The organism is Nocardia sp. NPDC003979 (assembly GCF_053605015.1).
The window spans coordinates 109,859-167,529 of sequence record NZ_JBSGIJ010000013.1 but is presented as its reverse complement, the minus strand read 5'-3'; the positions used below and the strand labels follow the sequence as shown (position 1 = coordinate 167,529).

Here is a 57,671-nt window from a genome sequence, read left to right as displayed (position 1 = left end):
CGAGAACGTCGCCGTGGGTGCGTGGTCCGCCGGTGCCGTCGACGATATCGATGTCGCGAAAGAGCAAGGAGGTCATGGTCGTCCGTCAGAAGTAGGTGCGGATGAGGTCGACCACGCGCGGGTGCGCCGTCTCGGCGGAGTCGATCACGGGAATCAGCCGCCATTTGTCGAAGGCGGTACAGGGGTGGGAAAGGCCCAACCGCACAACACTTCCCACGGGCAGATCCGCGAACGTGGCGCCGGGCAGACGCAGGAAGGTGTGCTGGTCGTTGAGCGCGCTCACATGCGCGCCCGACGGGAGTGCCGACCCGCCGACCACGAGTTGCGGTGTCGGCAGACCCTCGTCGAAGGGGAAGTCGCGTTTACCGCCGTCGAGCAGGGCGAGTTCCGGCTCCGGACGGGACACGACCCGGGCCCAGCCGTGCATCGCCGAACGCAGGCCGGGGTCGGCGGCGGGGGCGCTCAGCGGGGAGATGCCCGCGTAGAAGCCGTCGTCGTGGACGAGGTACGCGCCGCTGCGCAACACCACGGTGGTCGATCCCGGCGCGGTCGGTTCTCGCCGGTCCGATGCCAGGCCGGCCAATTCGTCGGCGACCAGTTCCGGATAGGCGCTGCCGCCCGCCGAGACGATCGCAGGCCCGGAGTACACGGCGCCGAGTTCGGCGTGCAGGGTGGCGAGTTCACGCAGGTATCCGCGCACCGCGGCCAGCGCCGCGGGAGTGCGATCGTGGGCGAGCGCGCCTTCGTACCCGCCCACGCCCGCCAGCACGAGGCGTTCGCTGCCGGCCAGGGCGTGCGCGACCGCGAGCGCCTCGGCACGGGTCCGCGCACCGGTGCGACCGTGCGCGCCACCCAGTTCGACGAGCACGCGGACCCGCGGTCCGGGGGCGGTGTCGCGCAGGATCTTGTCCATCAGCTCGACGGTGGCGACGCTGTCGGCCCAGCAGTAGAACTCGAAATTCTCGTCGCGCGCCGACTCCTCGGCCACCCAGGCCAGCCCGATCGGGTCGACCAGCGCATTGGCCAGCAGGATCCGGCCGACGCCGAAGGAGCGGGCGAGCTGTGCCTGCCAGGCGGTGGCCAGGGTGATCCCCCAGGCACCTGCCCGCAGCTGTTCGCGCCACAGCTGCGGCGCCATGGTGGTCTTGCCGTGCGGGGCGAGCGCGACACCACCGGCACTGCTCCAGTCGGCCATCAGCGCCCGGTTGGCGTCGAGGGCAGCGCGGTCGAGGGTGAGCAGCGGCGTCTGCCAGTGCGTGAGTTGTGGTGTGCCCGTCAGGTATTCGCGGACCGTGTGGCCCCACGCGGCGGGTGGGGCGCTCTTGATGTGCGGGCCGAGCAGCTCGGCGGCCAGCGCGTCGACGACATCGTTGTCGATGGTCACAGCATCCCTTTCCCGGCGGGTACACAGCAAGATCGGACATGTCCGAGAGCTATTGCACTATATGCAACGCAAGTTGCACTGAATGTTTCTGCTCGTTATTGTGCATGCAGACAGCAGTGACCGCAACCACGAAAGGTCCGACGAGGTGACCCAGGTAACAAAGGCGCAGCCCAGGGCGGTCACCGTCGGCGAGGGATTGGCGGTGCTCGTCGCCGAGCCCGGCCCGCTCGAACGCTCCGGGATGTTCGAACGTTGCGCCGGCGGCGCCGAGGCGAACGTGGCCTCGGTGCTGGCCCAGCTCGGGATATCGGCGGCGTGGCTGTCGCGGGTCGGTGACGACGGGTTCGGGCGCTACCTGACGGCCGAGCTGGCCAGTGCGGGGGTGGACGTGGCAGCGGTCGCGATCGACCCGATGCGGCCGACAGGCATCTACATCAAGGAACGCGGCGGCGGCTCGGACGCGGTACACGACCTACCCCGGGGCGAGAGCCGCATGCACTACTACCGATCCGGGTCGGCTGCCAGCGCGCTCTCTTCCGCCGACCTCGACGCACCGCCACTGGCACGAGCCGACCTCGTGCACTTCACCGGCATCACCCCCGCGCTGTCCGAGTCGGCGTGCGCGCTCACCCGTGGCCTGCTCGACCGCCCGCGCCACGGCTCGCTGGTCAGCTTCGACCTGAATTACCGTCCGGCCGTGTGGGGTTCGCGTATCGGTGCGGCCGCCGACGAACTCGCCGCGCACGTGCGCGGCGCCGATGTCGTGTTCCTCGGCGCCGACGAAGCCACCGAGATCTTCGGCACCGGTGATCCGGCGGCCCTGCGCGGCCTGTTCCCCGAGCCCGGGCAGCTGATCGTCAAGAACGACAAGCACACCGCGATCGGCTTCGACGGTGATCACGTGGTGGAAGTTCCCGCGCTGACCCTCACCGTCACCGAACGCATCGGCGCCGGTGACGCCTTCGCCGGCGGCTACCTCGCGGCACTGCTGCACGGCGCCGACCTGCGCACCCGCCTGCGCTACGGGCACCTGTGCGCCGCCGCGACTCTTACCGCCCCGGGCGATTCGGCGAAACTTTCACCGTCCCAAGAACTCCGGCGACTGGCCGCGCTCCCTGACGATGCCTGGACGGGGCTCACCTATCCACCACGAGCAGATGGGACGATCGGGCCATGAGTCAAAGCGTGTCGCGAGCCCTGTCCATTCTGATCGCGCTCGGCGAGGACTCCCAGTCCCTCGACGAACTGGCGGGCCGGCTCGGGGTGCACAAGTCGACGGTGCTGCGGTTGCTGCAGACCATGCAGGCCGAACGATTCGTGGTCCGCGACGCCGCGCACCGCTACTCACTGGGTAGCCGCATGTTCGAATTGGCAAGCCACGCACTGGAAAACCGTGATGTACGCACGGTCGCACGACCGCATCTGAGCGCCCTCGGCACGACCACGGGCCAGACGGTGCACCTGGCCGCCTACGAGTCCGGCGACGCGGTCTACATCGACAAGGTCGATGCCGAACAGTCGGTGCGGATGTACTCGCGCATCGGCAGGCCCGCTCCCCTGCATTGCACGGCCGTCGGCAAGGTTCTCGTCGCCGCGCTGCCGCGCTCCGAATGGGCCACGGTCGCAGCACGTTTGGACTACCACCCGTTCACCCCGCGCACCCTGCGTACGCCGGAGCGATATCTCGCCGAGCTGGAAAGGGTTGCGGCGCAGGGCTTCGCCGAGGACCACGAGGAACACGAGAGTTTCGTCAACTGCATCGGTGTGCCCGTGCGCGACGGCATCGGCAATGTGGTCGCCGCCGTGTCCGTCTCGGTGCCCGATGTGCTGCTCGATCACGACCAGGTGCTCGCACTGCTCCCGCAGGTGCGCGCGTGCGCCGATGCCATCTCCACCGAACTCGGCTGGGATCCCCGCCGAGCCGTCCCCGCGAGGAAAGGCTGAAACCAATGTCCGACAAGATCGCCGTCCGCACCTCCGATGCTCCAGCCCCCGCCCACACCTTTTCCCAAGGCGTGCGCAAGGGACCGTTTATCCAGGTCTCCGGGCAGGGTCCGGTCGATCCGGAAACCAACGAGTACCTGCACGAGGGTGACGTGGCCGCCCAGACCACCCGCACCCTGATGAACGTGAAGGCCATCATCGACGCGTCCGGTGCCACCTTCGACGACGTGGTGATGTTGCGCGTGTACCTCACCAAGCGCGAGGACTTCGCGATCATGAACGAGGCGTACGGCGAGTTCGTCACCGAGCACACCACCGACGGGGTGCTGCCGTCGCGCACCACCGTGTTCACCGGTCTCCCGCGCGCCGAGATGCTCGTGGAGATCGATGCCGTGGCGATCGTGACCGATTGAGCGACTGCGTTTCCCGCGATGCGAAGGACACCGGAGCGAGGCTCGTGTTGAGATGGGTCGGGTCCCGCCTGGGGCCTGTTCGACCCGTCCTACCCGAGGATCAGCCTATGTTCGTCAAGACCGCCCGTCCGCTCGCCGTCGCCGCACTCGCCCTGTTCGTCACCGCCACCGGTGCGGGCACCGCCTCGGCCGCCACCGCGACGCCCGTCGTCGGTTCGGTGTCGATCTGCACCGGCATCCCGGTCGGGCCGTTCACCATCAGCGTCTGCCTGTGACCTAGGCCAGTTGAAGAAGCAGGTGGGGTGGTGCCGCACAGCGGCGCCACCCCACTTCGCGTTCCGGCTCAGTGTTCCGCGTCGCGAACCAACAGTGCGATCTGTACCCGATTGGCGAGGCCGAGCTTGGTGAACAGGTTGGTGGTGTGTGCCTTGACGGTGGCGACGGTGACCTGTAACCGCGCGGCGATCTCCGGGTTGCCGAGCCCGTCCGCGATCGCTCGCGCGGTGTCGAGTTCGCGTTCCGACAGGGCGGCCAGCCGTTTCCGCGCGGCGTCGCGGGAGTCGCTGCGGGCTTCGGCGGAGCCCGGCCCGGTCGCCGCGGCGATCACCCGCGCCGTGACGGTGGGAGACAGCACGGGATCACCGGCCGCGACGGTGCGGACCGCCTCGGCGATTCGGGCGGGCGGGGTGTCCTTGAGCACGAAGCCGAGGGCCCCGGCGCGTAGGGCACGCAGTACCAGTTCGTCGGAGTCGAAGGTGGTCAGCATGAGCACCGCGGGCGCGGCCGGTTCGGCGCGCAGACACCGGGTGGTGTCGACGCCGTCACGGCCGGGCATCCGCACATCCATCAGCACGACGTCGGGCCGCTGTTCTCGCACCACCTCGATCGCGGTGTCCCCGTCGGCGGCCTCCGCGACAACGGTCAGATCCGGTTCGCCGTCGACGACGAGTCGTAGCGCCATCCGCACCAGCTGGTCGTCGTCGACGATGACGACGCGCACCGCTTCCTGATCACTGTGCACTCATGCTCTTTTCTCGTGATCGTGCTCCGGCCAGGGAAGTTGCGCGGTGAGAACGTACCCGTTGTCGGATGTGTGATGGTGGTCGAGTGTTCCGCCTGCGAGAGTGATGCGCTCGGCGAGGCCGAGGAGACCGAAGCCCGAGGCCGGTGGCCGGGCGACGGCGGTGGTGCCCGCCGAATTACGTACGCTGACGTGCAATTCGCCGCCGGGCGCCCCGTCCACGGTGACGCGGACCTCCGCCGCCGGCGCGTGCTTCGCGGCATTGGTCAGGCCTTCCTGGATCACCCGATAGCCCGTCCGTCCCACGGTCTCGGGTGGGGTGCCGGTCACCGTGCCGGCGAGGGTGACGTCCAGGCCCGACGACCGGGCGTCGGCCACCAGTTCCGGGATCCGGTCCTGGGTGGGTTGCGGTGGTTCGGGGCGGTCGGGGTCGGCACGGAGGACGCCGAGGACATCCCGGAGTTCTTCCAGCGCTTGGCGGGAACCGTCGGCGATACCGCGGATCAGCATGCGCTTCTCCTCGGCCGAGAGGTCGTCACGGTGATCGAGCACGCCGGCTTGCATGGCGACCAGTGAGATCCGGTGGGCGAGCACGTCGTGCATTTCGCGGGCGATCCGGTTGCGTTCGGTGGCCCGTGCCTGGGCCGCCCGGGCACCCTGTTCGCGTTCGGCGCTGTCGGCGCGTTCGCGCAGCGATCGCACTTCGGCACGGCGGGCGTCGATGGCCACGCCGGTGGCCACGGCGATCCCCGCGGTCGAGACCGTCAATGCGAGTTGCAGCCAGACCGGGGCGGGCGGGGCGTCGACCGGGTAGAGACCCTGAGCGAACTGCGCCGCCGTCACATACGCCGCGACGACCACGGCGATCTCGACCGGACGGCGACGGGTGGACAGCGAACACAGTGCCAGCAGCGCGGCACCGGTGGCGAGCGCCGATGCGGCCGAGGCGATCACGATCACCAAGGCGACGGTGAACGGGAACCGGCGCCGCCACGGCAACAGCGTCAGGCAGCCGAGTGCGATCAGCGGATCACCGGTCACCAGCCAGGAACATGTGTCGGCCGTACAGCCTGCGGGCAGTACGGCGGCGACGGAGTACCAGAGGGCGGCGCCGATTGCCGCGGCCGCCGTCAGCCGCCAGGTCTGCTGCCATACCCCGAGTCGTGCCGGGCCGTCGGTGTCCACCCGGCCATTATCGCGACGACGACCGGCTTGGAGCACCCACCCACCGGCTGAGATGTGCTCGACCCGCGGCGAATAGCCGACTCGACTTTCGTCGAACACGAGCGCCGCCGCCGGGGCGATGTGCCCGGGGCGCGGACTCGACAGAATCGGTCATGTACCAGCCGGACACGAGCGCCCGCTGACGGCTTGCTCGTGGTAGGCGCCATTTCGTCGGGGAGTAGCAGCGTATGAATCGACAACGGACCTCGAGCCTGTTCGCCGTGCTCGGTCTCACCGGAGCGCTGGTCGGGGCGCCGATCGTGGCCGCGCAGCCGACCGAACACCCCGCTACGCAGATGCGGTGGGGCGCATGTCCTGAGGGGCTCGAAGATCCCGCAGCCGGGCCTGCCCAGTTGCAGTGCGCCACCGTGGCGGTGCCCTTGAACTACAGCGAGCCCGAGGGCATGCGGATCGAGATCATGATCTCGCGACTGGCGAGCAAGAACCCGGACAAGCGTCGCGGCGTGTTGTTACTCAACCCCGGCGGTCCAGGTGGTTCGGGCTTGGACCAGCCCAAGTTCCTGGCCACTCACGGATTGCCCGCAGAGGTACTGGACAGCTATGACGTGATCGGTATGGACACCCGCGGGGTAGGGCATTCGGCACCGGTGAGCTGCGGATTCACCGATGACCAGGCGTACTTCGGCAATATCCCGCCGTTTGCGGTGAACGACGCGGCGGTCACCGAACGGGCAGGCGTCGCCGAGGGGGTTGCCGACCAGTGCGCGGCCAACGACCACGAAGGCCGGTTGCGCCACATCTCGACGGCGAACATGGCTCGCGATCTGGACCTGATCCGGGCGGCGCTGGGTGAGGACAAGGCAAGCTTCCTCGGCTACTCCTACGGCACCGCATTGGGCGCCGCGTACGCCTCGATGTTCCCGCGGCAGGCCGACCGCATCGTGCTCGACAGCAATATCGGCGACACCCACCTCGACCACGACGGGATGCGCCTGTACGGCCTCGGCATGGAACAGACGTTTCCCGACTTCGCGCGATGGGCCGCCGACCGCCACGACACCTACGGCCTGGGCCGCACACCGGAAGAGGTGCGGCACACGTACTTCACCCTCGCCGAGCGACTCGACGCGAACCCGGTGGACGGAATGGACGGCAGTCTCTTCCGTTTCGGTACCTTCTTCACGCTCTATCGCCCGGCGCTGTACGCGTCGGCCGGCGAGAGCTGGAAGTCGCTGCTCGAAACCGGACATCCCGGGCCCGCGGGCGGCCGCCCGCCGGGTACGGGTGCGCCTTCGCCGAACGACAACGGCTGGTCGGTCTTTCTGGCCGTGACGTGCAACGATGTCGAATGGCCCGAGGACATCGGGACCTACCGGCGTGCCGTCGCCGAGGACCGGGAACGGCATCCGCTCTACGGTGCGGCCGCCGCGAACGTGATGCCCTGCGCCTACTGGGCACTCGGGCCGTCCGAGCCGCCGGTGCGGATCGACAACACCGGCCCGGCCGATGTGCTGATCCTGCAGAACCAGCGCGACCCGGTCACCCCGCTACGCGGCGGCCAGCTGCTCGACGAGAAGTTCGGTCAGCGGTCCCGCTTGGTCACCGTCGACGGGAGTGGGCACGGGGTCTACGTTCTGGGCGAGAACCCCTGCGCGACCGACGTCGTCACCGGCTACCTGGTGGACGGCACCATGCCCGACCACGACATCACCTGTCACGCGGACCAGGACCTAGCCCGAGTTGCGCAGGGCGGTGGCGAGACCGTTCATGGTGAGCAGGATGCCCCGCTTCACCAGCTCGGAATCGTCACCCCCGCGCAGCCTGCGCAGCAGGTCGACCTGGAGCTGGTTGAGCGGTTCCAGATACGGGAAACGATTGTGGATCGACTCCGCCAGTGACGGGTTGTCGCTGAGGAGTTCGTCGTGGCCGGTGACCGCCTTGTACATGCGGATCGTCCGCGCGTGTTCCTCGCGGATCATCCCGAAGATCGTGTCGCGCAGGTGTTCGTCGTCGACGAGGTCGGCGTAGCGGGCGGCGATGTCGAGGTCGCTCTTGGCCATTACCTGCGCCAGATTCGACAGCACGGTGCGCAGGAAAGGCCAGCGCTGGTAGAGATCGGTAAGCCGGGCCAGGCGCGCCGGATCGTCGCCGACCCAGTCCTCGAGTGCGGTGCCGGTGCCGTACCAACCCGGCAGCATGACGCGGGCCTGGCTCCACGCCATCACCCACGGGATCGCCCGCAGGTCCGACACCGAATTGGTCGGTTTGCGCGAGGCCGGGCGGCTGCCGATATTGAGGTCGCCGACCTCGGCGACCGGGGTGGACTGCCGGAAGTACTCGACGAAGCCGGTGGTGTCGTGCACGAGGTGCGCGTAGGCGGCGCGGGCCCGGGTCGCCAGGTCGTCGAGCAATTCGTAGGCGGGTTCGGCGTCGTCGCCGAGGCCCTCCACGTCGAGCAGGGTGGATTCGAGGGTGCCCGCGATGAGTGATTCCAGGTTGCGGTGTGCCGCACCGGATTCGGAGTATTTCGCGGCGATCACCTCGCCCTGTTCGGTGAGCCGCAAGGACCCGCGCACGGCGCCCGCGGGCTGGGCGAGGATCGCGTCGTAGCTGCGACCACCACCACGTCCGACGGTTCCGCCGCGACCGTGGAAGAGCCGCAACCGGATTCCCGATTTGCGCGCCACCTCGACCAGGTCCAGTTCGGCGCGGTAGAGCGCCCAGTTCGCCGCCAGGTACCCGCCGTCCTTGTTGGAATCGGAGTAGCCGAGCATCACTTCCTGCCGCATCCCGGCGGCGGCGACGAGGTCGCGGTACGCCGGAACCTCCAGTGCGGCAGCGAGAGTCGCCGCGCCCGCACCGAGGTCTTCGATGGTCTCGAACAGCGGGACGATACCGACCGGGCTGTGCGGTGAGCCGTCGGGCGTGCCGGGATCGAGGATCCCCGCTTCCTCGAGCAGCAGGGCGGCCTCGAGCATGTCGCTCACCGAAGTGCACATGCTGATGATGTAGTTCGGGACGGCGGCGGCGCCGAAGGTGTCGATCACGTCCTTGGCGGCTCGCAGTACACCGAGTTCCTTGGCCGCCAGTTCGCTCAGCTGTGCGTTCGGGCCGAGAAGTGGCCTGCGCGTGCGCAATTCGGTGGCCAGCAGGTCGACCCGTTCGGCTTCGCTCAGGCTCGCGTAGTCCTGGTGCGCACCCGACCAGGCGAGCAGTTCGGCGACGACCTGTTCGTGCACCTCGGAGTTCTGGCGCATGTCGAGGCCCTGCAGGTGGAAACCGAAGGTCTCCACGGCGTGGCGCAGGGCGGCCAGGCGGTCGTCGGCGAGCAGGGCGTCGCCGCTGGCGCGCAGGGAGGCATCGATCGCGTCCAGGTCGTCGAGCACGGCCTGCGGGGTGGGGTACGGCTCGGCGTCTGTGGTGAGACCGTTGTCCGGGAGGCGGTCGAGCGCGCGTCGCGCGGTGGCACTGAGGCGGGCCCGGATCGCGTGCAGGGCACGGCGATACGGTTCGTCGGCGAACACGGCCGGGTCGTCGTAACCGGCCTCCGCGAGCGCGGCGACCGCCGGGCTCACCCGCACCAGCCGCGCCGACTGCGACAGCGACTTCTCCAGTTCCACCAGCTCGCCCAGGTAGCGGCCGAAGGCGTAGGCGGCGGCCTGCTCGGCGGCGGTGTGCACGACGTCGGCTGTCACATAGGGATTTCCGTCGCGGTCGCCACCGATCCAGGACCCGGGGCGCAGGATCGGGCGCTCGAGCAGGCCGACATCGGGCCAGCGGGAACGCAGGGCCGCACGGACCTCGGCATTGATCGCGGGGATCACGTCGTAGAGGGTCAGGTCGTAGTAGCGCAGGCCCACCGAGATCTCGTCCTGAATCCGCAAGCGCGCCAGGCGGATCAGCGCTGTGCGCCACAGGGTGAGCACTTCACGGCGAATGCGCAGTTCGGTGTCGTCGTAACCGGGATCGCCGGGCTCGAGCCTGCGCCGCAACCGCATCAGGGCGGTGATCTTGGCCTGCACGTCGAAGACCGTGCGCCTGCGCGTCTCGGTGGGGTGCGCGGTGATCACCGGCGACACCAGGGCGTCGGTGAGCTGTTCGGCCACGCTCGTGCCGTCGAGGTCGGCGGCGTCGAGTTTGGCGTAGGTCGCGGCCAGCGAGGAGTCCTGCGGTGGTTCGCCCGCCGCCACGTGCGCGGCGCGGCGGCGGTCGCGCTGGATGTCCTCGGCCAGATTGGCCAGCAGCACGAAGTAGCTGAACGCCCGGATCAGCGGCAGCGCCACCTCGGTGGGGGTGCCGTCGAGCATGTCGGCGACGGCGCTGCGCTCCACTTCCTCGCGGCGCACCCGGAACGCCTCGATGCGGACCCGCTCGATGAGGTCGAACACCTCGGGTCCTTCGTGGTCACGGATGGTGTCACCGAGGATGCCGCCGAGGAACCGGATGTCCTCGCGCAACGGCCGGGTGGCTTCCTGCTCCTGCACGACTCGCGATTGGCCCATGAACAGACAGTATTGCCGCCGACCCACCGAACGCGACCCGGCGACGCGCGGATCACACCTACAGCGCCCGGATCACCCTGGCCGGATTGCCCGCCGCGAACACGCGGTCGGGCAGGTCGCGGGTGACCACACTGCCCGCACCGACCACCACGTCGTCGCCGATGGTGACTCCGGGGCACACGATGACTCCGCCGCCGAACCACACGTTGTTCCCGATCCGGATCGGCGCCGCCGATTCCCAGCGCTGCCTGCGCTTTTCATGATCCTGCATGGGATGAAGGGCGGTGAGCAGCTGACAGCGCGGTCCGATCGAACAGTCGTCGCCGATGGTGATCGGCGCGCAGTCGAGCAGGATCGCGTCGTAGTTGAGGAAACTGTTGGCGCCGATCTCGATCAGATAGCCGTAATCGCACTGGAATCGCGGCATGATCCACGAGCCCTCGCCCAGTTTGCCGAGCAGATCGCCCAGCAGCTCGGTCCGCCGATCGGTTTCGTCGGGCCCGGTGCGATTGAACTCGTCGCACAGCCGTTGCGCCCGTTGCCGTTCGGCCACGAGTTCCGGATCGTTGTCCTTGTACAGGTCCCCCGCCAGCATGCGCTGCTTCTGTTCGCCCACCCCGCCGAGTGTAGGGGTGGGCGAACAGGAAGTACCCCGGCTACTTCGCCGGGTCGACCCCGAAGGTCGCGGCGATGTCGTCGAGCACCGCGTGCGCTCCGGTGAGACCGACCGAGGTCAGCCAGACCAGGTCGTCGACCGGGGTGATCTTGCCGCGCAGCTGGTTCCACAGCGGATTGGCCTCGGCGGCCGCCTTGCGCTGGGTGGCGGCGTCCTCGCCGCTGCTGGTGAGGAAGACGTAGTCGGCGTCGGCGTCGAGCAGACGCTCCGGGCTCAGCGTGATCGCGAAGTCGTTCTTCGGGTCGGCGGACTTGTCGGGCTGGTTCAGGCCGGTGTCGGCGAAGATGTCGCCGATGAAGCTGACCCGCTGCATGAGCCGGTCCTCCTTGCCCATGAAACGCAGCAGCGAGACGGTGGGCGCGATGCCCCCATTTTTGGCCTTGATCGCCGCTCCGATCGCGGCGGCCCGGTCCTGGTAAGCCGTGAGTTTGGCCTTGGCGAGGTTTTCCTTGTCGACCGCCTTCGCGAGCAACAGCAGGTTCTCCTTCCAGGTGGCGCCGGTGGTCTGGCTGAACACCACCGGCACCGTGCCCGAACCGAGCTTGATGCCACGGAACTGCTCGTACTGCTTCTCGTGACGCACCTTCGCCGACACGATCAGATCCGGGCGGGCGCCGGCCAGTTTCTCGATGTCGGGCGTCTGGACGTTGCCGATGTTGACCGCGCGGCCGCCGCAGGTCTGTGCCGACGCACCGAGGAACGCCGGCAGCTTGTCCCCCATGGACTGGTAGGTCGTGTACGCGACGAGCTCGGTGTTCAGCACCAGGGCGGCGTCGACGAATGTCTGATCGAGCGCGGCGACGCGGACCGGGCGGGTGGCGATGGTCGCCGGGTCGACGACGGTGCCGACATCCGCACCCGCCGCGTCCTTGACCGCGCCCTTTTCGATGGTGCGCGGATAAGCGCCGCCGTCGAGGTTGCTCGCGGTGTCGCAGTCACTGCTCGCGGCGCCGGGGTTCGCGCGTTCCTGGCCGCACGCGGAAAGACTCAGTACGGCGGCGGCGACCGCCGCGGCGGCGGCGAGCCGACGGCTCAGTGGGGTATTCATCGACGTCTCCCGGGTGGTTCGGTTGTCTTCAGGGTTGCTAACGTAGCGAAGCCTTACCTAATTACCAACTACGAAGAGGGAAAGTGACCGCATCGCCGCCCGGAGCCGTGTTCGCCGACACGCGGTCTCGCCGGTTGCTACTCATCGCGGGTCTGCTGGTCGCGGTGGTCGCGGCCGTGCTGCTCAGCATGGCCGTCGGCTCGAAATTCATCGCGCCCCTGGATGTTCTGCAAGCGCTCGGCGGCACCACCGACACCGAGACCGGTGCCATCGTCAACGGCCTTCGGCTGCCGCGCACCCTGCTGGGGATCCTCGCCGGGCTCGCGCTCGGCATCGCGGGAGCGGTGATCCAGGGCCACACCAGGAACCCGCTCGCGGATCCGGCGCTGCTCGGCATCACCCAGGGTGCGGCGCTCGGCATCGTCGCGGCGGTGATGGTCGGTGGCATCTCGAGCCTGTTCGGCTATGTGTGGTTCGGTTTCGCGGGTGCGTTGATCGCCACCGTCACGGTGTTCGTCATCGGGACGACGGGGCGGGGCGGGCCGACCCCGGTGACTCTCGCGCTGGCCGGCGCCGCCGTCAGCTACCTGCTGCAGGGACTGATCTCGGCAGTGGTGCTGTTCGACACCGACGTCACCGATATCTACCGCTTCTGGAAGGCCGGGTCGCTGGCCGGAACCAGTCTCGACTTGCTGGGTAAGGCAACACCTTTCGTCGTCGCCGGGATCGTGCTCGCCCTGGCCAACACCTCCGCGCTCAACGCGCTCGGCCTGGGTGAGGACACCGCCCGCGCGCTCGGTCATCGCGTCACCCTGGCCCGCACCGTCGGCATCGGTTCGATCGTGCTGCTCACCGGCGCGGTGGTGGCGATCGCCGGGCCGCTCGGGTTCGTCGGACTCGTCGTTCCGCACCTCGCGCGTGGTATCACCGGACCCGACTACCGCTGGCTGGTTCCGGTCGCCGGGCTGCTCGGTGTGATCCTGGTGCTGGTCGCCGACATCGCGGGACGGGTGGTACTCGACAAGGGCGAACTACCCGCGGGCATCATGCTCGCCTTCGTCGGCGTGCCGTTCTTCATCGTGCTGGTCCGTCGCCGGAAGCTGGTGACCGTATGAGTACCGTGCGGGCGGTGCGGCTGGGACCGGTGTCCTGGCAGTTGCGATTGCGTACCACGGCGGTCCTGTTGCTCGGCGTGGCGGTGCTCGGTGTCACCAGTTGTGTCGCGCTCGCACTCGGCACCTACACGATGCCCGACGGCGGCCCGGTCACGCCGCTGGATGTGCTCGCGGTGCTCACCGGTGGTGGCGACGACGGGCTGGCATACGTGGTGTGGGATCTGCGGCTGCCGCGGATTCTCACCGGTGCGCTGGTCGGCGCGGCGCTCGCGTTGTCCGGCGCGATCACCCAGGGCATCGCGCGAAACCCGTTGTCCAGTCCCGATATTCTCGGTGTCACCGCGGGCGCGAGCGTCGCCGCGGTCGCGGTGATCGCGCTGTCGGGCAGCCGGGGGCAGGTCAGCGGCGCGGTGGCCGAGATCGGGGTGCCGGTGGCATCCATGCTCGGCGGATTACTCGCCGCGCTGGGAGTTTTCGTGCTGGCCTGGCGCGGCGGGATCGAAGGCTATCGACTCGTACTGGTCGGCCTCGGCGCCGGTTCGCTGCTGTCCAGCGTGACGTTCTGGCTGCTCAGTGTCGGGGAAGTCGATGTCGCGACGCGGGCGGTGACCTGGCTGACCGGCAGCCTCAACGGCAGCGGCTGGATCCAGGTGACACCGGTCGCCGTCGCGCTGGCCGTCCTGGTGCCGGTGGTCCTCGCGGGCACCCACCTGCTCGGCGCCCTGCACTTCGGCGACGACACCGCCCGCTCGCTGGGCATCCGGCTCAACACCGCCCGCCTGACCCTGCTGGTGCTGGCGGTACTGCTCGCCGGGGTCGCGACCGCCTCGGCGGGGGCCGTCATCTTCATTGCCCTCGCGGTGCCGCAGGTGGCGCTGCGGCTCACCGGTTCGGCCCAGCCACCGCTGCTCACCTCGGCGATCCTCGGCGCGGCCTTCACCGTCGCCGCCGACCTCGTCGCCCGCACGCTGCTGCCCTCGGGCGAGCTGCCCGTCGGGGTGGTCACCGCCGTGCTCGGCGCCCCCTATCTGATCTATCTGTTGATGCGGCGCAATCGCGCCGGGAAAGCGGGCGTGTGATGACCGTTCGGCTCCAGGCCGACGCCTTGACCCTCGGTTACGGGACGACCACCGTCGTCGACGGGCTGGATCTCGAGGTCACCGGCGGCACGATCACCGCGGTGATCGGACCCAATGGTTGCGGAAAATCCACGCTCCTGCGCGCGATGGCCCGGCTCCTGCGGCCCACCGGTGGTCATGTGCACCTCGACGGCAAACGCATCGACCGGATGTCGACCAGGGACGTGGCGCGCGTGCTCGGCATCCTGCCCCAATCCCCGCTCGCCCCGGACGGTCTCACCGTCGCCGACCTCGTCGCGCGGGGCAGGCACCCGCACCAGCGGTGGTACCGCCAGTGGTCCCAGGACGACGAGTCCGCCGTCACCGAGGCGCTGACCTGGACCGATATGGTCGAGTTCGCCGACCGCTCGCTCGACGAGCTGTCCGGCGGGCAACGCCAACGCGCGTGGATCTCGATGGCTCTGGCCCAGAACACCGACCTGCTGCTGCTCGACGAACCGACCACCTTCCTCGACCTCGCCCACCAGATCGAGGTGCTCGACCTGGTCCGGCGGCTGCACGCCGAGGCGAACCGCACCGTGGTGATGGTGCTGCACGACCTCAATCTCGCCGCACGCTATGCCCATCGGCTGGTCGCGATGCGGGCCGGACGCGTGGTCGCGGCGGGCACGCCCGCCGAAGTGCTCACCGAGGACGTGGTGGCGCAGGTGTTCGGGTTGCGCGCGAAGGTGATCGAGGATCCGGTCACCGGCACCCCGCTGGTGGTCCCGATCGGCCCCGTCGAGGCGGCCACCTCGTAGGGTCGTGGGGTGACATCTGGGCGGACTCGGCACAATTACACCGGCACTTCGGTCGCCGAGCGGCAGGTCGAGCGTCGTGCGCTGTTCATCGAGGCCGGGCTGACCGTCTTCGCGGAGAAGTCGTACGCCAACAGTTCGCTCACCGATGTGTGCGCGGCGGCCGGGCTGTCGCGGCGGCAGTTCTACGAGCAGTTCGCCGGTCGGGAGGAACTGCTGGTCGCGGTGTACGACACGGTGCAGGGTAGGGCGCGGGACGCCGTGCTCGCCGCGCTGGCGGCGGTCGGCACCGACGACCTGCGTACCCTCATCGAAGCCGCGCTGCGGGCTTACACGACGGCCATCACCGACGACATCCGGGCGGCCAAGGTGGCGTTCGTCGAGATCGTCGGGGTGAGCGCCTCGGTCGAGGAACACCGGGCTCGGGTCCGGGATCAGTGGGGCGAGGTGGTCGCCACCGTCGCCACCGTCGCGGCCGCGCGCGACGGCGTGCGCACGCCGCCGGGCGGTTGGCGGATGGCGATGGCGGCCTTCATCGGCGCCGTCAACGGCGCCGTGCACCAGTGGAGTCTCGACGACCCCCGGCCGCCCGTCGACGATCTCGTCGATGTCTTCACCACCCTGCTCAATGCCCTGACCTCGCCCGCGTAACCCGCATCTGATTGCGATCCACACCACACCCGTGCCATAGTAGCCGCCATTGAGACGAAGGCGTCTCAATTCCTGTGAGGACTGTGCACGATGAGATCTCCCCTGATTCCGCGCTGGCTCGCCCTGGCCACCAGCGTGCTCGCGGCGGCAACGGTGGTGGCGGCCGGTCCGGTCGCGGCCGAGCCGACGGCGATCCCGCCCGCCCCGGTGATTCCGCTGCCGCCCGAGCTCGACCCGGGTTTCTACCTTCCGCCCGCCGATGTGGTTGCGGCGACCGAACCCGGCGCGATCATCGCGGCCAGGCAGGTCACCGTCGCCGACTTCGGCGTGCTTCCGGTCGAGGTCGACGCATGGCAGGTGTCCTACCGCTCCAACAACAGCCGCGACGAGGCGATCCCGGCCGTGGCCACGCTGATCAAGCCACGCGGACAGGCGATCTCACCCCGCAAGCTGCTCTCGGTCCAGCTGGCCGAGGACTCGACCGCAGGCTATTGCGCGCCGTCCTATGCGCTGCAACATCTTTCGGTCGCGCCGGTCGCCGGACAGATCGTGGTGCCCGCCGAATTCCTGTTCGCGCAGGCGGCGCTGGCGCAGGGCTGGGCGGTCGTCGTGCCCGACCATCAGGGTCCGTACTCGGCCTATGCCGCCGGGCCGCTGGCGGGTCGGATCACTCTCGACGGCATTCGTGCCGCGACCGGATTCGCGCCGCTCGAGGTGGGGCCCGACGCACCGGTCGGCCTCTACGGGTACTCCGGCGGGTCGATCGCGACCGGGCACGCCGCCGAGCTGCACGCGAGTTACGCACCCGAACTGAACATCGTCGGCGCGGCCGAGGGTGGGGTCGGCGCGGATCTGGGTGCCGCCCTCACCATGGCGAACAACCAGCTCACCTCCGGCCTGGTCTTCGCCGCCGTGCTGGGTCTCACTCGCGAATACCCTGATTTCGCAACCTATCTCGATCAACGACTGAACCCGCTCGGCAGGGGGCTGATGGCGGTCAAGTCGCCGCTGTGCGTGCAGTACCAGTCGGCACTGCTGCCGTTCCTCGACCTCACCGGCATGATCGGTTCCGACGGCAACCCGCTCGACGATCCGCCGGTGGCGGCCATGCTCGACGACACACGCATGGGCAAGTCCGTCCCCGATATGCCGCTGTTCCTATGGCATTCCGCGTGGGACGAGATCCTCCCTCTCGCCGCGACAGACACCCTGGTCGACACCTACTGCCGGGACCCGAACACCTCCCTGACCTACACCCGCGACCACGCCAGCGAACACATCGTCGCCGAGGTCGTCGGCGGACCCGCCGCACTGCTCTGGCTGCGCGACCGGCTCGACGGCATTCCTGCCGCACCGGGCTGCACCACCTCCGACGCAGGCACCATGGCCGCCACTCCCGGCGCCCTGCCCTTCCTCGGGGATACCCTGTCCGCCAAGTTCGCCACCTTCTTCGGAGCCCCGCTGGGCAGCCGCTGAGGCATCGAGTGTCGTGGCGGCGCGTGCCATACGCGCCGCGCAATGCCCGTGCCCACCGCTCCGCCGACCCTGCTCAGCTGACTTCCAGGTGGCGGGGCAGGGCGCGGTGCAGCAGGACCTGCTCGAGGAGTGCCACGAGGATGTCGCGCACCGAGTCTCGGTCGCGGGCGTCGCAATCCAGAACAGGGATCCAGTCGTCGAGGCCGAGGGCTTCGCGGACTTCGGACAGGTCGAAGTGTGGTGTGTCCGGGAAGCGGTTGACCACGACGACGAACGGGGTGTTGTGGTCTTCGAAGTAGTCGAGGACGGGATAGCAGTCTTCGACGCGGGCGGTGTCGACCACGATCACCGCGCCGAGTGCGCCGTCGACGAGGTCGTCCCACAGGAAGACGAAGCGGTCCTGGCCCGGGGTGCCGAACAGGTACAGGATCAGCGAGCGGTCGAGGGTGATACGGCCGAAGTCCAGCGCGACCGTGGTCGCGGTCTTCTCGGCGTGGCGGCCGGGGTTGTCGACGCCGATCGACACTTCGGTCATCGCGGCCTCGGTGACCAGCGGCTCGATCTCGGAGATGGCGCCGATGAAGGTCGTCTTGCCGACGCCGAAACCGCCGCTGACCACGATCTTCACCGATGCCGGCATCGACGCCGCGATGCGTGTTTCAGAGTGCGCGGACAAGGTCGGTGATCCTTTCGATGGCGGCGGTCGTCAGCTCGGGCGCGTCGCGCACGGTCACCTGACCGGCTGCGGCCAGGTCGCTGACGATCACCTTGGCGATACCGGCCGGAATCCGCAGGGCGGCACCGATTTCGGCGATGGAGTGGGGATGCTGGCACAACCGCACGACGGTGTGCTCCTCGAAACGCAACGGTGCCGACAGGGCCGAAGGTGCTGCCACGACCAGGGTTTCGAGGCGCAGGCCGTCGAGGACCGGGACCGTGCGGCCCGAGGTGACGACAAAGGGGCGAACGAGCCGATCGTCGTCGGTGTCGTCGGCCGGCCGGGCAACTGGTTGCCCGGCGCTCCAGCTCGTCGGCTGGTTCAGCGGGACCATGCGTGGGTCGGGCAGGCGTGGCCGATCGGAATCCCTCATCGGCGCAACGTCTCTCGCAGCTCACCGATCAGCATCGGGTCGAGCAGGGCGCCCGCTCGTTCGGCGAGCACGGCCATCTCGTAGCCGACCAGACCCACATCGCAGCCACCGTCGGCGATCACGCCGAGGCAGCTGCCGTCGCCCAGCGCCGAGACGAGCAGGAAGCCGCGCTTCATCTCGATCAGGATCAACTTCAGGCCGTCGAAGTCGTAACTGCGTGAGGCACTTCGGGCCAGGCTGGACAGTCCGGACACCATGGCGGCGAGCCGATCGGCGCCCGTACGGTCGAGACCTTCCGACATGGCGATGAGCAGGCCGTCCGACGAGACGGCGACCGTGTCGCGCACCCCGTCGGTGTTGCGCACGAAGTTGCCCAGCAGCCAGTTGAAGGTGTGCGGGTCGGCGGTCGGGAGGTGGGTGGTCACCGTGGCTCCTTGCTGTCAGCGGATCGGGTCGTCTTCGCGTGTACCGCTACCGCTTTCGTGACCGGTGCGGAACGCGGCGAGCATGCTGCGGGTCTGGTCTGGAGTACGTTCGGCGACCTGCGGGCGGTCGTGCAGCGGGGCTTCGCGGCGGGGACGGTCCGAAGGTGTGGCGCGTTTGGCGCGCTTCACGAGGCCGTTGCGGGTACGTTCGACCGGCGCTCGACCAGTAACGTCGAGGTCACCGCCCACCCCGTCGCCCCGAGTGTCGCGCGGTTCCGGCGACAGGTTGAAACCGCTCCGGGCGGTCGCGTCATCGTTTCCTCGCGTTGGGGCGACACGGGCCGAGCCGTTGCGGGTGCGGTCCATGTCGATCGACGCTCGACCGAGCGCGTCGAATGTGCCCTCGGCTGCGAAACCGGCCTGTCGGGCAAGGGAACCGGCCGATGCCGCCGCGGTGCCGACATTGCCGGTCCGAGCAGTAGGCCCACCAGCGGCACGAGAGGGCGTCCCGCGGTTCGAGCCGTTGGAACCGGGCGTTTCATCGACGTAAGACGCTGTACCGGTGAGGAATTGAATGTAGGGCGAGGAGACGACAGGGGAAGCCTGGTCGGCGCCGGGCGGATCGGCGGGAAGAACGACGGGGTGCTGGGCCGGGTGGTGGCCGTTCAGCGGATCCACTCGTAGTTGTCGGCCATCATGCTGATCGAAGTTCGGCAGCGGCGTGCCGTTCGGCGTCGGCGCCGAAATACGGGCACCCTGCTCATCGAGATCCGGCACACGGACACCGTTCCGGCCCGGCTCCGAGCGCCGGGCACCCTGCTCGCCGAGATCCGGCACACGGACACCGTTCCGGCCCGGCTCCGAGCGCCGGGCACCCTGCTCGCCGAGATCCGGCACACGGACACCGTTCCGGCCTGGGTCCGAGAGCCGGGCACCCTGCTCGCCGGGGACCGGCACACGGGCACCGTTCCGGCCCGGCTCCGAGTGCCGGTCGTCGGGGTGACGGGCCCCCTCCCGATCGGACGCGTTGTGGCCGGCATCGCGCCGAAGGGGTTCCGGCACGCGGCCGGCTCCGCTCGCCGCCATCTGTCCCCGGTTGTGCCGCGCATCGTCGGGCGAACCGTTGGCGTCGCCATCCTGGCTATCCGTGGACTGTCGCCCAACTCGAGCACTGCCGGAATCGCCACGCCCTGACGAGCTTTCGTCCATGATCAGGCTCGATGGCAGCAACAGCCGGGCGACGATGCCGCTCACCGGTGAGGTGTTGAGTTCCACTTCTATACCGAGACGGCCGGCGAGGCGGCCGACCACGTAGTGGCCGAGGTAGCGGGTGGAGGCGACGATGAAGTCCTGCTCGCCACGTAGGCGGGCATTGGCTTCGGCGAGTTGTTCGGCGGACATGCCGACGCCGTGGTCGACGACCGCGAGCAGGTACCCGCCGGCCACTTTGCGCCCGTAGATCTCCACTTCGAGGTCGGGTGGGGAGAACGCCAGACCGTTCTCGATGAGCTCCGCCAGAGCGTGCGCGAGTTCGCTGACCACCGCACCGGTGATCGCGACCTCGTCGACGCGACGCAGCACCACCCGCCGGTAGTCGTCGACCTCCGAGAGCCCCGCCCGGATGACGTCGGTGAGCGCGATCGGTTCGGCCCACCGACGCGGGCTCGCCTCACCGACCAGCACTAGGAGGCTTTCGGCATTGCGCCGCATGCGGGTGGCGAGATGGTCGAGTTCGAACAGGTTGGACAGGGTTTTCGGGTCGAGTTCCTCGCGTTCGAACTCGCTGATGAGGCCGAGTTGTCTGCGCACGAGATTCTGGTTGCGCCGGGCCAGGTTCGCCATCGACTCGGTGGTGTTGCGCCGCACCAGCGCCTGTTCGGAGGCGAGGTCGAAGGCGGTGCTCTGCACGCGGTCCAAAGCGCCTGCGACAGCACCGATCTCGACACTCGAGCCCGGTGGGGTGCGGACGGGCGCGGGTGGGTCGGGGCGGGTGTCGGCGGATCCGCGCCATGCGGCGATTACTTCGGGCAATCGGGTGGAAGCCACGTCGTCGGCCTCGGCCGCGAGCTCGGCCAGGGGTCGCACGATGGCCCGGACACTCGCGAACACCAGCGCGACCTCGGCGGCGACCGCCAGCAGTGCGGCAAGGGCGAAGGCGGCCAGCACGATGGCCGCGGTGCGGCGCAGGTCGGCGGCGCGGGCCCGCACATCGTCGCCGACGGCCTGCTGCACGGTGCGCTGTGCGTCGATCACCTCGGTCATCTGCGACCACCACACCGCCGGGTCGACCGGAACGGTCAACGGTCCGGCGGTGGACGCGATGGCGGCGTTCTCCGATTCCGCTGCCCGCGTGGCACTTTCACCACCCAGGACGGCGGCGAGCCGGTCGCGCTGCGCCGGCGTCGCCTCGCGGTCGAACTGGGTGAGCGCGGCGGTGCGGGCCGCGCGGATGTCGAGGAATTGGACGTACTCCCCCGCCACGAACTCCCCCGCCGCGAACACACCGTTGAGGAAGCCACGTTCGCGAGCGGTGAACTCCTTGGCGTCACCCAGGGCGTAGAGGGCTTGCAGGCCGTGGCGCACGGCGGGATCGCGGGCCTGATCCAGGCCGAGGGCGAGCCGGTTGAGCGCGTCGATGCTGTCGGAATAGAACTGGAACGCGGCCTGTCGGGAAACGGTCCTGGTGTCGATCTGTGACCGGACGCCGGGCAGCCCGCCGAGCTGACCGAGCGCCGAGCGCACCTCCCCCGCGCCGGGTGGGTCGGCGGTCAGCGCGGCACTCAGGATGCGCAGCGCCGCGTCGGTGGCGGGACGCTGGTCCCCGACCGCCTGCACCAGCCGCGCGTCACCGCCGAGCAGACCGTTGCTGAGCCCGCGTTCGCGCTGCACCTGGTGCACCAGATCCTGTGCGGCCAGGGCAACCGCGACCGCGTCCACGGTCTCCCCGCTGCGCCGGAACGCGGTGATCTGGGTCGACATCGTCACTCCGAGCAGCACGAGCACGAGCACCAGCGACACCGCGAGAATCCGGGCGAGCTGCCCGGAAATGGTGCGCGGCCGGATCAGCCCGCCACCCGCGGCCCGCCGACGGGAATGTGAACGCACCACCTGCTCCTCTGAAACGCCACACGCGGTATTTCGCGGCGGCCCACCGAAAGTCAGGTGTCAACTTGCACTGCCCCGGGTGCACGGTCAATCCGGGACAGCGTAAGAACGGGATTCGTGCATTGATCTCAACATGCCGGAAACGAACGGGGCCCTCTGTGTCGGAAAGCTCACCGCTCCCACCGTAATTCGGTGACGGATTCGTTCGATGTCCGACTTGTTCCGCACAATTTTCGCTGTGACGCCACCCACATTTCCCGAGCATAAAGACGAGAAGACTTGCGGTGAACCGGATAAGAACGATAACCGTCCACCGCGATAATTCGGGCAATTCGCCGAAATTGCCGCAACGCCGCCGCTGCCACATCCTTCCGCGCTCCGGGCTCGCCCGGTGCCGGTAGTGGTCGACCGAGATCAGGACGGCACCTACTGAACCGCGATCGAAGCGGCAGCGGTCTCCTCACCCGAGTCACCCCTCGCCAGGCACCTCGTCGCCGAAAGCCTCGTGCGGCTGGAAGGAACCTTCGCCCTTCGCCCCGCTTCGCGTGAGGATCGACACTCATTCCCCGGCGAGAATACCGAGGACCTGGTCGGAGTAATAGAAGGGTTCGAGGCGTTCGCGCAGGAGTTGGGCGAGGACGCCGTTGCGCTTGGCCGCTTCGATGACCGCAGGGCCGTAGCGCAGGATTTCGGTGCTGATGTCGTCGGCGTTCAGGCCGAGTTCGGGAAGCATCGAGGAGAGGGTGTGGTCTGCGTAGCGGGTGTAGAACACCTCGACGCATTCGCGGACCAGCAGGCCGAAGTATTCCTTCTCCCTGGTGGTGACCGCGATTTCGTAGCAGATCTGGACCAGTTCGTTCAGGTCCTTCTGGGTGAGGTATTCGCGCAGGCCCGCCACCGGTTCGTCGGCGTGCAGGTCCCAGAATTCCATCGCCGCCGAGTGCACGGGGGCGTCGCGCAGCATGTCGCGGATGGCGTTGTTGGTGCGCTTGAGCGCGAACAAGGCGCCCTTGCCCGCGAGGTCACCGACGAAGGTGCTGTCGGCGGCGACCTTCTTGGCGCGGTTGGCCGCGGACTGGCCGAGCGACATCAGCGAGGACACACCCGGAATCTTCTCGGCGCGTTCCCGATTGGCCTGCATGAAGTCGCCGATCAGCTTGTCGACGAAACGCGACGCGACGGTCGCCACGAGCGGGCTCTCGGTGAGCCGGTCCAGGATGCGTTCCTGGGCCTGGTGCATGCCGAAGATCTTCTCCAGCAACGCTTCCACCGGCTCGCGGTCCACGACGTCGCCGAGGGTGTAGTCGGTGTTGGTGGCGATGTGGTCGTAGATGGCGTCGGAGAAGACCCCGACCGTGTCGGCGATGACCGGCGAACCGCCGATGCGGTCGAAGACCCGCGCCACCGTCTCCTCGCCGTCGGCCAGGGAGACCACATCACCGAAGCGGATGGTGTCGCCGACGGCGAGTACAGCCGCCACGTCGCGGGCGATCACCTCGGCGAACCGTTCGCCGGTCACCTCGCCGAGCAGGTAGTCGACCTGCGCGTCGAGCAGTCGTTCGGCGATCTGGCGCGCCTGCGTCATGTATGTCCACCCATTCACGGTTGTCGCTCGGTTGGGAGGACGCGAGGCTAGGCGCCGGAATCGTTGTCCCGCATCGCCTTCCGGATCTGATCCAGACGCTCGCGCGCGGCCTTGCCCCGCGCCTCCCATTGTTCGTCGGCGCTGCGGCCCGCCGGAGTCTGCCGGTCGAGTTCACCCATGCCCTGGGCGGTGCCGAAACGCTGCTCGACCTTATCGCGAACCGCGTCGAATGTCGGCACTCCAGAAGTGGAATATCCGCCGGTCACAGCGTTCGCGGCGGGTCCGGAACCCCCGAGCGGTACCGGCGGTACCGCATGACCATCTCCGACCTGCTCGGATGCCACCGGCTCCGCGTCGACGATCTCGGCCTCGGTGTCGAGCATCACAGGTGGGCCGACCTCGGCATGACCGGCCTCCACCTGAGCCAGCGCGGCGGCGACGGCGCCGAGCCCCGGCCTGCCCGACACCGCCGCGCGCAGCAGCGATACCAGTTCGGCGTCGGGCAGCGCGGCCAGCCGGCCGAGGATCTCGCTCGTTTCGCTCATACCGCCAGGCTACGCAGCCGAGCTCACCTGTCGAGGAACTCACTCCACTGTGCGATGAGCTGTGGCCAGCGCGGTCCGAGCGTGTCGATGACATCGTTGTGGCCCGCCCCGGGAACCACGATCAACTGCTTGGGTTCGTTCGCGGCCGCATACAGGCGTTCGGCATGGCGCAGCGGCAGCAGTTCGTCGTGTTCGCCGTGCATCATCAGCACCGGCACCCGCAGCGCGGAGATCCGGCGCAGGTTCGGGTAGGCGTCCGGAACCAGCGGTGCGGGCAGGAACGGATAGACCGAGCGGGCGGCGTCACGCATACCGCTGAAGGTCGACATCAGGACCATGCCCGCGGGCGGGTGCTCGCCCGCCAGCTCGAGCAATACCCCACCACCGAGCGATTTGCCCAGGTAGACGACCCGTGCGGGGTCGACCTCCGGCTGCTCGAGCAGGGCGGTGCGCGCCGCACGCGCGTCCAGGTAGGTGCCGTGCTCACCGGGGGCGCCGCCGCTGTGCCCGAAACCTCGGTAATCGAAGGCGAGCACGTCGAAACCGGCGGCGACCAGCAGCGCGATGATCGACACCCGGTCACCGATGGTCCCGGCGTTGCCGTGGGCGTAGAGGATGTGGGCGCGCGGGCGTTCGGCACGCACGAACCAGCCGTGCAGATCGATGCCGTCGGCGGTGCGCATGTGCAGATCGCGGTAGTCCAGGCCGAGCGCGGCGGGCGTCTGCGTGAGGTGCCGCTCGGGGTGGTAGACCAGTGCGTTGAGCACCCTGGTCGCCGGATGCCGCATCACTTTCCGCGTCCCGCTTGAAAACCGAAGTCCCAGTTGTAGAGTCGCGCGATCTCCATCACACCGCCACCCGGCTGACCGGCTGGTGGCCGGACGAAGACACCTTCGCGGCGCACCACGAGTTCACCGTTCACGTTCTCGAGCACCGCGAGCACGGCGTCACGGGAGTTGTCGGTGCACCCGTCGAGTGTCATCTCGATCGGTGCCGAGTTCACCGGGTGCAGGGTGACGGTGGCGTGGACGTTGCGGAAATCGCTTGCCCCGTCGTAGATCGAGGCGAACACGAGGATGCGGCGGAAGAACCGGGTGTAGTCGAGATTGATCGACAGGTTCTCACCGGTGATGCTCGCGCCGGTGCGGTCGTCCTGGTCGAGGTGGATGAACGGCGGTTCGTAGAGCGCGCCGAAACGCCGATCCAGCGCCCGGACGGACCCGATCGCGCCGTTGACCAATTCGAAGAAACAGCACAGGTCGAGATCGATGTTCTTGCCGCGCAGTTTGCCGAAGATGCGGCCGGTGGCGGCCATGGAGGTCCAATTGAGATTCACCCGCATCACACCGCCGGTGGCGCCGTGCTTGGTGAGCGAGACGCTCGGGGATTCCTTGGTGAGGGAGACTTTCGCGAGGTTCACCGGGGCTTGCCCGGATGGTGTTGCCGGCGAGGGGAATTGAGCGCCCGGATGCGGTTGGTTCGGCGCGGCGAAAGGTTGTCCCGGCGGTGCAACCTGCCCGGGCTGGACCGGTTGTGGTTGGCCCTGGGGTGGCGCGTAAGGCTGGCTGGGCTGGACCGGTTGTGCTTGGCCCTGCGGCGGGGCGTAGGACTGGGTCGGTGGCGGTGCCGGTGCCGATTGCTGCGGTTGAAAAGCGGGAGTCGGCCGGCTCGGGGGCGGGGTGAAGGGCTGGTCGACCGGGGCATCGTCGACAGTGATGCCGAAATCCGTTGCGAGCCCGGCCAGTCCGGTGTCGTACCCCTGACCCACCGCGCGGAACTTCCACGCACCCTGACGCCGGTACAGCTCGCCGAGGACGAACGCGGTCTCGGTGGTGGCGCCGGTGCTGTCGAATCGGGCGACCTCTCCACCGGTCGCCGCGTCGAGCACCCGGATGCAGAGGTCGCGGAACTGGCTGAAGGTGCCGCCGTCGGCGGAGGCGGCCAGCACGATCTTCTCGATCTGCGGTTCCACCTGCGCCAACTGCACCGTCAAGGTGTCGGCAACCGCGGGGCCCTGGCGTTTCCCGACGTGGCGCACCGCCCCGGAGGGGTGCACCGCCTGGTTGTAGAACACGAAGTCGTCGTCGGAGCGCACCTTCGTCCCGGCGAGCAGCAGGGCGGACGCGTCCGCGTCGGGCACCCCCGGCCCCGCCTGCCAACTCACTTCGACCCGGACCTCGGCGGCGGGCACCACGACATTGGCGCCTTTCATCATCGACACGCTGCCAACCTATCCCGCCCCGCCACCGGCCCACCACCGGTCCGGCTACGGCTTGGCGAACTCGGTGATGAGCACCGGGTACTGCTCGGCGCCGTGACCGGCGGCGATCGCCCTTTCGGCCATCGCCTTCAACAGTTTCGGCAGCTCCGCGTTCACCCCGAGCGCTTCGCACTCCTCGACGAGGTGCGCCATCGACGCGGCATCGGTCGACAGGGCCGCGACCTCGGCGGGATAGGCGCCGTTGTCGACCTGCTCGGCGTATCCGGGCAGCCAGGTCGCCACGCCGGTGGCGATCTGCGCGGCGAACGGCGCGAAGGTGCGTGCGTCGACATCGGCGGTCCGCAGCATCGCGGTGCCCTGCAACCAGGCGTTGAGCACGCTCCACATCATGGCCAGCCCGGCGCCGTCGTAGAGGGCGGCCAGACCGTGATCGGCGCCGAGATGGGTGACGGTGCCCAGTGCCGCGAGTACCGGCGCGGCCGCGTCGAAGTCGGCCTGCGCGCCGCTGTGCAGGAGGACGGCGTCGGCGGTCCCGATCACGGGCGGAACGGCCATGATCGCGCCGTCGAGATACCGGGCGCCGCGCTGCTCGGCCCAGCGGGCCGCCGCCCTGGCCTGGGCGGAGTCGCCGGAGGTGAGGTTGACGACGATGGTTCCGGCCAGGTCGGCCTGCTCGAGCACCGCGTAGACCGCCGGGTAGTCGGTCAGGCAGACCACGATCACCCGGCCGGCGTGCACGGCGTCGGCGACGGTGTCGGCGTGCCGGGCGCCGCCTGCGACCAGCTCGTCGGCGGCGGAAGGGGTGCGGTTCCAGACGGTGGTCGGGTGCCCGGCGGAGAGGAAGGCACGGGCGAGCGCCCGGCCCATCAGGCCCAGGCCGAGAACGGTGACGGGAGTGGTTGTTTCGGTCATGGCACCATCGTCAACGTTGATACCGGTGTGAAGGTCAAGTGAGGATGTCGTGCGGATCGGCGAATTGAGCAGACGAACCGGCGTGCACACGCACCAGCTGCGCTACTACGAGGCCCAGGGGCTGCTCGAGGCGAACCGCCGCTCGAACAGTTATCGCGATTACGACGAGAGCGCAGTCCTGCGGGTGACGCAGATCAGGCACCTGCTCGCCGCGGGCCTCTCCTCTGCCGACATCGCCTACCTCCTGCCGTGCGCCCATGGCGAGGTACCGGACCTGCCGGGCTGCCCGGAATTGATCGGGGCGATGCGGTCACGACTCACGCGCATCGAGGAACAGATGGCCGCACTCGCCCGCTCCCGCGACGCCCTCACCACCTATATCGACGCAGCGGAAGAGATGGGCGGTGAACACTACCCGCCCTTGACGGGAACCGAGGCACTGCGATCCTGAACCACCCGGGTCCGGCTGCTGCGACGGCCAGCAGTCGCGCCCTGCGACCGTCGCCGCGCGCACAGCCCCGCCCAGGGCCGGGCCGACGCGACGATCCGTCAGAGGGTTGACGCTGCCCGAAGCCGACTGAGGCCGCCCGGATACCGGACGGCCTCAGCCTTCAGCTGGAATCTCAGGCGCGCAGTTCGGCGCCGACCGCTGCCGTGGCCGAGGCGACGGCGGCATCGCGCGCCGCACTCGCCTCGTCCTCGGTGAGGGTGCGGTCGGGAGCGCGGAAGCGCAGGGCGTAGGTGAGGGACTTGCGGCCCTCACCGGCCTGGGCACCCTCGTAGACGTCGAACAGGGCGATGTCTTCGAGCAGGTCACCGCCGCCGGTGCGCAGGGCAGTTTCCACCTGGGCGGCAGGCACGGCCTTCTCGACGCTGATCGACACGTCCTGCAGCACGGCGGGGAACGCCGAAACCGTTGGAGCGGGACGGGATTCGACCAGCGGCAGGGCGTCGAGGTCGAGTTCCAGCGCGCAGGTGCGCGGGGGAAGACCGGCGCGTTCCAGCACGGCGGGGTGCAGTTCGCCCGCATGGCCGACGACCACGCCGTCCACCAGCAGTTCGGCGCAGCGGCCCGGATGCCACGGCAGGTGAGCGGCGGCGCGGCGCTCGATCACCACACCTGCGGCGTCGGCCACCTCGTCGACCAGGGCGAACGCGTCGGCGGCCTCGGCCGGACGACCCGGCCCCCACGGTCCGCGCGGATCGCGCTTACCGCTGAGCACAGCCGCGACGTGCACCGGCTGGGCGGGCAGCGAGGCGTTCAGCTCGGCGATCTGCTCGTCGGTCGGCCGGCGATCCACCGGCAGCGCCTCCACCGCACGGGTCTGCTCGCCCGGCAAAACCACCTGGGCGATGCCGTAGATCGTGAGGTCACGTGCGCCGCGAGAGATGTTGCGGGCGGCCACTTCCAGCAGGCCGGGGAGCAGTGTTGTCGCCAGTTCCGGACGCTCGGCGTCGAGCGGGTTCAGCACGCGCGTGGTGTTGCGACGCGGATCGTCGGCATCCAGCCCCCACACGTCGAACACGCCACCCGGCAGGAACACCGGCGCGGGTACTTCGACGGCACCGGCGAACGCCAGCGCCCGGCTCACCGCACGACGACGCTTCTGCTGCGCGGTCAGACCGCGACCGGCGGGCGCCGACGGCAGCACCGACGGGATCTGCTCGAGCCCCTCCAGCCGCAGCACCTCTTCGACCAGGTCGGCGGGCTGGGACAGATCGGGACGCCAGCTCGGCGGAGTCACCAGCAGCTGGGTCTTGCCCGCGTCGTTGACCTCGATATCGACGTGCGCGCCGATCTGGGCCAGCCTGCGCACGGCGGTGCCCGCCGGGTAGGTGACGCCCGCGACGCGGTCGGGCAGGTCGATGTCCATCGCGATCGGCGCCGCCGATTCCAGCGGCACCCGGATGTCGGTGAGCGTGGATTCGATGGTGCCACCGGTGATTTCGGCGAGCAGGGTGGCGGCGCGATCGAGGGCGACGATATTGATCTCCGGATCGACGACCCGCTCGTAGCGCTTGGCAGCCTCCGAGGACAGCTTGTGCCTGCGCGCGGTCCGGTAGACACGCAACGGGTTCCAGGTGGCGGCCTCGAGGATCACGTCGGTGGTGTCGGCGCCGACCTCGGTGCTGGCCCCTCCCATCACACCGGCCAGCGAGATGACACCGGAGTCGTCGGCGATCACCACGTCCTCGGCGTCGAGGGTGCGCTCGGTGTCGTCGAGGGTGCGCAGGGTCTCGCCCTTGTGCGCGGAGCGAACGACCAAGCCGCCGTTGAGTTTCGCGGCATCGAAGGCGTGCAGCGGCTGCCCCAGTTCGAGCATCACGTAGTTGGTGACGTCGACGGCCGGGGAGATCGGGCGCATGCCTGCCAGCATCAGCCTGCGCTGCAACCACAGCGGGCTCACCGCGTTCGGGTTCACCCCGGTGACGCGTCGGGCCCCGAAGCGGGTGCATTCGGAATCGGCTTCCAGCCGCACCGGCCAGGCCTCGGCCTCGCCGTCGGGCAGCGTGCGCACGGCGGGGTCGGCGTATTCGAGATCGAAACCGCAGGCCAGCTCGCGGGCCAGACCGCGCACCGAGAAGCAGTAGCCGCGGTCCGGGGTGATGTTGAGTTCGATGATCGTGTCGTCGGTGCCGAGCAGCACATTGGCGTCGTCGCCGGGCTGCGCCGAACCCGGCTCGAGCACCAGGATGCCGTCGTGATCCTTGCCGATGCCGAGCTCGGCGACCGAACAGATCATGCCGTTGGAGGTGTGGCCGTAGGTCTTGCGGGAGGAGATCTTGAACCCACCGGGCAGCTCACCACCCGGCAACACGACGACGACGAGGTCGCCGACCGCGAAATTCCGTGCACCACAGACGATTTCCTGCAACTCCGGGTTGCCGACATCGACCTTGCAGAAGCGGATCGGCTTCTTGAACTCGGTGAGTTCGGTGATCTCGGCGACGCGGCCGACGACGAGCGGCTTGTCGATGTCACCGCCGATCGGGGTGAGCTTGTCGACCTCTTCGACCTCGAGGCCGACCCGGACGAAGCCCGCGTCGAGTTCCTCGGCCGACACCGACCACTCGGGGGTGGTGCGCTGCAGGATCTCGGTCAGCCAGGACTGTGCTACTCGCACGTTTTCGCTCTCTCTCTACGACCGGATACCGAAGGGCAGGGTGAACCGCACGTCACCCTCGACGATGTCGCGCATGTCGGGAATCCCGTTGCGGAACTGCAGGGTTCGCTCCATGCCCATGCCGAACGCGAATCCGGAATACACCTCGGGATCGATGCCGCTGGCGATGAGGACCTTCGGGTTGACCATGCCGCAGCCGCCCCACTCGACCCAGCCCGCGCCGCCCTTCTTGTCCGGGAACCACACGTCGACCTCGGCCGAGGGCTCGGTGAAGGGGAAGTAGTTGGGGCGCATGCGGGTTCGGGTGTCGGGACCGAACAGTGCGCGCGCGAAGGCGTCGAGCGTGCCGCGCAGGTGGGCCATGGTCAGGCCCTTGTCGATGGCCAGACCCTCCACCTGGGAGAACACCGGGGTGTGGGTGGCGTCGAGTTCGTCGGTGCGGAAGGTGCGACCGGGGCACACGACGTAGATCGGCAGCTCACGTTCCAGCATCGAGCGCACCTGCACCGGAGAGGTGTGGGTGCGCAGCACCTGGCGCGACCCCTCGGGGGCGATGTGGAAGGTGTCCTGCATGGTGCGCGCCGGGTGGTCGGGCAGGAAGTTCAGCGCGTCGAAGTTGAAGTGCTCGGTCTCGACCTCGGGGCCCTCGGCGACCTCCCAGCCCATGCCGACGAACACGTCGGCGATCTGCTCGGAGATGACCGTGATGGGATGCCTGGCACCGGCCGGGCGGCGACGAGCGGGCAGGGTGACGTCGATCTTCTCGGCCACCAGCACGGCCTGATCGCGCTCTTCCAGCAGCGCCGCGCGGCGCGCCTCGAAGGCGTCGGAGACCCGCTTGCGCGCGATATTGACTCGCTTGCCCGCGTCGGCCTTCTCTTCCTTGGGCAGACGACCCAGCTCACGCTGCGCCAGCGCGATCGGCGACTTGCCGCCGATGTAGTCGGTCTTGGCGACCGCGAGCGCGTCCAGATCGGCCGCCGCGGCGAACGCCTTCTCGGCCTCCGCCGCCGCTGCCGCGAGTGCCTCCTCGGTCAGTTCGGCGCCCAACGGGCCTGCGCCCTGCTCGACTCCACTGTTGTCGTCGGCCACGATTGTTCGACTCTCCCCTGGGGATCGGTTCACGGGTGCGTCATTGCCTACCCGTATCGGTGCTGCATAAATCCTATGGGATGGGGTTCGCTCGGTTCATCCGGATTACCGGGGGGCACGCCCGGACCCCATATGAGGTCGTCATCAGGACCGACAAGTCCAGGTCAGACCGGTTTTCGGAGGGTTCTCACCAAGATCACCACGGAACCGAAATTCTAGGGAACCGAATCGCCCCGAGTTCCGTCCAACCGTTCAAACACATCCGCCGTGTTCGACGCGAGACAGGACGACTCGATGGCTGAACAGACCTGCGACTCCACCCCACCCCGGGGCAGGCGCATGCGACGCACCGCCCCGGGCAGCGGACTGGCGCTGTGCGGCCTCGGCATCCGCCCTTCCCGCGCCCGCCCATTCCCCCGCGCGACCGGTCCCTGCCCCGAGGGAAACACACGATCCCACCAGCCCGAAACCCCACCCGACCAGGACTAGGGGCGGATGGGGTCTCGGACTCCTGATCGCTGAGTTCAACCGGAGGCGCCGGGGCGAGGGACATCACTCGATGCTCTTGATCACCCGTGCGGGCACGCCCGCGACCAGGGTGCGGGCAGGCACGTCTCGGGTGACGACCGCACCGGCGGCCACGACGGAGCCCGCACCGATGGTCACGCCCTGAGTGATCACGGCGGCCGCACCGATCCAGACGTCGTCCTCGATCACGATGGGAGCGCTGGTGACGTACTCACGTCGCTCGGCCGGCGGGAGTGGATGTCCACCGGTGACGAGGCTGACCTTCGGAGCGATCATGACGTTGTCGCCGATGCTGATGCCGCCGTTGTCCATGAAGGTGCAGCCTTGGTTGACGAAGACGTTCGTTCCGAACCTCGTGCCGAGCCCGTACTCGGTGCAAAAGGGCGGATAAATCGTCACCGATTCCGGCAGGGGGCGGCCGAAAACAACCGCGAGTAGTTGCGCCCGACCGGTGGTGTCTCCGAACGGAAGGACGTTCAGGCGGGAGGTCGCATCGGTCACCTGTGCGATCCTCTCCGTATAACGGGTGAACTCGGGCGTTCCGACGTACATGATCTGCGCTGTGCGGGTAGACATGACCCTGATACCAGCACCTGCCGAAGGCCGGATCAAACAACCAATCCGATCCCGACACAACTGCTGGTTGTTCCTAGGGTGGTGACATGGACATCGAAGCGCTGCGCACCTTTGTGGCCGTCGCCGAGGCCGGACAGTTCCAGGCGGCGGCCGACGAGCTCAGGATCAGCCAGCAAGGAGTCTCCAAACGGATTGCGGGTTTGGAGAAAAGCCTCGGGGTCGCACTGCTGGTGCGCACCTCCCGTGGTTCGCGGTTGAGCCTGGACGGGCAGGCCCTCCTCCCCTACGCCAAGAAGGTGCTGGGGCACTCGAGCAGGCGGAGCAGGCTGTGCGCCCCGGCAGCCGACCCCTGCGGGTGGATGTCCTCAACCGGCGCACCGCTCCAGCCCAGGCCGTCTACCGCTACTACCGATCCCGCCCCGGTATCGTCTTGGACACGGTCACGCTCAGCGACTCGAACGCCGCCCACGCGGCCCGGGCCGTGCTCGACGGCAGTCTCGACGCTTCCTTCCGTGCTCTGCCGGGCGACCAGGTACCCGTCGGCATCAGAGCCGAACGGCTTCTGGACGTGCCATTGCAACTGCTGGTGGGACCCACCCACCCGTTCGCGGGCGAGAACCACGTCAGGCCCACCGACCTTGCCGGTCATCGCATCTGGATTCCCGGCATCAGACCGGCGACGGAGTGGGAGCGGTACTACCGGTCGCTGTCGCAGACCTTCGGGCTGAGCATCGACGCACTCGGTCCGCACTTCGGCGACGAGGCACTCATGGATGCCCTGGCAGATTCGGCCTCCCTTGCAACCTTGGTCGGCAGCGGCGACCGGTATGTGTGGCCCGCGAACTACGACCTGCGACGTATCCCGCTGCGCGAGCCGACGCCGATTTACCCACACATACTGCTCACGCGCTCCGATCACGAGCATCCGGTGCTGACCGGGCTGCGCGCCTACCTGCGGGCCTCCGAACCGGAGGACACCGACGACGTGTGGGTCCCGGACTGGGCGGCCTGCTGATCGCCCAGTCCGAATCACCGGAATTGTCGTGCGCGGCGTCAGCCCGGGCACCCGCCTGAGTCAGGCGGTCGGTCGGGTGTGCCGAGGCAGGAAGGCGGCGATGATCGCGGCGGCGGCGACCAGGGCGGCGCCTACCCAGACTGCGGGGATCAGGCCGTCGACGTAGGACTGGGGGTCGGTGTAGGAGCCGGCGGTGGCGAAGACCGAGGCGAGGACCGCGATGCCCATGGCGACGCCGACCTCGCGGACGGTGCTGTTGATGCCCGAGGCCATGCCCTGGTCGGCGGGTGAGGCGCTGGCCATGACGATGGTGGACGACGGGGCGAAGGTGAGGCCCATGCCGATGCCACCGAGGACGAAGGGCGCGACGAAGGAGATGTAGGGGACGTCCGTGCTCGTGATCAGCGCCATCCAGGCCAGGGACACGGCAAGGCACACCTGGCCGGTGGCGATGAGGACGCGCGGGCCGACCCGGTCGACGACGAGTCCGGCCAGCGGGGCGACGACCATCGGAACCATCGTCCACGGCATCGTGCGGATACCGGACTCCAGCGGCGAGTACCCCTGCACCACCTGGAAGAACTGCGCGAGCAGGAAGATGGCACCGAACACACCGGCGGAGAACCCGAACGACACGAGGTAGCTCAGGCTCAGGCCACGGTTGGCGAACATGCGCAGCGGCAGCATCGGTTCGGCGGTGCGGTGCTCCCAGGCGACGAACGCGACCAACAGCGCGATACCACCGACCAGGGCGGTGAGCACCTGCGGAGCGGTCCAGCCGTCCTCGGCGCCGTGGATCACGCCCCACACCAGTGCGAGCACACCAACCGCGGACAGGACGAGACCGAGCAGGTCGAGTTTGCGTGCGGCACCGCGTGATTCGCTCAGCATCCGGGCGGCGAAGGGCAGCGCGAGCAGGCCGACGGGCACGTTGAGCCAGAAGATCCACTGCCAGTTCAGCCCCTCGACCACGGCCCCGCCGACCACCGGCCCGACAGCCACACCGAGCCCGGCCAGGCCGCCCCAGATCCCGATCGCGGCGCTGCGCATCCGCTCGGGCACGGCCGCGGCGAGCAGGGTCAGCGACAACGGCATCACCGCCGCGCCACCGGCACCCTGGATCGCCCGGGCGAGGATGAGCATCCACGGCTCGGTGGCCAGCGCGCACGCGGCGGACGCGGCGACGAACACAGCGATTCCCGCCAGGAAGACGCGGCGGCGGCCGATGCGGTCACCGAGCGCCGAGGCGGTGAGCAGCAGCGCCGCGAACGACAGCGTGTAGGCGTTGATGAACCATTGCAGGTCCGAAAGCGACGCTCCCAGTTCGGTTTTGATCACCGGCAGGGCATTGGTCACCACGAGGTTGTCCAACGTGACCATGAACATCGGAATGCCGACGGCGGCGATGACCGCACCGAGGGGTTTGGTTTTCGCGCCGCTGGGCGACGGCGCGTCGGCGAGGAAGGCATCGCCGGGATCGAGCGTCTGAGTCATGATCCACCCTTGTTGTAATCCACTGATAACTTGAATCTCATGATTATGCATCGACTGATAACATGTCAAGAGGAATCCACGCACCGACCGGAGGGGAATGCATGAGCGAGACGACGAGAACCCGGATGACCGCGGCCGAGCGCAGCGCCCAGGTCCTCGCCGCCGCGGTCGACGCCTTCGCCGAATCCGGGTACACCGCGACGAAGACCGACGAGATCGCCCGCCGTGCGGGGGTCTCCCAGCCGTATGTGATCCGGCTGTTCGGCACCAAACAGCAGTTGTTCGTGGCGGTGTTGCAGCAGGTGTGCGCTCGGATCGAGGAGGTGTTCCGCAGCGCCGAGATCGCGCCGGGGGCCGACACCGCCGAAGCGCTGCGCAGCCTCGGCATGAACTACGACGTGTTCCTCGCCGAACGCCAGCTACCGCTGGTCCTGCTGCACGGCATCGCCGCCAGCGCCGACCCCGAGATCGGTGGCCATGTGCGCGAGCACTTCGGACGCATCTATCAGCTGATCGTCGACCGCACCGGCGCCGACACCCTGCACGCCCGCCGCTTCCTCGGCACCGGCATGCTGCTCACCATCATGACCGCGATGCAGGTGGCGGGTCCCGACGCCATCGAACTGCCCTGGTCGACCGCCGTTCTCGACGACCTCCAGTGCGGCTTGGAACTCTGAGCCCCCGACGAGCGGTTCGTGAGCCGCCTCGATCCCGGGGCGGCGGCTACCTCGCGTGCTGGACGCGGGCGTTGGCGTAGAGGCAGATCGCCGCTGCCGCAGCCAGATTCAGGCTTTCGGCGCGGCCGTGGATGGGGATACGGATGCGATGGTCGGCGCGGGCCGCGACGGCGGGGTCGAGGCCGTGGGCCTCGTTGCCGAAGAGCCAGGCGACCGGCCCGGTGAGGATGTCGTCTGCGTCGTCGAGGTCGACCTCACCGTGTGCGGTGGTAGCCAGCAGCGTGATTCCGGCCGTAGACAGCGCGTCGAGGGTGGCGTCGATACTGCGGCTGCGCGCGATCGGGACGTGGAACAGGCTGCCCGCGCTGGCGCGGACGCATTTGCCGTTGTGCGGGTCGACCGCGTCACCGGCGAGCACGACGCCATCGGCACCGACGGCGTCGGCGACGCGGATGAGGGTGCCCGCGTTGCCGGGTTCGGCGATCTCCACGGGCACCGCGAGCATGCGCGGCGCACCGTCGAGGATCTGACCGAGCGGCACATCGAGGTGCTCGCACACGGCGACCAGGCCCGGCGCGGTGACGGTTTCACCGAGGTGCTCGGCGGCGCGATCGCTCACCAGCGTGGTGCGCACACCGTCGGCGTCGGCACCGGCGATCAGCGCGACATCGCGTTTGGCCGCGGCGAGTGAGTAGAACAGCTCACGCACCCGACCGGTCTCCAGCGCGGCGGTGACGGCATTGGCGCCTTCGGCCAGGAACAGGCCGGTCTTGCGGCGGTGCGCGGCGCGCTGGAGCTTGACAGCCGAAACGACCCGTGGGTTGCGCTCGGAGAGCGCGTCCACGGGTCGTTCCGACAGATCGTTGTGCGTCGTCAAGCTCAGGCAGCCGAGGCCGGGGCGTTGACGTCGGCGGGCAGCGCGGCCTTGGCGACAGCGACGAGACCGGCGAAGGCCTCGGCGTCGGAGACGGCGAGCTCGGCGAGGATCTTGCGGTCCACCTCGACACCAGCGGCCTTGAGGCCCTGGATGAAGCGGTTGTAGGTGATGTCGTTCAGACGCGCGGCGGCGTTGATACGAGCGATCCACAGCTTGCGGAAGTCACCCTTGCGCGCCTTGCGGTCGCGGTAGGCGTAGGTCAGCGAGTGGAGCTGCTGTTCCTTGGCCTTGCGGTACAGGCGCGAACGCTGGCCCCGGTAGCCCTTGGAGGCCTCGAGGATGGAACGGCGCTTCTTCTGAGCGTTGACAGCCCTTTTGACGCGTGCCACTTTTCAGTCCTTGATCATCTGGGGGGCGCGGCGGCGCCCGAATTCGGTAGTTGTCGGCGTCCGGTCATCCCGGCCGCGCAGTCGTCGGGGTGCGACGGTCTGCCTGGATCAGGCGAGACCGAGCAGCCGCTTCACGCGGGGGGCGTCGACGTCGGCAACGGACTCCGTGCCTTCCAGACGACGAGTCCGGCGGGAGGACTTGTGCTCCAGGAGGTGGCGACGGTTCGCCTGCTCGCGAAGCAGCTTGCCCCGGCCGGTCACCTTGAATCGCTTCTTGGCGCCGCTGTGGGTCTTGTTCTTCGGCATGGATTCCTCTATCTAGTCGGTGAAATCGGTGTTACTGCGGGTCGGCCTGCGCCTGCTCCGCGGGCGCGGCCTGCTCGGCGGCGGCCGGAGCGGTGGCCTGGGCCGGGGCCGGAGCGGTGGGCTCGGCCGGACGCGGAGCCGGTGTCGAATCCTGCTGCGCCTTCACCCGCGTCTTCGCGCCCTTGTGGGGGGCGAGGACCATGGTCATGTTGCGGCCGTCCTGCTTGGCCGAGGTCTCGACGAAGCCGAGTTCGGCGACGTCGGAGGCCAGCCGCTGCAGCAGCCGGAAGCCGAGTTCGGGGCGCGACTGCTCACGACCGCGGAACATGATCGTGACCTTGACCTTCGACCCGGCTTCGAGGAAGCGAACGACGTTGCGCTTCTTGGTCTCGTAGTCGTGGTCGTCGATCTTGGGGCGGAGCTTCTGCTCCTTGATCACGGTCTGGACCTGGTTCTTGCGGGACTCGCGCGCTTTCTGCGCGGTCTCGTACTTGAACTTGCCGTAGTCCATGATCTTGCAGACCGGCGGACGGGCATCGGGTGCCACCTCGACCAGGTCGAGATCGGCTTCGAGCGCGACGCGAAGTGCATCTTCAACACGCACGATCCCAACCTGTTCGCCGCCGGGTCCGATGAGTCGAACCTCGGGAACTCGGATGCGATCGTTGATGCGGGTCTCAGTGCTGATGGGGCCTCCTAGGTCAAGCGGTGTCGTCTTAACGACCGCACGCAATAACTGCAACCCCTGATTCAACGCGAAAGCCCCGTAGCGGTATTTCTCCGCGACGGGGCCCGAGTCGACCGATCATCGGACACCACACCCGAGGGCACGGTGTCGACCCTCGCGCGAACAACACGCGAGGAACCCGCCACAACGAGCGGGTGACCGGGACCGTTTGTCCAGTACGATTGCTCGCCGGCAACGGTGGGAGTCGGGCTCCACTTATCTGCCCCAGGACGTGCATGACACGACCAGGGGCGGTCGTCAGCGGAAAGTCTAGCATCGCATTCCGCTATCGCCGAATCGGCCCGGCGGCGGTGGCCCGCACAGCCCTGGCGATAGCCTGATCCCCATGACTGACGAGCTCGATCCTCCCGTGCGCGACTTGGCCGACATTCCCGCGGTCGAGGTGATCAGCCGGGCCGCCGTGATGCTGATGAGTTCGGCGGCGGAGAAGCTCGGCCTTGCCGAGGAGAACCCGAACACCGGCGCCAATGTCGACCTCGACGAGGCGCGCAGGGTCATCACCGCGCTGGCCGGCCTGGTCACCTCGTCGGTGGAGTACCTCGGACCGCACGCCGGGCCGATCCGCGAGGGCCTGCAGGCGTTGCAGCGCGCCTTCCGTGAGGCGTCGTCGGTACCGGACGCCCCCGGTGCGGGCCCGGGCGAGAAGTACACCGGCCCGGTGCACTGAGCCCCGAAACGCGAAGATCCGCCGGCACCTGCGTGCCGGCGGATCCTTTTACGTCGTGAGCGCCGCTCAGACCGTAGGGGTCGGAGTCGGCGGCTGACCGGGGGTGACCGAGACGGCCGAGCCGGAGGAGATCATGTTGGCGAGGGCGGTGAAGATGGCCGCGCTTCCGGTATCCATTGCTGGTGATCCTTTCGGGGCTGCCGGGTCAGGCAGTCGGCGTCGGCGTCGTGGGCTCGTAGGCCAGCGAGGACCCGCCACTGAGGAAATTCAGAATCTGGCCGATGAGCGCCATCGTGGCTTCATCCATGGGGACGTTCCTTTCGTACTGCACGACATCCGCGACCGCGCTGCCCACGCCGCGCGTGACACCACTGGATGTCGATCGACAAACCGCTACTGACCGGTCTTCCGGCGACGGCGAGGCGAATGTTACCTATGGCCGTTTCACTTCGTAGGGTTTTCGGGAAGTCCCGGGCGGAACGGTAACCCGTTCCGCCCCGACGCACCTGCCGGTCAGCGCAATGCGGCCGCTTTCCTGGCCAGCCGCTTGGCCGTCGCCGTCTCCGCGGGCGCCTTCTTCGCCGCCGGTGTGGCCTTCTTCTTCGCCGCGGGCTTCTTCGGAGCCGGAGCCGCGAGGACTTCCTTCAGGAACTGACCGGTGTAGCTGTCGGCGACCTGGGCCACCTCCTCGGGAGTGCCCGTGGCGACAACCGTGCCACCGCCGGAACCACCTTCCGGGCCCATGTCGATGACCCAGTCGGAGGTCTTGATGACATCGAGGTTGTGCTCGATGACGATCACCGTGTTGCCCTTGTCGACCAGGCCGTTGATGACCTTGAGCAGCTTGCGGATGTCCTCGAAGTGCAGACCGGTCGTCGGCTCGTCGAGGATGTACACGGTGCGACCGGTCGAGCGTTTCTGCAGCTCGGCGGCCAGTTTCACGCGCTGCGCCTCACCACCGGACAGGGTCGGGGCACTCTGGCCGAGACGCACGTACCCGAGACCGACCTCGACGAGGGTCTTGAGGTACCGGTGGATCGAGGTGACCGGTTCGAAGAACTCGGCGGCCTCGTCGATCGGCATGTCGAGGACCTCGGCGATGGTCTTGCCCTTGTAGTGCACCTCGAGCGTCTCGCGGTTGTAGCGGGCGCCGTGGCACACCTCGCACGGGACGTACACGTCCGGCAGGAAGTTCATCTCGATCTTGAGCGTGCCGTCACCCGAGCACGCCTCGCACCGGCCGCCCTTGACGTTGAAGGAGAACCTGCCCGGCTGGTAACCGCGCACCTTGGCCTCGGTGGTCGAGGCGAACAGGGTGCGGATCTTGTCGAAGACACCGGTGTAGGTGGCCGGGTTCGAGCGCGGGGTGCGCCCGATCGGTGACTGGTCGACCTGCACCAGCTTGTCGAGCTGGTCGACGCCGTTGATCCTGGTGTGCCTGCCCGGCACCTGCCGCGCGCCGTTGAGCTTGTTCGCCAGCGTGGTGGCCAGGATGTCGTTGACCAGCGTCGACTTGCCGGAACCGGAGACGCCGGTGACAGAGGTGAGCACACCGAGCGGGAACGCCACATCGATGCCGGCCAGATTGTGCTCGGTGGCGCCGACGACGGTGAGCTTGCGCTTCTTGTCCACCGCGCGGCGCACCAGCGGCAGCTCGATCTGCTCGCGGCCGGAAAGATAAGCGCCGGTGAGAGATTCGGGCTCGGTGAGCAGTTCCTGGTAGGGACCCGAATGCACCACACGACCGCCGTGCTCACCCGCGAGCGGACCGATGTCGACCACCCAGTCCGAGGCGCGGATGGTGTCCTCGTCGTGTTCGACCACGATCAGGGTGTTGCCCAGCTTCTTGAGCCGCAGCAGGGTTTCGATGAGCCTGCGGTTGTCACGCTGATGCAGGCCGATCGACGGTTCGTCGAGCACGTAGAGCACGCCGACCAGGCCGGAACCGATCTGGGTGGCCAGCCGGATGCGTTGTGCCTCGCCGCCCGACAGCGTCGCCGCCGCGCGCGAGAGCGTGAGGTACTCCAAGCCCACGTCGAGCAGGAAGCCCAGGCGGGCCTGGATCTCCTTGAGCACCTGGCCGGCGATCGCGGCCTCGCGCTCCCCCAGCGTCAGCGAGTTGAGGAAGTGCGCGCACTCCCCGATCGACAGGTCGCTGACCTCGGCGATCGACCTGTTCCTGCCGTCGGCGGCCAGCGTGACGGCCAGGATCTCCGGGCGCAGGCGGGCACCATTGCACACCGGGCACGGCACATCGCGCATGTACCCGTCGTAGTGCTCCTTCATCTGCTCGGACTCGGTGTTGTCCATGCGCCGCTGCAGGAACGGCATCACGCCTTCGAAATCGGCGTAGTAGGAGCGTTTGCGTCCGTAGCGGTTGGTGTAGGAGACGTGCACCTGGTCGGAGCTGCCCTCGAGGACCGCCTTGCGCGCCTTCGCCGGGAGTTCACGCCAGGGGGTGTCCATAGAGAAGCCGATGGCCTCGGCCAGACCGGACAGCAGACGGTTGAAGTATTCGGCCGTCTGACCGCGCGACCACGGCGCGATCGCGCCCTCGGCCAGGCTCAGATCCGGATCGGGGACGACCAGTTCGGGGTCGACCTCCTTGCGGATGCCGAGACCGGTGCAGTCGGGGCAGGCGCCGTAGGGCGAGTTGAAGGAGAACGAGCGCGGCTCGAGATCCTCGATATCGAGCGGATGGCCGTTCGGGCAGGCCAGGCGCTCGGAGAAACGGCGCTCCCGGTCGTGCGCGTGTTCGTCGCGGTCGACGAAATCGAGCACGACGATGCCGTCGGCCAGCCGCAACGCGGTCTCGATCGAGTCGGTGAGGCGCTGCTTGGACGCGGCCTTCACCGACAGGCGGTCGACGACCACCTCGACGTCGTGCTTCTCCTGCTTCTTGAGCTTGGGCGGATCGGTGAGCGGATACACCACGCCGTCCACCCGCACACGCGAGTAACCCTGGGTCTTGAGTTGGTCGAACAGGTCGACGAACTCACCCTTGCGGGTACGCACCACCGGCGCGAGGACCTGGAACTTCAGGCCCTCGTCCATGGCGAGCACCTGGTCGACGATCTGCTGCGGGCTCTGCTTGGCGATGAGCTCGCCACAGACCGGGCAGTGCGGTGTGCCCGCGCGGGCATAGAGCAGGCGCAGGTAGTCGTAGACCTCGGTGATCGTGCCGACCGTCGACCGCGGGTTGCGGTTGGTCGACTTCTGGTCGATCGACACCGCGGGTGACAGGCCCTCGATGAAGTCCACATCCGGCTTGTCCATCTGCCCGAGGAACTGGCGCGCGTACGCCGACAGCGACTCGACATACCGGCGCTGTCCCTCGGCGAAGATCGTGTCGAACGCCAGACTCGACTTACCCGAACCGGACAGACCGGTGAACACGATCAGGCTGTCACGCGGCAGATCGAGGTCCACACCTTTCAGGTTGTGTTCCCGAGCTCCGCGCACAGTGAGGCGTTCCGCCACCTGGTGAATCCCTTCTCCATCGTCATCCGCTCGCCGGACATGAACCCCCAGGAATCAATGCTAGGTGGACCCACCGACAAGAACGGCTGAGCTGTGTTTGTTGGAGCGCTGGCGCGCTCGAGCGCGGCCCCTGGGGGGCCACGCGAACAGCGCTCGAGACTCGCGCTTCGCGCATGCGCTTCGAGCGCTGTTCGCGCGGCCGGGCCGCTGCGCCGCTTCGCGGCGGACCCTCCTCGAGGTCGGGTCGTGCGGAGCTGGGAGTGCGGTCATGGCGGACTTTGAGCGCGCTTTGAGCGCGCGAGTTTGCTGTCTGCGCACAGGATTTGGGTGGGCGATTGTCTGTCTCTGCACGGGATGTGGGTGAGCGGATTATGTTGGACCGAACAGGGGGGACGTTCTACGTGATGAAGGGGCCGCCGTGCTCGAGGTGTTTCTGGTCGACGACCACGAGATCGTGCGGCGCGGGTTGATCGACCTGCTCGAGGGTGATCCTGAACTCACTGTGATCGGTCAGGCAGGTGGCGTGGCCGAGGCGATGGTGCGGATCAGGGAGACCCGGCCCGATGTGGCGGTGCTCGATGTCCGATTACCCGACGGCAACGGCATCGAGCTGTGCCGCAATCTGCTGGCCGAGTTCGAAGACCTGCGCTGCCTGATCCTCACCTCGTTCTCCGACGAGCACGCCATGCTCGACGCCATTCTGGCCGGTGCCAGCGGATATGTGGTGAAGAACATCGACGGGATGAAGCTGGCCGACGCGATCAAGCAGGTCGGCGCCGGTCACTCTTTGCTCGACACCCGCGCGGCCGACGCGCTGCGCGCCCGGCTGCGCCGCAGCACCGAACCGACCGGTCCCCTCGCGGGTCTGACCGACCAGGAACGGCGGCTGCTCGAACTTCTCGGCGAGGGGCTGACCAACCGTCAGATCGCGGCCCGCATGTTCCTGGCCGAGAAGACGGTCAAGAACTACGTCTCGCGCCTGCTGGCCAAACTCGGCGTCGAACGCCGCACCCAGGCCGCGGTGCTGGCGACCAAGCTGCGCGAACCGTAGAGATCAGGACGGGACGACGATGGTCAGGTCCCCGTCGTAGCGGCGGTAGAGCAGGTTGCCCCGGCCGCTGTGGCTGTCGGTGAAGAACAGATACGGCAGGCCGCCACGGCACAGCACGTCCGATGCCTCGTCCTCGGCATAGACCGGGGCCGCGTCCTGCACCACCCGCACCGGCATGGCGCTGGCGGTGAGCGGCAGGTGCGCGGAGTCGCCCGCGGCGACGGTGCGGTGCTGGCGGGCCAGGCGCACACCGTGCGGGTCGGCCCAGGTGACGATGGCGTCCTCGCCGGTATCGGCGTCGGTGAACAGATACGCGTCGTAATCCATCGCGTCCAGGACAGTGCTGGCTTCCAGCGGGGTGCCGGTCATCAACGCGCAATCCTTGCGGCGGATGATCGGACGGGTCTCGGTGACCTGAGCCAGCGGGCGCCGGGCCGGGTCCGGCCAGGCGCCACGTGCTTCCTTACCCGCGCGGCGCGCCAGCTGACGGTCCAGACGTTCGGCGGCGAACGTCACCGCGAACCCGCCCGGCCCGGTGACCTGCACACGGGTGAGGGTGTCGTTGGTGCGGATGTTGGCCTGCACCAGGGTCGGCTCGTCGTTTCCGCGCGGAGCGGTGACGCGCACCCGGGCCGGACTGTCGAGATGATGGCGCCGCATCACGCGGGTGATGGCACGCACCGCGCGGGTGACGTCTTGAGCCGGTACCTCGCCACGGGTGGTCACCGCGAGCTCGGGGTCGGCGGCGGTAGTCCAGTGCTGGGTGCTCGACAACGAATACATCTCTTGCCCCACTTCTCGATCCGGCGTCCCCCCGCTGCCCTATGCCACCACTGTGCGCGGTGCGGTAGAAGGGCCGAAAGTCCCCAACCTCGAGGACTAGACTTCTCCTGACTCGGTACGAAGGTGGGCGGCGACGGGATACGGCGATGGCGAATGACGGTCGGAGCGGCCGCTATTCGGCGGGCCGCACCGCGTCTCAGCAGCGCCTGCGCGCCCTGCTCGGCGAGGTGGCCGACCGGGTCGAGGTGATGATCGGCTCGCGCGACCGGATGGACGGCCTGGTCGAGGCCATGCTCACGGTCACCGCGGGCCTCGATCTCGACGAAACCCTGCGCACCATGGTGCGCACGGCGATGAACCTGGTCGATGCCCGCTACGGCGCGCTCGCGGTCCGCGGGCACGGTCAGCAGGTCGCGCAGTTCATCGATGAGGGTATGCCCGAACACATCCGCGACCGGATCGGGCGATTACCGGCGGGCCGCGGTGTGCTCGGTGCCGTGTTCGCGGAGAAGGCACCGCTGCGGCTCGACGATCTCACCGAGCACGAGTCCTCGGTGGGTTTCCCGCCCGGTCACCCGCCGATGCACTCGTTTCTCGGTGTCCCCGTGCGCATCCGGGACGAGGTGTTCGGCAGCCTGTACCTGACCGAGAAGTCCGATGGACAGCCGTTCACCGAGGAGGACGAGGTGCTCGTCCTCGCGCTGGCCGCGGCAGCGGGCATCGCGGTCGACAACGCGCGCCTCTACGAGCAGGCGCGCACCAGGCAGGCCTGGATCGAGGCGACGCGCGACATCGCCACCGAATTCCTGGCGGGCACCGAATCCGACCGGGTACTCGCCCACGTGGTCGACCACGCTCGCGGGCTGACCGGTTCGCACCAGGCGTTTCTGGCCTCGGTGCCGGTGCCCGACGAATCCCCCGGCGAGGTCGGCGAATTGGTCGTCACCCAGTGGACCGGCCCCGACGCGGGCCAGGACTGGCAGACGATCCCGATCGCGGGCACAGTACTCGGCGACGCCTTCAGCAGGCGCACACCGCTGCGCTTCGACGACGTGTCCGAGGTCGTCCTCGGCGTCGATTTCCCCGTTGCCGAATTGCCTGGTGCCGGACCGGCTCTGGTCCTTCCGCTGTGCACACCCGACGCCACGCTCGGCGTGCTGGTGACCATCCGCCCGCCCGGCTTCGCACCCTATTCCGACGAGATGCTCGAGCTCACCGCCGCGTTCTGCGATCAGGCGGCGCTGGCGGTGCGCCTGGCCGACGCGCAACGGCGGATGCGCGAACTCGATATCGTCGCCGACCGCGACCGCATCGCCCGTGACCTGCACGACCATGTGATCCAGCGCCTGTTCGCGATCGGCCTCACCGTGCAGGCCACCATGCCCAAGGCAGTGGTTCCCGAAGTGCGGCAACGACTTTCGACGGTGATCATGGATCTGCAGGAGGTGGTGCAGGAGATCCGCACCTCCATCTTCGACCTGCACGCCAGCGGTTCGGGCCACAGCGAGGGGCTGCAACAGCGGCTCGAACTCGCGATCCGACGCCAGACCGCCGACATCGCGATGCGCGCGACCATCCAGGTGTCGGGCCCGCTCTCGGTACTCGACCCGCAACTGGCCGATCACGCCGAAGCCGTTGTGCGCGAGGCGGTGAGCAACGCGGTGCGTCACTCCGGCGCCGACACCGTGGCCATCGTGATCGAGGTGGCCGACGATCTCACGATCACCGTGAGCGACAACGGGTGGGGCATCCCGAATCACGTCGTCCGCAGCGGGCTGCGCAATCTCGAGCAGCGCGCACTGGAGGCCGGGGGCCGGTTCCAGATCGCGCCGGCGGTGCGGGCCGACGACGCCGACGGCGACCATTCGGAAATGCCGGGCACGAGACTGCGCTGGGCGGTTCCACTCCCGCAGGATCAGCCGACCCCCGGCGGTTTCGCCCTGGCGGGCGGGCCGGAGTCGGGCGAGGACTGAGCCTCAGGCCGGACCGACGACGAGGGCGGAGTTGTTGCCGCCCATCCCCATCGACAGATTCACGGTGAGACCACCGCGCATCGGGGTCGGCCCGTCGAGCAATCGCGGATGCGCGGGCGCGACGACCGGTGCCGACGCGACGACGCCGGTGTCGTAGGACAGAGCGATCAGCGCCAGTTCGACGGCCGCCGCGGCGCCCTGGCAGTGACCGGTGAGCGGCTTGACCGAGATGATCGACGGTCGGTCGTCGAAAACGGTGGTGAGCACGTCGCGTTCGGCGTCGTCGCACTGGCGGGTGCCGGTGCCGTGGGCGTTCACGTAGTTCACCTCCGAGGCCGCTACCCCACTGTCGCGCAATGCTTTCCGGACGCACTCGAGGTACTGCTCGTGCGTCGGCTCGACCGAGACCACGTGGTAGGCGTCGTTGTTCATGGCGCCGCCGAGCACCCGCGCGTAGGGCTGATCCACCGCGTCGGTGAGCAGCACCGCCACCGACGCCTCCGCCATCACGAACCCCAGGCTGCCCTCCTGGAACGGGCGGCACGCGGTGAACGGGTCCACATCGGACACGGCCGCGCCCATCCCGACGAAATGCTCGAGCATCTCCGGGGTGGCCGACAGGTCGGTGCTCACGCACAACACGTCGTCCACCAGGCCGGCGTCGCGCCACTGCCGCGCCGTGAGTACGGCGACATTGCCGGAACTGCACGCCGCCGACACGTTCATGGCTGGGCCGTGGAAGCCGTACTGCTGCATCACCACCGAGATGGGGGTGGAGGGCAGCATCGGCAGGTAGTCGCGGGAGCGGCGGTGCCCGCCGTCGCGCAGGTAGAAATCGCGCCAGTCGGCCACGTCGCCGAGGGTGATGGCGTGCACCAGGCCGACCGTTCGGCCCTCGTCGCGCCAGCCACGCGCGCGGGCGTCGGCCACCGCCTCGGCAGCCGAGGCGACCACGGCGCGCCCGAACAATCCGCGACCGTGCGCCGGGTCACCGCCGTCCGGAATCCGGCCGACCCAGGCGTGCTCGTCACGTCCCGGCCCGTAACCCGGATACAGACCGGCGGCCGGTTTTCCCCCCAGCACCCCCTGAAACAATTGTTCACGGCCCCAGCCGTAGCCGGAGACCACACCGATACCACCGATCGACATAGAATCGACTCGGTGGGCCATGCCGCCGGGACGTCCTTCCGGTCTCACGTCGCTCCTCGCGGATCTCGTCGAGGGTCACCACGATAGTCCGGTGCGTCATCCGAAGACCAGGCCGAGATCGGGGGTATCGCAGTGAGACAAACCGACACCGACGCGGCGAACGCCGAGCTGCTCGCCCAGCGGTACCGCTCGCTGGTCGAACACACTCCCGATGCCATCTGCGTGCACGAGGCGGGCGTCATCGTCTACGTGAACCCGGCGATGGTGCGTCTGCTCGGCGCGCACACGGCCGAGGACCTGCTCGGATTGCGGATCACCCATTTCGTGCATTCCGACTCCATTCCGGCGATGCTCGACCGGATCGCCCAGCTCACCGCCGAGGGCGCGGCGTCACCGCCGACCGAAATGGACCTGTTGCGCATCGACGGGCAGAAGGTGCCCGTGCAGACGGTGTCGGTGCTCACGGCCTGGCAAGGTGAGCTGGCCTATCAGGTGGTGGTGCACGATCTGACCGCGCAGCGGGCCGCCGAGGCCTCCGCACGGCAGGCCGAGGCGTACTTCACCACCGTGGTCTCCCAGCTCGAGGAGGGTGTGCTGGTCGTCGACCGGCGGGGCAGGCTCGAATCGATCAATCCGGCGGGCAGGCGCATCCTCGGCATCGCCGACTCCGCCCCGGTCCTCGGTGCGCGTTTCGACGAGCTCCCCGTCACGATGATCGACTGGGAGGGTCAGCCGCTGCCCGTGGGCAGGCATCCGATGGCGCACACGTTGACGACCGGCGAGCCGGTGACGCGGTTCGTGTTCGGGGTGCGCCGGGCCGACGGTCAGCAGGTGTGGCTGTCGTGTAACTGCCGGCTGCTCAATCCCGACAGCCCGGACTCGGCGGGGGTGTCGTCGTTCGCCGATGTCACCGAATACCGGGCAAGCAAGATGCAGCTCGAGTACCAGGCCACCCACGACGCGCTGACGGGACTGGCGAACCGGTCGCTGATCCTGTCGCAGTTGTCGGCGGCACTGGCCGACGAGGGCGGCGGCCTGGTCACCACCGTGCTGTTCATCGATCTCGACGGGTTCAAGGCGATCAACGACACTCTCGGCCACGCCATCGGCGACACGGTCCTGCAGATCGTCGCCCAGCGGCTGCAACGCGCTCTGCGTGCCGAGGACGTGGTGGGCAGGCTCGGTGGGGACGAGTTCCTCGTGCTGCTCGCCGGGCACCCGCAGCGCACCGATCTGCCGCGTCTGATCGAACGGCTGCGCGTCACCATGGCCGAGCCGATCATCGCGAGCGGGCACCGTCTCGAAGTCAGCGCCTCGATCGGCGTCACCGAACTCGGCCCGCACGAGCGCCGCACTCCCGAAGCCGTACTGCACGACGCCGATCTGGCCATGTACCGCGACAAGCCCTCCGGTCGCCGCAACCACACCACGCACGCGTCCTGACAAACTGGTCGGCGTGATCGTCGAACACGCCCTGCTGCCCGTCCGCCCCGGTTCCGCCGACGCCTTCGAGGCGGCCTTCGCGCAGGCCTACCCGATCATCGCCGGTATGCCCGGCTTCGGTGGGCTGTCGTTGTCGCGGTGCGTGGAGCGGCCCGACACCTATCTGCTGCTGGTGCGGTGGGCGCGGCTGAGCGATCACACCGAGGGGTTTCGCGGGTCGCCGGAATATCAGCGCTGGCGTGCGCTGTTGCATCACTTCTATGAGCCTTTCCCGGTGGTCGAGCACTTCACGCCGGTGACCGGTGACGAAGTCTTCCCCGCGACGGGCGCGCTGCCGTCCGCTGGCAAGTAGACTCGACAACTCTGTTCTCAACGCGGTGACAAAGGAGTCCTGTTTTGCCCGACCGCCTCGCCGACGACCGCGCAACCACCGACCAGGGCGGGCGCGGCCGCGAGATCGAACAGGAACAGCAGTACCTCACGGTGCTCTACGACCGCCTCGACGCCATGCGCGACTACGCGCAGAACCGGCTCAAGACCGTGCTGCTGGAAGCGGGCGGTACCCCGCAGGCGCGCAGCGAACGCGAGTCGTTCACCGCGCTCTACAGCGAGGACCTGGCCAAATACGACGCCGCTGAGCACGGTCTGTGCTTCGGCCGCATCGACTTGGACGCCACCGAGGACGCCGCCCGCTACATCGGGCGCCTCGGCATCCTCGACGAGGACAACGACTACGAGCCGCTGCTCCTGGACTGGCGCGCTCCCCTGGCGCGCCCGTTCTACCTGGCGACCACCGCCAATCCCGAGGACGTGGTCCGCCGCCGTCACATCCGCTCGCGCAACCGCACGGTGACCGCGATCAACGACGAGTACCTCGATCTGGGCGCAGCAGAACGCGACGGCGCGGTGGGTACCGACGACGGCGTGGGCGGCGAGAGCGCCCTGCTCGCCGCGCTGAACGCAGCCCGCACCGGGCACATGAACGACATCGTCGAGACGATCCAGAGCGAACAGGACGCGATCATCCGCTCCGAGCACAAGAGTGTGCTCGTGGTGCAGGGCGGGCCGGGCACCGGCAAGACGGCGGTGGCGCTGCACCGGGCCGCCTACCTGCTCTACACCTTCCGTCAGCAGCTGGCCAAGAGCGGTGTGCTCATCATCGGCCCGAACGCCACCTTCCTCGACTACATCGGGCAGGTGCTGCCCTCGCTCGGTGAGACCGGTGTGCTGCTGTCCACCATCGGTGACCTGTATCCGGGGGTGAAGGCGGTCCGCGAGGATTCGCTGCGCGCGGGCGAGATCAAGGGTTCGCTCGACATGCTCGAGGTGCTCAAGCAGGCGGTGCGCGACCGACAGGAGGTGCCCGCCGAACCGGTGCGGCTCACCTTCGACGGCTACCCGGTGCTGCTCGACCGCAAGATCGCGACCCGGGCGCGTGGCCGGGCTCGTTCCTCGCGCCGTCCGCACAATCTCGCGCGGCCGATCTTCGCCTCGTCGGTGATCGACGCGCTCACCGATCAGCTGGCCGCGACGATGGGTGCCGATCTGTCCGGCGGCACCAGCCTGCTCAGCTCTGCCGATCTGAGCGAGATCGGTGACGAGATGCGCGCCGACCCGCAGGTGCAGGCCGCGATCAGCGCGCTGTGGCCGGTGCTCTCCCCGCAGGAGGTCCTCGCCGATCTGCTCGCCGACCCGGCCCGGCTCGACCGCGCCGCCAAGTCGCTGAGCCCCGAGGACCGCGCCGAACTCGTCCGCCCTGACGACGGCACATTCTCCGCAGCCGACGCACCGCTGCTCGACGAACTGGCCGAACTGCTCGGTGTGGACGACACCGAGGAGCGCGAACGGGCACGCCGCCGGTGGCGCGCGCAGCTGGCCGAGGCTCAGGACGCGCTCGACATCCTCACCGGTTCCGCACCCCAGGACATCGAGGACGAACTCGACCCCGAGATCCTGATGGCCTACGACCTGATCGATGCCTCTCAGCTGGCCCAGCGCCAGGAGTTCGGCAACCGGCAGACCACGGCCGAGCGCGCCGCGGGCGACCGCACCTGGACCTACGGGCACGTGATCGTCGACGAGGCGCAGGAGCTGTCGGAGATGGCGTGGCGAATGGTGATGCGGCGCATCCCGAATCGCTGGATCACCGTCGTCGGCGACGTCGCCCAGACCGGCGACCCGGCGGGCGCGTCGTCGTGGCAGCGGGTGCTGGAACCCTATGTGGCCAAACGCTGGAAGCTCACCGAGCTCACGGTCAACTACCGCACCCCCGCCGAGATCATGGCCGTGGCCGCCGACGTCCTCGCCGCCATCGACCCCACCGCCCAGGCACCGCGCTCGGTCCGCGAAATCGGCAATCCCCCTCGCGCATATCGTGTTTCGCCTGCGGAAGTGCAGGACGAACTGGCCCGACTGATCGCCGCCGAGCAGGCTCCCGGCACCGCCGCCGTCCTCGCCCCTGCCGCACTCGTCCCCGAATTGTCCCCGCTGGCAGGCGAATCGGTGCAGGTCCTCACGGTGCACGACGCCAAGGGCCTGGAGTTCGACCGTGTCTACCTGGTGGAACCCCAGGCCATCGTCAAGGAGTCCCCGCGCGGTCTCAACGACCTCTACGTCGCACTCACCCGCGCCACCCAGCGGCTCTCGGTGGTGCACACCGAAGAGCTACCCGAGGTGTTGTCCACACTCGCGTGAAGCGCGCCGAGCGGGTCAGCGGGGCGCGGACAGCAGCCCGTCGACCAGCGCGGCCAGTCCGGCACCGTAGGAGCTCGTCGCGTCGAAATCGGTCCAGCGAGAACCGATTTCGGCCAGACGTGGCGTCGTCTCGGCGTCCAGGTTCGCGAACACCTCGTCCCGATAGGTCGGCCCCTGCGCGGCCCGGCGAGAGGACCGCGCGGTGATGATGAGCGCACCCGCGGTGTAGTGCCAGACCGCGCGATAGGCCTCGGCCGCCCGGTCGAGCGACAGACCCGCCGCGACCCCGGCGTCGATGATGGTCTCGGGAAACCACAGCGCCGAACGCCCGAAAAGATCGCCGTCGACGAGGACCTCGACCACCCACGGCCGGGCGGCCAGCACATCGTGCATCGCCGTGGCGGCCACCAGAATTCGCTGCCGTGGATCGTCGGGCAGCTCCGGCCACTCGACCTGGTCGGCGTAGTCGTCGAGAAGTAGCCGCAGCAGTGCGTCCTTGTCGCGGACGTGGTGATAGAGCGCCATCGGCGTACAGCCGAGTTCGGTGGCCAGCCTGCGCATCGTCAGCTTCTCGACGCCGTCGGTGTCGATCACACCGTGGGCGGCGGCCACGATGTCGGCGCGAGAGATTCGGGCCGGTCTTCCGGTGCGCGACGAGGTTGCCATAGGTCCATCTTGACCCACCAGCCGGCGCAGGCCTGGACACAGGTCCGTCGTCGAGTTAGTTTTTATACATGTATAAAAACTCTTCGCCCCCGCGCTCCGGCGCCGCATTGACCGCTGTTGCCGTCGCGCAGTTCATGGTCGCGCTGGACATGGCAGTCGTGAATGTCGCGCTCCCCTCGATCGGCGACACACTCGGTTTCACGCCCCTCGACCTGGCCTGGGTCGTGCACGTCTACGCGCTGACCTTCGGCGGATTTCTGCTGCTCGGAGGTAAGGCGTGCGATCTGTACGGTCGGCGACGGCTGTTCACCGCCGGTTTGATCGCCTTCGGCGTCGCCTCCCTCGCCGGCGGGCTCGCGCAGGCACCTTGGCAGCTGGTCGCCGCGCGCGCCGCGCAGGGCATCGCGGCGGCCGCCGTCGCGCCCGCCGCGCTGGCGACCCTCACCACGGTGTTTCCTGAAGGGCCTGCGCGGGTCCGCGCTCTCGGCGTATGGGGTGGCGTCAATGCGGCGGGTGGCGCGCTCGGCGTGCTCGTCGGGGGCCTGCTCACCGAGTACGCGGACTGGCGCTGGGTGATGCTGGTCAATATCCCGATCGTCGCGGTGGCGCTACTGTCCACGGCCGCAGGCGTTCCCGCGGACCGACCGTCCGACTCGCCCGCGAGCCTCGACCTCCTCGGTGCGCTCACCGCGACAGCCGGTGTCGGACTGCTGGTGACCGGCGTCATCCGCACCGATCGCCACGGCTGGTTCTCCGTGATGACCGCCGCGACGCTCGTCGCGGCCCTTGTCGCGCTCACGGCGTTCGTGGTCGTCGAACGCCGTGCGCGTAATCCGCTGCTGCGCCTCGGTTTGTTCGGCAACCGGTGGGTGCTCGGTGCCAACCTCTTCGTGCTGTTCGCTGCGGCAGGCCAATTCTCGGCGTTCTACCTGGTCTCGCTGTATCTGCAGCAGGTCCTTGGGCTCGGCGCGGGCGCCGCCGGGGCGGCCTTCCTGCCGTTCTCGCTGTGCGTCATCGCGGGGACGCTGGTCGCGACACGGATCGGGGCGAACCGTTCGCCACGACCGATCCTGATCGGCGGCGCGGTGTTCACCACGGTCGGCATCGGCTGGTTCGCACTGATCAGCCCCGACGGCAGCGTCCTCGCCGACATCCTCGGTCCGTCGCTGATCGGCGGTTTCGGACTCGGCCTGTGCTTGGCGCCGGTGGCATCGGCCGCCGTCACCGCCGTCGCGCCCGGCGAGGCGGGCATGGCCTCCGGCGCTTTCAACAGTGCCCGTCAGCTCGGCGGCAGCATCGGTGTCGCCGCGCTCGCCACCCTCGCCGCGAGCAGGACCGGCACGGGCAGCGATCCGACAGCGCTGACCGACGGCTATGCGTTCGCTCTCGCCGTCGCCGCACTGCTGTTCGCCGTAGCCGCGGCGATCGCCGCTGTCGTCCTTCCACGCACGCGACGCACCGAACCACTTGCCCACCAACCTGTTCCCGCACCAGCACGATGAGAGGAAGAACGATGTACCCGATCAACCTGTTCGACCGCGCCCTCCGATTCGAGCCGGAGGGAGCGGTGAGCGCCGCGGAACGCCGGATGACCGCGGGCACAGATGGCTGGCAGCTGGCCACCTTCCACGTCGAGACCGACGCCGACGTGCACGCCGACCACTGGGAGATGCATCCCACCGCCGACGAGGCGGTGTGCTGTTTGACGGGCGCGATGCGGTTGTACCTGCGACCCGAGACGGCCTGCGAGGGAGAGTATGTCGTGGCACTGACCGCGGGCACCGCGTTCGTGGTGCCACGTGGACGCTGGCACCGGATCGAACTCGACGAACCGAGCGACATCATGTCGATCGGATTGCGCGACGGCACAAGGCAGGAGCCCGTTATGCGGTGAAAACAGCCGAGGGCGCCGCGCTGTGGCGCGGCGCCCTCGGCGTGTGGTCGAACCTCAGCGCACCGTGTGGACGATCAGGACGTCCGAGCGCGACTTGCGGGCCACGTCCGAAGGGACGGAGCCGAGCAGGCGGCCGGTGAGGGTATTGAGGCCACGGTTACCGACGACGAGCAGGTCGGCCTTGGTCTCCTTGATCAGCTCGAGCAGGGAATCCACCGGCTCGCCGACGATGGCGCGCTCGACGATGTTCTTCGCACCGGCGGCCACCGCCTTCTCGCGGGCGACGTGCAGGATCTCGTTGGTCGGCGCCGAGCCACGGACCTGGTAGGCCTCGTCCTTGAGCACATCGGCGGCGGCGGCGACATCGCGATCATCGGTCGGGAAGTAGGCGCAGGCCAGCACGAGAGTCGCGTCCGCGTCGGCAGCGAGCGCCGCAGCCTTCTCCACCGCGACGTACGACGAATCCGAGCCATCAGTACCGACGACAATGGTCCGGTAGGCGGTCATCTCTCCTCCAACTTGGTCGGTGCAGCGCCGAACGACCCGGGAATCGAGCATCGGCGCGGCAATTGCGTCGACCATAACGCCACAACGCGCCGATTTATCGACAATTCGCAACAGATCACACCGGGAGTGTTGGGTCACTTTGTCCGGCGGTGCCGGATTATGGGCGCCGCCGTCGGCATTCACCTGCGCCGATCGAACGGCGAGCCGACGAAATTGTGGCAAATCACAACACAATCAACGCCGCTGCGGGCCTGGGATTTTCGTCACAACACCGCCGGTGCCGTGCCCGTTCACAGCGTTGCGGCGGCCGCGTCCATCGCGCGGGCGCGGCGCGCGTATTCGCGCGGCGGCATCCCGATCTGCGCGGTGAATTCCCGGCTGAAATGCGCCTGATCGAAATAGCCGAGACCGGTGGCCAACTCGGCCAGATCCGGGTCGGAGTGGGCGAGCAGATCGGCGGCGTCCTGCAACCGGAACCGGCACAGCACCCATTTCGGGCCGGCGCCCACATAGCGGCGGAACAACCGCTGCACGGTGCGCATGGGCACCGCGAACCGTTCGGTGACCTGGTCCACGCGTGTGAGCTCGGGATCCCGCTCCATCGCCGTCACGATCCGCGACACCAACGCGAACTGCGGATCGTCGGCACCGCCACGGCCGCCGAAGAATTCCTCGACGATCCCGACCCGGTTCTCGTCGGACGGTTCGGCCAGTACCCGCTCGGCCAGCCCCGCCGCTTCGGGCAGCACCTCGGTGAGCAGCGCCGAACCGTCACGGAAGGCACCGACATCACACCCGGTGAAGGCTCCGAAACCGCCCGGGCGGAAACGGATTCCGAATGTCTCGCCCTCGCCGTCGAGATCGCGCACGTACTTGGTGGTGCACACGCCGTTCACGAATCCGCCGGTGCGGGTGCTGCTGCGTTCGAAGGTGACGTTCACGCACGGAAACGACAGCACCTCGGCACGGAACGCGGGTCTGCCACGCAGATCCCAGCGCACCACCCAGTACCGGTCGGCGAATTCCGTCAGCGCTGGACCCACCTCGAGCCGCCGCAGCGAACGGTGTCTGGCCTGCTCGCGCGGCAGTAGGATCCCCTTCGCGTCGTCGATGTCGCCGGTCGTCATCGCCGGTGTCGCGTTCTTACAAGACCGGCGAGCGCCGGGTGAGCAGGATCGACGCCATGAACGTTGCACCGATCCCCGAGGGCTACCACTCCATCACCTGTTTCCTGGCCGTCGCCGACGGCGAGGCGGCCGTCGACTTCTACTCCGAGGTCTTCGGCGCGAAGGTGCTCAGCCGCGCCGACGATGCCGAGGGCAGGCCCGTCCACGCGGAGCTGCTCATCGGCGATTCCACCCTGCAGCTCGGAATCCCGCTGCACGACAACAGCGTTCGCGCCCCCGAGGGCTGGGTGCACACCTCGATCGTGCACTACTGCCCCGATGTCGACGAGGCGCTCGCGCGCGCCGTCGCCCGCGGTGCCCGCGTCGTCGAGGAAACCCAGACCTTCGTCACCGGCGACCGCTACGGCGTGATCATCGATCCGTTCGGCCACCGCTGGGCCGTGATGACCCGCGTCGAGGACGTCTCCCGCGAGGAGGCCGACCGACGCGTTGCCGCCTGGATGGCGACTCAGTCCGCATAGCGGCCCGGCGCGCGTCGCCATCCTCAGCTCAACCCCGCAGCGTCCATTCCGCGCAGTTCCTTCTTCAGGTCGGCGATCTCGTCACGTAAGCGACCTGCCAGCTCGAACTGCAGTTCGCGGGCGGCGTTCATCATCTGGTCGGTGAGGGAGGCGACGAGGTCGGCCAGTTCGGCGCGCGGCATCGACTTCACGTCGCGTTCGGCGTAGATGCCCGCGCTCACCGCACGACCGGGTTCGCCTTGAGCGCGCCTGCCACGGCTGACATTGCGGCCGGAACCGCCGACGGCCACCTCGTCGCCCGCCTCCAGGTACACCTGGTCGAGGATGTCGGCGATCTTCTTGCGCAGGGGCTGCGGGTCGATGCCGTTGGCCTCGTTGTAGGCGATCTGCTTGGCGCGGCGGCGGTCGGTCTCGTCGATGGCGTGGCGCATCGAGTCGGTGATCTTGTCGGCGTACATGTGTACTTCACCCGACACGTTGCGGGCCGCACGGCCGATGGTCTGGATGAGGCTAGTGCTCGACCGGAGGAAGCCCTCCTTGTCGGCGTCGAGGATCGCCACCAGCGACACCTCGGGCAGGTCGAGGCCCTCGCGCAGCAGGTTGATGCCGACGAGCACGTCGTATTCGCCGAGGCGCAGCTGACGCAGCAGTTCCACGCGGCGCAGGGTGTCGATCTCCGAGTGCAGGTACCGCACCCGGACCCCGAGCCCGAGCAGGTAGTCGGTGAGGTCCTCGGCCATCTTCTTGGTGAGCGTGGTGACGAGCACGCGCTCGTCGCGCTCGGTGCGCTGCCGGATCTCGTGTACCAGGTCGTCGATCTGCCCCTTCGTGGGTTTCACCACGACCTGTGGGTCGACGAGACCGGTCGGGCGGATGACCTGTTCGACGACCTCACCGCCCACCTGACCGAGCTCGTACGGCCCGGGCGTAGCCGACAGGTACACCGCCTGGCCGATCCGGTCGGCGAATTCCTCCCAGGTGAGCGGGCGGTTGTCGACCGCCGAGGGCAACCGGAACCCGAATTCGACGAGGTTGCGCTTGCGCGACATATCGCCCTCGTACATGCCGCCGATCTGCGGCACGGTCACGTGGGATTCGTCGATGACCAGCAGGAAGTCGTCGGGGAAGTAGTCGAGCAGGGTGGCGGGCGCCGACCCGGCGGGGCGACCGTCGATGTGCCGTGAATAGTTCTCGATGCCCGAGCAGAACCCGACCTGACGGATCATCTCCAGGTCGTATTCGGTGCGCATGCGCAAACGCTGCGCCTCGAGCAGTTTGCCCTGGCCCTCGAGCTCGGCCAGGCGGGCAGCCAGCTCCTCCTCGATGGCGGCGACGGCCTTCTCCATGCGCTCCGGGCCCGCCACGTAGTGGGTGGCAGGGAAGATGCGCAGCGAGTCGACCTGACGGACCACATCGCCGGTGAGCGGGTGCAGGTAGTACAGCGCCTCGATCTCGTCACCGAAGAACTCGATGCGCACCGCGAGCTCCTCGTAGGAGGGAATGATCTCGACGGTGTCGCCACGCACCCGGAACGACCCACGCGTGAACGCCATGTCGTTGCGGGTGTACTGCACGTCGACCAGCAGCCGCAGCAGCGCGTCGCGGTCGATCTCGCCGCCGACCTCGAGCTGCACCGAACGGTCCAGGTACGACTGCGGCGTACCGAGACCGTAGATGCACGACACCGACGCGACCACCACCACATCGCGGCGCG

General features: G+C 68.6%; 52 protein-coding genes and 2 pseudogenes (2 of these 54 running past the window's edge). 23 read left to right on the top strand and 31 right to left on the bottom strand.

Features of this window, described 5'->3' with window-relative positions; translation table 11 throughout:
- Both ACWEVR_RS24920 and ACWEVR_RS24915 read right to left on the bottom strand, forming a co-directional pair.
- Positions 1-76: the 5' end (the start) of an N-acyl-D-amino-acid deacylase family protein gene (locus tag ACWEVR_RS24920; RefSeq protein WP_452468932.1), read on the bottom strand. Its footprint begins 1,532 nt before the window's first position; only the first 76 of its 1,608 coding nucleotides appear in the window; the start codon lies at positions 74-76; its stop codon lies beyond the left edge, outside the window.
- A gap of 9 nt (positions 77-85) precedes the next feature.
- Positions 86-1,384, bottom strand: a complete 1,299-nt coding sequence (locus ACWEVR_RS24915) for an amino acid deaminase (RefSeq protein WP_452468931.1) — start codon at positions 1,382-1,384, stop codon at positions 86-88.
- 145 nt (positions 1,385-1,529) lie between these two features.
- On the opposite strand from ACWEVR_RS24915, the gene ACWEVR_RS24910 reads away from it, so the two are divergent.
- The 4 genes from ACWEVR_RS24910 (at position 1,530) to ACWEVR_RS24895 (ending at position 4,016) form a co-directional block, all read left to right on the top strand.
- Positions 1,530-2,561 (top strand): sugar kinase, encoded by a 1,032-nt coding sequence (locus ACWEVR_RS24910; RefSeq protein WP_452468930.1) that lies wholly within the window; start codon positions 1,530-1,532, stop codon positions 2,559-2,561.
- Positions 2,558-3,328 carry an IclR family transcriptional regulator gene (locus ACWEVR_RS24905; protein ID WP_357151317.1) on the top strand — a complete coding sequence of 257 codons (771 nt, stop codon included), beginning with the start codon at positions 2,558-2,560 and terminating at the stop codon, positions 3,326-3,328. Before ACWEVR_RS24910 ends, ACWEVR_RS24905 begins: the two co-directional genes overlap by 4 nt.
- A gap of 5 nt (positions 3,329-3,333) precedes the next feature.
- Positions 3,334-3,741, top strand: a complete 408-nt coding sequence (locus tag ACWEVR_RS24900; RefSeq protein WP_452468929.1) for a RidA family protein — start codon at positions 3,334-3,336, stop codon at positions 3,739-3,741.
- Between the two features lie 107 nt (positions 3,742-3,848).
- Positions 3,849-4,016, top strand: a complete 168-nt coding sequence (locus tag ACWEVR_RS24895) for a hypothetical protein (protein ID WP_357151319.1) — start codon at positions 3,849-3,851, stop codon at positions 4,014-4,016.
- A gap of 68 nt (positions 4,017-4,084) precedes the next feature.
- On the opposite strand, the gene ACWEVR_RS24890 is transcribed toward ACWEVR_RS24895, so the two are convergent.
- Both ACWEVR_RS24890 and ACWEVR_RS24885 read right to left on the bottom strand, forming a co-directional pair.
- Positions 4,085-4,762 (bottom strand): response regulator, encoded by a 678-nt coding sequence (locus ACWEVR_RS24890; protein ID WP_452468928.1) that lies wholly within the window; start codon positions 4,760-4,762, stop codon positions 4,085-4,087.
- Positions 4,763-5,947, bottom strand: coding sequence for a sensor histidine kinase (locus ACWEVR_RS24885; RefSeq protein WP_452468927.1), 1,185 nt, complete (start codon positions 5,945-5,947; stop codon positions 4,763-4,765).
- 227 nt (positions 5,948-6,174) lie between these two features.
- Between ACWEVR_RS24885 and ACWEVR_RS24880 the strand changes: the two are divergent.
- A pseudogene (locus tag ACWEVR_RS24880) lies at positions 6,175-7,650 on the top strand (alpha/beta hydrolase); the annotation flags it as partial.
- A gap of 27 nt (positions 7,651-7,677) precedes the next feature.
- Here ACWEVR_RS24880 and ppc read toward each other — a convergent pair.
- From ppc to ACWEVR_RS24865, 3 genes are all read right to left on the bottom strand, one after another.
- Positions 7,678-10,449 (bottom strand): phosphoenolpyruvate carboxylase, encoded by a 2,772-nt coding sequence (gene ppc, locus ACWEVR_RS24875; RefSeq protein WP_452468926.1) that lies wholly within the window; start codon positions 10,447-10,449, stop codon positions 7,678-7,680.
- A gap of 58 nt (positions 10,450-10,507) precedes the next feature.
- Complete coding sequence (locus ACWEVR_RS24870; protein WP_210740905.1) at positions 10,508-11,044, bottom strand: sugar O-acetyltransferase; 537 nt, start codon at positions 11,042-11,044, stop codon at positions 10,508-10,510.
- Between the two features lie 61 nt (positions 11,045-11,105).
- Entirely contained in the window at positions 11,106-12,173 is a 1,068-nt protein-coding gene (locus tag ACWEVR_RS24865) for an ABC transporter substrate-binding protein (protein ID WP_452468925.1), read from the bottom strand.
- An 83-nt stretch (positions 12,174-12,256) separates the two neighbouring features.
- Between ACWEVR_RS24865 and ACWEVR_RS24860 the strand changes: the two genes are divergently transcribed.
- The 5 genes from ACWEVR_RS24860 to ACWEVR_RS24840 all read left to right on the top strand — a co-directional run bounded on the left by ACWEVR_RS24860 (position 12,257) and on the right by ACWEVR_RS24840 (position 17,291).
- Positions 12,257-13,288, top strand: coding sequence for a FecCD family ABC transporter permease (locus ACWEVR_RS24860; protein ID WP_452468924.1), 1,032 nt, complete (start codon positions 12,257-12,259; stop codon positions 13,286-13,288).
- Entirely contained in the window at positions 13,285-14,367 is a 1,083-nt protein-coding gene (locus ACWEVR_RS24855; RefSeq protein WP_452468923.1) for a FecCD family ABC transporter permease, read from the top strand. The genes ACWEVR_RS24860 and ACWEVR_RS24855 overlap by 4 nt, the downstream gene beginning before the upstream one ends.
- Positions 14,367-15,167: an ABC transporter ATP-binding protein gene (locus ACWEVR_RS24850; RefSeq protein ID WP_067498488.1), complete on the top strand. Its 801-nt coding sequence runs from the start codon at positions 14,367-14,369 to the stop codon at positions 15,165-15,167. The genes ACWEVR_RS24855 and ACWEVR_RS24850 overlap by 1 nt, the downstream gene beginning before the upstream one ends.
- Before the next feature lie 9 nt (positions 15,168-15,176).
- A complete protein-coding gene (locus ACWEVR_RS24845; protein ID WP_452468922.1) occupies positions 15,177-15,815 on the top strand; it encodes a TetR/AcrR family transcriptional regulator in 639 nt (212 codons plus the stop codon).
- 90 nt (positions 15,816-15,905) lie between these two features.
- On the top strand, positions 15,906-17,291 hold the full coding sequence (locus ACWEVR_RS24840) for a lipase family protein (RefSeq protein ID WP_452468921.1): 1,386 nt from the start codon (positions 15,906-15,908) through the stop codon (positions 17,289-17,291).
- Between the two features lie 73 nt (positions 17,292-17,364).
- On the opposite strand, the gene ACWEVR_RS24835 is transcribed toward ACWEVR_RS24840, so the two are convergent.
- From ACWEVR_RS24835 to ACWEVR_RS24795, 9 genes are all read right to left on the bottom strand, one after another.
- Positions 17,365-17,931, bottom strand: coding sequence for a GTP-binding protein (locus ACWEVR_RS24835; RefSeq protein WP_452468946.1), 567 nt, complete (start codon positions 17,929-17,931; stop codon positions 17,365-17,367).
- Between the two features lie 19 nt (positions 17,932-17,950).
- Positions 17,951-18,382: a DUF742 domain-containing protein gene (locus ACWEVR_RS24830; protein ID WP_452468920.1), complete on the bottom strand. Its 432-nt coding sequence runs from the start codon at positions 18,380-18,382 to the stop codon at positions 17,951-17,953.
- The gene (locus tag ACWEVR_RS24825) at positions 18,379-18,807 is read right to left on the bottom strand and encodes a roadblock/LC7 domain-containing protein (protein WP_181697719.1); all 429 of its coding nucleotides are present in this window, start codon (positions 18,805-18,807) and stop codon (positions 18,379-18,381) included. The genes ACWEVR_RS24830 and ACWEVR_RS24825 overlap by 4 nt, the downstream gene beginning before the upstream one ends.
- 15 nt (positions 18,808-18,822) lie before the next feature.
- Positions 18,823-21,912: a sensor histidine kinase gene (locus ACWEVR_RS24820; protein ID WP_452468919.1), complete on the bottom strand. Its 3,090-nt coding sequence runs from the start codon at positions 21,910-21,912 to the stop codon at positions 18,823-18,825.
- Positions 21,913-22,471: 559 nt separating this feature from the next.
- Complete coding sequence (locus tag ACWEVR_RS24815; RefSeq protein ID WP_067644546.1) at positions 22,472-23,497, bottom strand: hypothetical protein; 1,026 nt, start codon at positions 23,495-23,497, stop codon at positions 22,472-22,474.
- Positions 23,498-23,544: 47 nt separating this feature from the next.
- A complete protein-coding gene (locus ACWEVR_RS24810; RefSeq protein ID WP_452468918.1) occupies positions 23,545-24,042 on the bottom strand; it encodes a hypothetical protein in 498 nt (165 codons plus the stop codon).
- Positions 24,043-24,065: 23 nt separating this feature from the next.
- On the bottom strand, positions 24,066-24,830 hold the full coding sequence (locus tag ACWEVR_RS24805; RefSeq protein WP_452468945.1) for an alpha/beta hydrolase: 765 nt from the start codon (positions 24,828-24,830) through the stop codon (positions 24,066-24,068).
- Positions 24,830-26,257 carry a TerD family protein gene (locus tag ACWEVR_RS24800; RefSeq protein ID WP_452468944.1) on the bottom strand — a complete coding sequence of 476 codons (1,428 nt, stop codon included), beginning with the start codon at positions 26,255-26,257 and terminating at the stop codon, positions 24,830-24,832. Before ACWEVR_RS24800 ends, ACWEVR_RS24805 begins: the two co-directional genes overlap by 1 nt.
- Before the next feature lie 51 nt (positions 26,258-26,308).
- Positions 26,309-27,175, bottom strand: coding sequence for an NAD(P)-dependent oxidoreductase (locus ACWEVR_RS24795; RefSeq protein WP_452468917.1), 867 nt, complete (start codon positions 27,173-27,175; stop codon positions 26,309-26,311).
- Positions 27,176-27,239: 64 nt separating this feature from the next.
- Here ACWEVR_RS24795 and ACWEVR_RS24790 point away from each other — a divergent pair, with 64 nt between their 5' ends.
- Positions 27,240-27,626, top strand: coding sequence for a MerR family transcriptional regulator (locus ACWEVR_RS24790; RefSeq protein WP_452468916.1), 387 nt, complete (start codon positions 27,240-27,242; stop codon positions 27,624-27,626).
- A 172-nt stretch (positions 27,627-27,798) separates the two neighbouring features.
- Here ACWEVR_RS24790 and pheT read toward each other — a convergent pair whose 3' ends face one another.
- The 3 genes from pheT to ACWEVR_RS24775 form a co-directional block, all read right to left on the bottom strand.
- Complete coding sequence (gene pheT / locus ACWEVR_RS24785) at positions 27,799-30,300, bottom strand: phenylalanine--tRNA ligase subunit beta (RefSeq protein WP_452468915.1); 2,502 nt, start codon at positions 30,298-30,300, stop codon at positions 27,799-27,801.
- A gap of 15 nt (positions 30,301-30,315) precedes the next feature.
- Entirely contained in the window at positions 30,316-31,392 is a 1,077-nt protein-coding gene (gene pheS, locus ACWEVR_RS24780) for a phenylalanine--tRNA ligase subunit alpha (RefSeq protein WP_067498526.1), read from the bottom strand.
- A gap of 552 nt (positions 31,393-31,944) precedes the next feature.
- A complete protein-coding gene (locus ACWEVR_RS24775; protein ID WP_452468914.1) occupies positions 31,945-32,496 on the bottom strand; it encodes a sugar O-acetyltransferase in 552 nt (183 codons plus the stop codon).
- Between the two features lie 86 nt (positions 32,497-32,582).
- Here ACWEVR_RS24775 and ACWEVR_RS24770 point away from each other — a divergent pair.
- Positions 32,583-32,708: pseudogene (locus tag ACWEVR_RS24770) on the top strand (LysR family transcriptional regulator); the annotation flags it as partial.
- A gap of 116 nt (positions 32,709-32,824) precedes the next feature.
- On the top strand, positions 32,825-33,511 hold the full coding sequence (locus ACWEVR_RS24765; RefSeq protein WP_452468913.1) for a LysR substrate-binding domain-containing protein: 687 nt from the start codon (positions 32,825-32,827) through the stop codon (positions 33,509-33,511).
- Positions 33,512-33,571: 60 nt separating this feature from the next.
- Here the strand turns inward: ACWEVR_RS24765 and ACWEVR_RS24760 are convergent, their stop codons facing one another.
- On the bottom strand, positions 33,572-35,005 hold the full coding sequence (locus ACWEVR_RS24760; RefSeq protein WP_452468912.1) for a DHA2 family efflux MFS transporter permease subunit: 1,434 nt from the start codon (positions 35,003-35,005) through the stop codon (positions 33,572-33,574).
- Between the two features lie 101 nt (positions 35,006-35,106).
- Between ACWEVR_RS24760 and ACWEVR_RS24755 the strand changes: the two genes are divergently transcribed.
- Entirely contained in the window at positions 35,107-35,682 is a 576-nt protein-coding gene (locus ACWEVR_RS24755) for a TetR/AcrR family transcriptional regulator (RefSeq protein WP_452468911.1), read from the top strand.
- A gap of 46 nt (positions 35,683-35,728) precedes the next feature.
- On the opposite strand, the gene ACWEVR_RS24750 is transcribed toward ACWEVR_RS24755, so the two are convergent.
- The 4 genes from ACWEVR_RS24750 to infC all read right to left on the bottom strand — a co-directional run bounded on the left by ACWEVR_RS24750 (position 35,729) and on the right by infC (position 37,996).
- Positions 35,729-36,526 (bottom strand): TrmH family RNA methyltransferase, encoded by a 798-nt coding sequence (locus ACWEVR_RS24750; RefSeq protein WP_452468943.1) that lies wholly within the window; start codon positions 36,524-36,526, stop codon positions 35,729-35,731.
- Positions 36,527-36,561: 35 nt separating this feature from the next.
- Complete coding sequence (rplT, locus tag ACWEVR_RS24745; RefSeq protein ID WP_067498536.1) at positions 36,562-36,948, bottom strand: 50S ribosomal protein L20; 387 nt, start codon at positions 36,946-36,948, stop codon at positions 36,562-36,564.
- A gap of 108 nt (positions 36,949-37,056) precedes the next feature.
- A complete protein-coding gene (rpmI, locus tag ACWEVR_RS24740) occupies positions 37,057-37,254 on the bottom strand; it encodes a 50S ribosomal protein L35 (protein WP_067498539.1) in 198 nt (65 codons plus the stop codon).
- A gap of 31 nt (positions 37,255-37,285) precedes the next feature.
- Entirely contained in the window at positions 37,286-37,996 is a 711-nt protein-coding gene (gene infC, locus ACWEVR_RS24735) for a translation initiation factor IF-3 (RefSeq protein ID WP_452468942.1), read from the bottom strand.
- A 331-nt stretch (positions 37,997-38,327) separates the two neighbouring features.
- Here infC and ACWEVR_RS24730 point away from each other — a divergent pair, with 331 nt between their 5' ends.
- Positions 38,328-38,669 (top strand): DUF1844 domain-containing protein, encoded by a 342-nt coding sequence (locus ACWEVR_RS24730; RefSeq protein ID WP_067498543.1) that lies wholly within the window; start codon positions 38,328-38,330, stop codon positions 38,667-38,669.
- Between the two features lie 513 nt (positions 38,670-39,182).
- On the opposite strand, the gene uvrA is transcribed toward ACWEVR_RS24730, so the two are convergent.
- Entirely contained in the window at positions 39,183-42,149 is a 2,967-nt protein-coding gene (gene uvrA / locus ACWEVR_RS24725) for an excinuclease ABC subunit UvrA (RefSeq protein WP_452468910.1), read from the bottom strand.
- Positions 42,150-42,567: 418 nt separating this feature from the next.
- On the opposite strand from uvrA, the gene ACWEVR_RS24720 reads away from it, so the two are divergent.
- Positions 42,568-43,200 (top strand): response regulator transcription factor, encoded by a 633-nt coding sequence (locus ACWEVR_RS24720; protein ID WP_067498562.1) that lies wholly within the window; start codon positions 42,568-42,570, stop codon positions 43,198-43,200.
- Between the two features lie 3 nt (positions 43,201-43,203).
- On the opposite strand, the gene ACWEVR_RS24715 is transcribed toward ACWEVR_RS24720, so the two are convergent.
- Entirely contained in the window at positions 43,204-43,983 is a 780-nt protein-coding gene (locus ACWEVR_RS24715; protein ID WP_067498565.1) for a sigma 54 modulation/S30EA ribosomal C-terminal domain-containing protein, read from the bottom strand.
- Between the two features lie 146 nt (positions 43,984-44,129).
- Between ACWEVR_RS24715 and ACWEVR_RS24710 the strand changes: the two genes are divergently transcribed.
- Positions 44,130-45,956, top strand: coding sequence for a GAF domain-containing protein (locus ACWEVR_RS24710; protein WP_452468909.1), 1,827 nt, complete (start codon positions 44,130-44,132; stop codon positions 45,954-45,956).
- Between the two features lie 3 nt (positions 45,957-45,959).
- Here the strand turns inward: ACWEVR_RS24710 and ACWEVR_RS24705 are convergent, their stop codons facing one another.
- The gene (locus ACWEVR_RS24705; protein WP_452468908.1) at positions 45,960-47,105 is read right to left on the bottom strand and encodes a beta-ketoacyl synthase N-terminal-like domain-containing protein; all 1,146 of its coding nucleotides are present in this window, start codon (positions 47,103-47,105) and stop codon (positions 45,960-45,962) included.
- A gap of 132 nt (positions 47,106-47,237) precedes the next feature.
- On the opposite strand from ACWEVR_RS24705, the gene ACWEVR_RS24700 reads away from it, so the two are divergent.
- Genes ACWEVR_RS24700 through ACWEVR_RS24690 form a run of 3 tightly spaced genes read left to right on the top strand, consistent with a single transcriptional unit; the run spans position 47,238 to position 51,242 of the window.
- Entirely contained in the window at positions 47,238-48,548 is a 1,311-nt protein-coding gene (locus ACWEVR_RS24700; protein ID WP_452468907.1) for a diguanylate cyclase domain-containing protein, read from the top strand.
- 13 nt (positions 48,549-48,561) lie between these two features.
- Entirely contained in the window at positions 48,562-48,900 is a 339-nt protein-coding gene (locus ACWEVR_RS24695) for an antibiotic biosynthesis monooxygenase family protein (RefSeq protein ID WP_452468906.1), read from the top strand.
- A 44-nt stretch (positions 48,901-48,944) separates the two neighbouring features.
- Positions 48,945-51,242, top strand: a complete 2,298-nt coding sequence (locus tag ACWEVR_RS24690) for a HelD family protein (RefSeq protein ID WP_452468905.1) — start codon at positions 48,945-48,947, stop codon at positions 51,240-51,242.
- Positions 51,243-51,257: 15 nt separating this feature from the next.
- Here the strand turns inward: ACWEVR_RS24690 and ACWEVR_RS24685 are convergent, their stop codons facing one another.
- Positions 51,258-51,908, bottom strand: coding sequence for a TetR/AcrR family transcriptional regulator (locus ACWEVR_RS24685; protein WP_452468904.1), 651 nt, complete (start codon positions 51,906-51,908; stop codon positions 51,258-51,260).
- Between the two features lie 68 nt (positions 51,909-51,976).
- Here ACWEVR_RS24685 and ACWEVR_RS24680 point away from each other — a divergent pair, with 68 nt between their 5' ends.
- Positions 51,977-53,410: an MFS transporter gene (locus ACWEVR_RS24680; RefSeq protein ID WP_452468903.1), complete on the top strand. Its 1,434-nt coding sequence runs from the start codon at positions 51,977-51,979 to the stop codon at positions 53,408-53,410.
- An 11-nt stretch (positions 53,411-53,421) separates the two neighbouring features.
- The gene (locus ACWEVR_RS24675; protein ID WP_452468902.1) at positions 53,422-53,802 is read left to right on the top strand and encodes a cupin; all 381 of its coding nucleotides are present in this window, start codon (positions 53,422-53,424) and stop codon (positions 53,800-53,802) included.
- Between the two features lie 54 nt (positions 53,803-53,856).
- On the opposite strand, the gene ACWEVR_RS24670 is transcribed toward ACWEVR_RS24675, so the two are convergent.
- Both ACWEVR_RS24670 and ACWEVR_RS24665 read right to left on the bottom strand, forming a co-directional pair.
- A complete protein-coding gene (locus tag ACWEVR_RS24670) occupies positions 53,857-54,309 on the bottom strand; it encodes a universal stress protein (protein ID WP_067498187.1) in 453 nt (150 codons plus the stop codon).
- Positions 54,310-54,599: 290 nt separating this feature from the next.
- Entirely contained in the window at positions 54,600-55,436 is an 837-nt protein-coding gene (locus tag ACWEVR_RS24665; protein ID WP_452468901.1) for a DUF6597 domain-containing transcriptional factor, read from the bottom strand.
- A 56-nt stretch (positions 55,437-55,492) separates the two neighbouring features.
- Here ACWEVR_RS24665 and ACWEVR_RS24660 point away from each other — a divergent pair, with 56 nt between their 5' ends.
- Positions 55,493-55,957, top strand: a complete 465-nt coding sequence (locus ACWEVR_RS24660; protein WP_452468900.1) for a VOC family protein — start codon at positions 55,493-55,495, stop codon at positions 55,955-55,957.
- 23 nt (positions 55,958-55,980) lie between these two features.
- Here ACWEVR_RS24660 and uvrB read toward each other — a convergent pair whose 3' ends face one another.
- On the bottom strand, positions 55,981-57,671 hold the 3' portion of the coding sequence (uvrB, locus tag ACWEVR_RS24655; RefSeq protein ID WP_452468899.1) for an excinuclease ABC subunit UvrB. Its footprint extends 490 nt past the window's final position; 1,691 of the gene's 2,181 nt are visible here — the last part of the coding sequence; its start codon lies off the right edge, out of view — the gene reads right to left on this strand; its stop codon occupies positions 55,981-55,983.

Coding starts and splice junctions, on each gene's coding strand:
- ACWEVR_RS24680 (WP_452468903.1), top strand. CDS start 51,977: ATGTATAAAAACTCTTCGCCCCCGCGCTCCGGCGCCGCATTGACCGCT.
- ACWEVR_RS24835 (WP_452468946.1), bottom strand. CDS start 17,931: ATGCCGGCATCGGTGAAGATCGTGGTCAGCGGCGGTTTCGGCGTCGGC.
- ACWEVR_RS24830 (WP_452468920.1), bottom strand. CDS start 18,382: ATGAGGGATTCCGATCGGCCACGCCTGCCCGACCCACGCATGGTCCCG.
- ACWEVR_RS24805 (WP_452468945.1), bottom strand. CDS start 24,830: ATGCGGCATCCGGCGACCAGGGTGCTCAACGCACTGGTCTACCACCCC.
- ACWEVR_RS24870 (WP_210740905.1), bottom strand. CDS start 11,044: ATGCTGGCGGGGGACCTGTACAAGGACAACGATCCGGAACTCGTGGCC.
- ACWEVR_RS24865 (WP_452468925.1), bottom strand. CDS start 12,173: ATGAATACCCCACTGAGCCGTCGGCTCGCCGCCGCCGCGGCGGTCGCC.
- ACWEVR_RS24855 (WP_452468923.1), top strand. CDS start 13,285: ATGAGTACCGTGCGGGCGGTGCGGCTGGGACCGGTGTCCTGGCAGTTG.
- ACWEVR_RS24815 (WP_067644546.1), bottom strand. CDS start 23,497: ATGACGCAGGCGCGCCAGATCGCCGAACGACTGCTCGACGCGCAGGTC.
- ACWEVR_RS24760 (WP_452468912.1), bottom strand. CDS start 35,005: ATGACTCAGACGCTCGATCCCGGCGATGCCTTCCTCGCCGACGCGCCG.
- ACWEVR_RS24895 (WP_357151319.1), top strand. CDS start 3,849: ATGTTCGTCAAGACCGCCCGTCCGCTCGCCGTCGCCGCACTCGCCCTG.
- ACWEVR_RS24775 (WP_452468914.1), bottom strand. CDS start 32,496: ATGTCTACCCGCACAGCGCAGATCATGTACGTCGGAACGCCCGAGTTC.
- ACWEVR_RS24755 (WP_452468911.1), top strand. CDS start 35,107: ATGAGCGAGACGACGAGAACCCGGATGACCGCGGCCGAGCGCAGCGCC.
- ACWEVR_RS24810 (WP_452468918.1), bottom strand. CDS start 24,042: ATGAGCGAAACGAGCGAGATCCTCGGCCGGCTGGCCGCGCTGCCCGAC.
- ACWEVR_RS24795 (WP_452468917.1), bottom strand. CDS start 27,175: ATGACCGAAACAACCACTCCCGTCACCGTTCTCGGCCTGGGCCTGATG.
- ACWEVR_RS24710 (WP_452468909.1), top strand. CDS start 44,130: ATGGCGAATGACGGTCGGAGCGGCCGCTATTCGGCGGGCCGCACCGCG.
- rpmI (WP_067498539.1), bottom strand. CDS start 37,254: ATGCCGAAGAACAAGACCCACAGCGGCGCCAAGAAGCGATTCAAGGTG.
- ACWEVR_RS24850 (WP_067498488.1), top strand. CDS start 14,367: ATGACCGTTCGGCTCCAGGCCGACGCCTTGACCCTCGGTTACGGGACG.
- ACWEVR_RS24670 (WP_067498187.1), bottom strand. CDS start 54,309: ATGACCGCCTACCGGACCATTGTCGTCGGTACTGATGGCTCGGATTCG.
- ACWEVR_RS24840 (WP_452468921.1), top strand. CDS start 15,906: ATGAGATCTCCCCTGATTCCGCGCTGGCTCGCCCTGGCCACCAGCGTG.
- ACWEVR_RS24800 (WP_452468944.1), bottom strand. CDS start 26,257: ATGATGAAAGGCGCCAATGTCGTGGTGCCCGCCGCCGAGGTCCGGGTC.
- ACWEVR_RS24705 (WP_452468908.1), bottom strand. CDS start 47,105: ATGTCGATCGGTGGTATCGGTGTGGTCTCCGGCTACGGCTGGGGCCGT.
- ACWEVR_RS24905 (WP_357151317.1), top strand. CDS start 2,558: ATGAGTCAAAGCGTGTCGCGAGCCCTGTCCATTCTGATCGCGCTCGGC.
- ACWEVR_RS24730 (WP_067498543.1), top strand. CDS start 38,328: ATGACTGACGAGCTCGATCCTCCCGTGCGCGACTTGGCCGACATTCCC.
- ACWEVR_RS24715 (WP_067498565.1), bottom strand. CDS start 43,983: ATGTATTCGTTGTCGAGCACCCAGCACTGGACTACCGCCGCCGACCCC.
- ACWEVR_RS24900 (WP_452468929.1), top strand. CDS start 3,334: ATGTCCGACAAGATCGCCGTCCGCACCTCCGATGCTCCAGCCCCCGCC.
- ACWEVR_RS24685 (WP_452468904.1), bottom strand. CDS start 51,908: ATGGCAACCTCGTCGCGCACCGGAAGACCGGCCCGAATCTCTCGCGCC.
- ACWEVR_RS24665 (WP_452468901.1), bottom strand. CDS start 55,436: ATGACGACCGGCGACATCGACGACGCGAAGGGGATCCTACTGCCGCGC.
- ppc (WP_452468926.1), bottom strand. CDS start 10,449: ATGGGCCAATCGCGAGTCGTGCAGGAGCAGGAAGCCACCCGGCCGTTG.
- ACWEVR_RS24675 (WP_452468902.1), top strand. CDS start 53,422: ATGTACCCGATCAACCTGTTCGACCGCGCCCTCCGATTCGAGCCGGAG.
- ACWEVR_RS24660 (WP_452468900.1), top strand. CDS start 55,493: ATGAACGTTGCACCGATCCCCGAGGGCTACCACTCCATCACCTGTTTC.